A 57,671-nucleotide genomic window follows, 5' to 3' on the forward strand; every position below is an offset into this window, starting at 1 on the left:
GAGTTGCCGTCTGGCTTTCCGATGTATTGCTTGCAGCTCCGCAGCCTGTCAGAACAAGCGCAAAAATCAGCAACATTACAATCCCGCTCAAACCTTTTTTCATAGAACATATTCTCCTTGTGTATGTACATTTTATAGATAATGATAATCGTTATCATTTTTGGATTATGAGGGAGAAATATAATTTTGTCAATGGTAAAAGGTAGTGTCGAATGGTCAACGGGAACACTGACATGTTTTGCTTTCCGGTTCAGCGTAGCGCTGACCCAGGCACTCCTTCCACGGGGTAGTTGGTGCCTGGTGTCGTTATATTTTCCGAATGTTAAAAGCTTTGTAAGCATTCCCATTCCCTTTCCTGCACACAGGAATCCGGATATAGATTTGAATTTATTGAGTTAACCCAATTGCATGGTGGTAATACAGGTATCGTCGTTTTCAAACGTGGAGATTTTGGATTTTGCAGTTTTCCCCTCAAGCTCCACCGTAACGCTATAGGTTTTGTCACGCGGCAGCCATAGATCAGTTATGTTTGGCCATCAGAAAGAACAAGTCTCAATTCAAAGCTGACAAAGATACTCGCAGCAACCGCTTTTTGTGCTCCATCTCATGCTGCGTGTCGTCGATTAAGACTTCCAGATCCGAGGGAGCAGCACGTTCAATACTGAACTGTTTTTCATGATGTCAAAACTCCTAGTCATTAGCCTGTTTTTGCATTTTTGGCGGTATTTCAGGATATACTGTTCGTTCAACAAGTCCGTCAGTAACTAAACAGTTGGAAGGACTGGTAGTTTCCTATATTATTGATACAAATCAATCCTCACATTTGCAAAGCTTGCTTTATCGATAAAAAATCTGATATCAAGCCTACGGGCTGTTCCACGACCACGACATCCGACCCCGAACGGAGAAATTAATAGATTGTTGGGACAGTCGGATTCCTGTATCCCCTGAGCTTGAGTATCTATATAGCTTTGGGCGAAAATCAAACCGTATTTATTTGAATACCTATCCCTGTGTTAATAAAATACTTTTGTACAAGAGAGGTGGGCCTTATATGATCTATATTGCATTGCTGCGGGGCATTAATGTGGGTGGCAACAACAAGATTAATATGAAAAAGCTCAAGGAGACGTTTGAGAAGGCAGGCATGAGCCATGTGACGACTTATATCAACTCCGGAAACATCATTTTTTCCAGTGAAGTTCAATCCAACGATGAGCTGTCGCTCCAACTGGAGCAGGCAATTCTCGAGGATTTTAGCTTGCCTATCCGGGTCATCGTCCGCAATATGGGGGAAATACAGACCATTATGGAGGCATTGCCAGAGGAATGGTCTAATGATGCACAGATGAAAAGTGATGTATTTTTTCTGTGGGATGAAATTAACGATATTTCCGTTCTGGACAAGCTCCCTTTGAAGCCGGGAATCGGCCATGTAATGTATACGTCCGGGGCCGTTCTGTTTTCTGTCAGCAGAGAACATGTCACAAAAAGCGGGATGACGAAACTGGCCGGCTCCAGTCTGTATCAGCATATGACGGTGCGGAATGTGAACACGACCCGCCAGATTTATAAGCTGATGCAAAAGGCTGAGCAGGAAGAGTTACGTGCTTTAGACTCCTGATTGGAAGCCTCCTTCCTAAGCATTTTGTTTTCGTTTAGTAGACAAATCCGAGATCTACCGTAGAGGATAAAAATCAAAAAGGGAGCCTTCTTGCGGCTCCCCAACTGCAATTCTTGGATGTATTGTTCCCTCTAGACTCTGGCTATCGAGCTGATGAAGTCAACCCTCATATGGAATACCCCTCACCGGACTAGCTTCGTCAAATTGTAAAACCGTCGACCAGTTCATTCAATCGGGCAGCGCTTTCCTTCACCTGATCAGACTGTTGTGCCACTTCAAGAGATTTTTCCGCCGATGAAACCATATTCTCAGCAATGTGCTGGGTAGACACGGCAGATTGTTCGCTGGCTGTTGCGATCTCATGGATAGCTCTCACCATGGTTTGGATCATTGCATTCACCTGCTTAGAGGTGGCGTTCAAATCATTGACCGTGTTCGTATGCTCAACTACATCAGTGTAATATTGTGCTGCCGTATCCTCAAGCAGCTGATAATCCTTGCCCACCTGAGCTTGCAGGAAGTACAGCAATTCTTCGGCATTAGTCGTCAGATTGGCTACAGATTGTACAACCTCTTGAGTAACACTCTGAATTTGGTCTACCGCCTGCTTGGACCCATCTGCCAACTTGCGAATCTCGTTAGCCACAACCGCAAATCCCCGACCTGACTCACCGGCACGAGCCGCTTCGATGGATGCATTTAGAGCCAGCAAATTGGTTTGTGCCGTAATTTCCAGAATAGACTGGGAGAGTATGCGAATTTGGTCTACTGCCTTGGCTCGTTCTAGCGCTTCCTTCATCTTTTCATTGGCCTTCCGGTAAATTTCCTTGGCCGCTTTATTGGATTCACTAGCCGCATGCTTCAATGTTTCGGCTTTTACACTTGTATCATTGGCAGACTGGGCTCTTTCTTGAGTTTTGACCGATATGTACTCTGCCGCCCGCTGCATTTCATCCGCAGAATGATTCATGTTTTCTGTATATGCCGAAGTCTCCTCCATCGCTGCGGACAGCTGTTCGACCGTGGCAGATACATCTCTAATCCGCTCATTGAGATCTGTCATATTATGATTCGTCTGATCACTCAGTTGGTTAATTTGGCGCGACTCATTGATAACCCCCGTAATAACCATTGAGGTTGAATCTGTCATTTGTTGAATGGCACGTGCAATGACAGCGATTTCGCTATTTCCCTTGAGCAGGGTCGGATCAAGTGCTGCCGTCAAATTTCCTTGGGTAATCTCCTCACAGTATTTCGTAATGGTACTCATCCGGAAACGGATATTTCGAATGGCCGCAAAGGAGATGGTGATAAGAACAGCCAGCACGAGTGCCAGAACCGTGATCAAAACAATCGTGCGCATTTTTATCTCATTTTGCGTATTTTGATATAAGTTGGCGGATTGCTTATTGTTATAATCAGAAATCGTAGTCAGCATCGTAACAATTGCCGTACTGGATTTATTAATCCGGCCTCTCTCTTCCGTGTCATACGTTCCGCTATTTTTTTTGACTGTCATGATTTGCTCAATATCCTGATAATATGTGTCTATACTCCCCCGTAGTTCCTCGTACAATTTCTGTTCCTTAGCATCCAAATTCCTTTGTGAGAATTCATTTAGCCCGGTTGTAACGCTATCTTTTCCTTTCTGTACCTGCTTATACTGTTTATCTGTGTACTCCTTATTATCGAGTATTTTTGTATAATTTGCCCGCATATTATAGAAATCACTTTTGACTTCAAGTATATTCGTTTGGTGCTGAAAGCGATCCATATACAAAATACCTTGACCCTCTTTAGCTTGATACATACCGATAACCCCTACCAACGATACAATGAGCAAGCCCACCAAGCTGATCATGATCATGGAGACCATTGTTGTCGTGACCTTTAAATCTCTAAATCCGTTTACTTTTTTAGTGCTGTCTGATAGTTTTGTTCTCATCAAAACTCCTCCAGTCGTCTATGTATAATAGATCACGCTGCTCTCATAAACGCTATCCCCCAAACAATAAAAATTAAGAGATTACACCGTGATGATATATATATCGGTAGAAAGCGCTTAATATTGTAATAATAATAACAGTGCTGCTAAAATAAAGAATATCAGTCCCGTGAAAGTGAACTTGGGGCAGACAAATGTGATTATTATTTTAGGTGCTCACGAGCTTGGAAAATTTGCTAAACTAAAATAGTAGTCTTTATACCAAAGTGGGACATATATCATCAACTAATCAAGAACAATACAGGATGATAGGAGAGAACCTATAGTGACAAACCTACAAAATCAAAAACAAGTGTATATCATCCATGGGTATACTGCTTCACCTGCCGATCATTGGTTTCCTTGGCTACAAGACAAGCTACAGGAGGATGGCGTTTCTGTAGCTATATTGGATATGCCCAATTCGCAAGCTCCCCAGCTTCATGAGTGGACCCAGCATTTATTATCAAATATTGAGGTTCTACATAAGGATACCTATTTTGTTGGTCATAGCTTGGGGTGTGTTTCCATATTAAGATATTTGCAGGAAGTAAGTATCCCAGAGCAATTCAGTGGTCTTGTCTTCGTCTCCGGTTTTACCGATCCAGTGCCAACCCTGCCGTCATTAGATGAGTTTACAACTGATAAGCTGGATTATGAGCAAATCATGGATTCAGTAAAAATGCGTGCGGTTATTGCTTCAAAGGATGACACGATTGTCCCCTTTGCATTCAGCAAGAAACTAGCGAAAGATATCCAGGCGGATTTCCACGAAGTAGAACACGGAGGACACTTTTTAGAGCGTGACGGCTTTACTTCCTTACCCATTGCATATCAAGTTTTAATGGATATGATGAAAAGTTGAAAAGCTTTGGGTCCGAATGGATTCCGTGGAGTGAGCGTAAAAGGTAACACTTAAATTTGTAAAATACCCCATCGCTTATATTAAGCAATGGGGTACGCCCCTTTTTAACGGTCCCGGGTTACCATATAATTCATTAAATGCTTCAGAAAAGCGATATTGCGGGGTACCTCTTTCAACGCTTCCATAGCAAGGCAGTAGTGTTCCCACATCTCTTTACTGGCACCTTCCTGACCCAGGATGGATACGAAATTCGAATTGTTGTTCTCAGAATCCTTGCCAACAGGTTTTCCGAGTAAGAGCAGATCTCCTTCCACATCAAGCAAATCATCTTTAATCTGAAAAGCAATCCCCGCGTGATACGCGAATTTCTTCAAAGCAGCAATTTCCGACTCCTTGACCTGTGCGAGCATGGCAGGCATCACCAGACAAGCCTCAAATGCCACTCCGGTTTTGAAAAAGCACACCATATTCAGCTGCTCCAGTGTCAATTGCTTTCCTTTGGAATCCAGATCCATCGCCTGTCCCATACACATATCTTCTGCCTTTTGGGCCGAGTATTGTATCAAAGCAAGTACGGTTTCGGCATTGAACTGGTCAAGTGACGATTGTTCCCCAATCGCCTTCTGGATCAGATACAGACCGGTTAATTCCGCGGTAGCGCTATTGTGCACCTGATGCAAGGTCTGACGCCCTCTACGGGTAGACGCATTATCCTGAGAAGGCAGATCATCGAAGATCAGGGATGCGGTATGCATATACTCCAATGATCTCACAAGAGGCACGATTGCCGATGCGTCAAGTCCATATTCATTCACGCCCATCACCCAAGTTAATATAGGCCGTATCCGCTTCCCATCCCCTTCAAGACTGTAATTTGCAGCATCGATAAGCTGTTCCTTCATCACCGGAATCCCGTGAGGTTTGGTAATTTTCAATTGGTTATTAATCTGATGGCGGATCGTTTTGAACGTATTGAAAAAATCTTCCTTTTCCTTCGAATCGTTTTTCAGATGGGTAATCATCTGGTCCCGAAGCAGTTTATCGAAGAAATCTACATCATCCGCCTTTCGCACCATCTGCTGGATGAGACGATTGAATTCCGGATTTCCAGATGCAAAAATCTCCATCATTTCATTATACTTTTCAGTACCTACACGTTCTTTATAACGTTTGAGTCCATTCATTGCACGATCCAGTATCACCTCACGGGCCATGGCATCGGAATCATATACGTTATGGATCAAATAGGAAATAACCGCCCAGTATAATTCAAAGGGATTGATAAGATCCGAACGCTGATCATGATATTTTAAATAGTAGGTATAGGGTGTTACCGCACCATCTCTCATATCGTCAACCATATCTGCAAAATCATCAGCCAACTGGTTATAGATACCATAAAAGAATGTTCGTTGCTCAAAGCCCTCATCCTCAGGAGCACCAATCACGGAACGGACAATCAATCGGGAAGAAGAAGATTTTAAAATGACAGGTATATAAAGCTCTTCATTGGTGTAATTAGCACGCGTTAGGTCCTTGACACGGTCGATATCCTGGGAATGAAAAAAGACATAGGACTGCTCAAAAAATGTTTGCTGTGTATCCGGCCGCTGATGTTCCTTAATATACTCAAAAGCATCCGAGAGCTCCGAATGTATGTATTGAATTAACTTCATATTATTTCCGGTCCAATCGCCCAACTCAGGCACAGATCCAGTGAGAAGCGCCGCACGTATCATACGGGAATACTGTTCCTTCTCTTGAGCGTTCAAAACCTGGGAATCGAGAAGATCGTCAATAAAAGGATAAGTTAAACCATAGGAATAACCAAGTCTGATGGCTTCATCCAGTCTGCGAGCACGTTCCACAGGTGACACTTTATCGTCCATCTCTTCCATCACATGCAGAATAACCCCGATAATGATCTTAATTAGTTTGCGCTGGGCTTGCTCGGCATCCATTTCCTTTGGAATATGGGAGGATACGGACCTAAGTTTGTTGATCACCCAAATTGTGGCGGTTTCTATGCCTTCCTTCTGGGCCCACCGATACAACCCGGCCAAATTCATAAATTCTGGTTGGTCTTCCCCGTTTGCACGGGTGGATTGAATCAAGTGTTTTTTTATGTCAGCAATGGCACGCTGAATCCGGGTATGTGTGTCAGGAGAATCCAGAGCTTTGCCTAGATCCCTCATATAAATATAGGAGACGCTTCGATCCAGGTAATCATCCAATTTGCCTGTATAATTCAGCCATTGAATGTATCTATGATAATCCCGAGTATCAGGTTTTCTCTTTGCCCTCGAAAAGAAGGATAGCCATGAAGAATGATGAATATGATTCCTTTTCCACATTTGAATATCTTCTGTCAGGGTAGTTACATAAGTCTTGTCTTTGACCTGTGCATAAAGTGATGCAAAATACTGAACCGCCTTCTGCTCAGCCAGCCGATATCCTGTATTGGCATGATTTATAAATTTCTCATTCATACGATGCATTACCTCAACTTCTATTTTTGTTAAACATGGTTGCATTTCTTCCCTGACGGGAATGGGGCGGATCATGTTTTTATCTTTATACGGGAAAGAATCTGTGAGGTTACGAAATTATCATGCTGCTTACCGAAATAAACTGATTGGCTTCATCAAGCAGATGTACCTTTACTGACTGGTCTGATACCATTTGAATTATATAAGTATAATCGATTTTAAACCGTCTGTTGACTGGCTACCTAGTTATATTATGAATGTTATGAATAGGAGGTTGTGTGATTAATGACAATGGAAGAGGTGCTATACCGACTGGAAAATATGTGAAGGTCACTCATAAGGGGCCTGAATCCAAATAGATGGAACCTATGACTCAATTCGTGATAGGGGGATCAGTGCTGCTCGCTCTTTTGATTTCGAGTATTGGGCTGATATTCATTCTCTGGAGCAAAAGGACAGCACGATAGATATTTAATGCCCTGGGAAGCTTAGTCGATGTAACAAGAGCAGAATGTACTGCTACGCATGTATTAACTTATATTATTTCGAGCTTGCCGACTCCCAAGCTTCTGCCACAGCTATAGGTGCCTTGCGGCTGGTTTCTCCACTGCCTTCCTTTGTCCACAGCGGTGGATAATAGGCAAATACCTGACCGGGTTGAAGCTTGCGAACATCGTCCTGCCAGCCTTTCCAACGGAACGTCTGGTAGAAAAGCTCCAAATCCCCCTCAGCCAGCCAGCCAAAAAAACCGGAATAGGCCTTTTCTGTAGGTTCCCAGGCAAGCGTATCCGGTGCAAAATAGTAAATTTGTCCGTCATTACCGAACCGCCCTGTATTCAGTCCAAAAAATCCGCCTGCTGCATCGTAGGCCACAATCAGCATTCCCCAAAGCGCGGGCACGCTTGCCGGCTCTTGAAGTCCGTTCCACGAAGTCAAGCTGCCATAAATTCCAGAACCACCTGCACCCAGCAAGGTAATCCAGCCGTGATCAAACACGATCCCTCCTGTCTCATAGGCAACCGTTCCCAAATACGATTTCGTACTCACCTGTAAACGGTACAGCGTATCCCCCGAAGCCGATTCCGATTCTGCCGATACAATGCTATATGGATTTTGGCCTTCTTTCAGGATATTTCTAACCTCTTCCCATGCATGGTTTTCCTTATCCAGCAGTTCATCAATCGTTAAAGCATGCATGTTCATTCCCCTCTCATTGTCCTAATCTCAACCTTCAATCCACATACTGAGTCTTTAAGACCTGTGTTTGATCCAAAATCACCCACTGATTCAACTCGTCGTATCCTTTTACAATTGCTGTGATCTCATGCTTTGGATACATCCATTCGGATGGTGTCTTTTCCCCATATAAACGAGCGTCTGCCAATCCGACTGCATCATGCTGGAAAATATGTATCAGCGTTCCCTGCGGAAAAAATGCTTCAATATAACCCTCTACCTTAGTCCCAACGGGCAGTACGGTTTTGACTTGATGCCATTCCTTGTTGAAGGCCTGAAGATAATTGGACCAGACTTCTTCAAACTCTTCTTTTGTAATTTTAGTATAATAGGGCTCCGTGTCATCAATCGATTTCTCGGCAAGTAAGAAATGATATTGCTCGTGCTTGCGATTAGAGGCGATATAAGTGCCATCATCTTGGATTACAATTTGTCGATACGCTACACCATCTGAATCTATTTCAAAATACCACGTTCCCATGCCTGGTTCCGGGCAATCTTTAAGATATTTCATGTGCCTCCTCCTCACCTTGCGATAAAGTTCATTCATACGCCATTCCTGCGAGGATCAACTCCTCCTGAATCCAGCTACTTCTGGTAGACAGTTGCAGCAAGTCGGCAGCGATCTGCTTGATCTGCTCTTGTAACACATGTGGCTGGTCAGTTCCTTTCAGAAAGCGACTCAAGAAATGAAGAAATACATCTACCTTCCTAAGCAGCATCAATACAGGCACCGCATCAATCTCGGCATGGGAAAGATGAACTTGGCAACTAAAGCCCTGGCAAAAATCCCGAACTGCTTGCGTCTCCTCCGGTTCTCCCAAAAATCCTGATAAGATGACCGCTGGTTCCATGACCCGAACGTCTAACGTACAAAACTCAAAATCAAGCAGTGCAGTCACTTGGCTATGATCGGTATCCTTTACTAACAAATTGGAAGCGTTCAAGTCCCCATGTACAAGCTGATGCGGCAACTCTTCCAATGCATGAAGCGAATCTGTAATCTCTTCATATACTTTTCCTATCAATCGCAGCTCGTCATGCAAAGTTTTTAGAGGCTCAGGCGGATGCAGGCAAATCTCTCGAACTATCTCCTGGTTACACAATGGATAGGATTGCTGCAAGGCGTAATACGGTCGGTAAACTGGAGCCATATCAAGATTGAATGTCGCAAGTACAGCAGATAATTCACCCGTAGCCTCGCCAAAGGAATAGGCAAAGCTTGATTCCTGCTCCAGTGGTGATTTGCCTTCTATGTAATCGAACAGACAGACATATTTGCCACTTTCCTTCTCAAGCTGAGCGAGTGTCTCTCCCATTACCGTTCGAATTGGCATCGGTACCCTGAATGATAGAGAATGCTTACTCAGTGCCTGCAAAACTGCATGCTCAAATTCAATTTTGTCCCTATCTCTGTGTGTATCGTAGACGCGCAGCACCCCGCTTCGCATACTACCCTTAACAAAATACGTCGTATTATTCCAACCCCCGGTTCGTTTCTGCAACGTTCCGTTCCACTCCGGCCAGTGCCGTCTTAGTATCGCTTCCAAGGATGCATCCTCCCTTTTGCCGGAGATAAAGTATGCCTATTCATTCTCCTTACTGTCACTTGTATGTCCTCGCTACATAATCTAGATATTGCGAACGCGTAAGGCCTCTTCTACGAATCCGAACTCGGTCAACGCTTTTTTACGTGCCTCGTGATATAACGGATGATCCAGCGTTTTGGCCCATTGATGAGCTTCCAGAGAACCAAAGCAATCGTTAGTGACACTGGAATAAGCACCATCATTTAAAAATTCCCTGGCAGATTCGAAGGTAATCTCCCTCTCCGGCTTTAAAGCGGTACCAGTCCCTCAGCTCAAACGATAAGTCCTTCCCACCTTACCTATCATTCATTAGCCTTGTGCTTATGAATTTGCAGATATTATAACACATAGACGCCCAATTAAAATTGGATGTCCCTTGATATCCTTCATTCCTTCAACTGCTTGTTTCGGATATTCTGCGGGGTGGCACCATACGCCTTTTTGAATTTTTTATAGAAAAAGCTCATGCTGTTATATCCAACCTGCTTAAATATCATTTCGAACGGCAGGTTGGTATTCACAACCAGAGAATAAGCTGCATTGAGTTTAATGTTGGCAATAAGCTGAGTGTAGGTGAGCCCGGTTACTTTTTTTAACTTATTACTTAAATACGTACTATTGTAATTAAAATGATGAGATAGCTGCTGCAGGCTTAAATGCTGATAATGCTCTTCCATGTAATTCAGAATAGCTGTAATATTATTTTCCTGCTGGTTTAAGTGAATATTATGCTCGCTTTCCAATACACGGACCAATTCTCCAAAAACAATTTGCAAATAAGCCTTGACCAATTCCATCGAATCCTCTTGCCTGGAAAAATATTCGATTAGGATTCTGCGCAGTATATATTGAAGGTTCTCATTATGCTGCGACTTAAAAATAATAAAGTGATTATGGTGCTGATGCTGGAGGACAGAGTTGGCGAGAAATTCGCCGATCAGACTTTTTTTCTTCGATAACCGCTGTAGGAACAAGGAAGAAATCGTTTCTCTTTGCAGCAAGATATTAATAAGTATATCGTCTTCTCCCAAAGGAGCGATGCTGTGCGGCACATCCTTATCCAGGACACACACTTGGCCTTCACAAAGCTGAATTTCCTTGCCTGCTATAATTTGATTGCATTTACCTGAGTAAACATAGTTTAATTCAATAAATTCATGCATGTGCTCTAGCATCGGAGCAAATCTATTGTGCTTGCTAATATAAATATTATGTTCTCCGAAGAAAAACAAAGCGGGCATACGATACATATTCTGATTTATATCAAAGTATCTCTCATTCTCCGCTTCTTCGGAGAGATCATTAATCACCTGATTATTTTGTTGCTGTAAAAGCTCAATTTCCGTTTTGGTTCTCAGCAACTGGTCCAACTCATGAAGGTTCATAACTACTGACTCCTCCTTCATTATAGGATGGAAAAACGGGCGTTTCTCCGCCCGTTAAAAAACTGCCTACACCTGACGACTCCCCTTAACTGTGAACTGCCGTCTGAGCCTTACTGCCCTTTCCTCTAATAGCGATTCCCAGACAGATGAGTGCAGCCATCGTAAACACAATTGCAGAAACGAGAAATGAAAATGAGGCGCTTTCATTTCCAAACAGCATGCCAATTAACTTGATGGCATAAGGCGAAGCAAACGCTCCCAAATTGGAGCCTACCATGGCAATTGAAATGGATAAAGTCTCACTGCCTTTAGGCACGATTTTAGTTAATATGGTAAAAATATAAGGAACAAACAACGCAAAGCTAAAGCCAATGATAAGCATGGCAACGGTAACCATGGTAACATTCTGAGCAAACCACAGCAGCAAAAAACCTGTTGCTGTTAATAGACTGGAGATAAAGGGAGCGTAATTTCTAAACCATTTATATATTTTACCAAACAAGAAGCCTGCAATCATGGTTGACAAGGAGAACAGCGTTAACGCGGTTCCTAAAAAGCTAGGATTAGGCATATCCTTTTCAGCAATCATAATACCTGTTTTGGTATACACAATCATGATGAAGGTCATAAACAGGAAAAGTACAGCTCCTAACCCAAGTACAGGCAGGGATAGCCCGCCGCTCTTGTGGCCCGTTCCTGTCGAACGCTCCACTGTAGGCTTCCCACGCTCTGGTTCGGGAATGATAAAAAAGAATAACAATGCGATAGGAATGGTGATAGCATAGCATAAAAAGGCAAACTGCCAGTTGATCAAAGCAAGCTGTCCTGCCACAAAGGTAGCCAGGCTGCTTCCAAGCCCTTGAACGGCGCTTTGAAAGCCTACTAATTGGGCACGTTCGTCTCCTTCAAAAAAATCACTAATTAAGCTAACAGCCAGCGAATTGAACATCCCGAGACCTGCACCTAATACCAGACGCAATGCGAGAATCCATGTAATGTTAGTTGTGAACATAGGTAGGATTCCGCCGATGACCACGAGCAGAAGTCCTAGCAGGACTGTATTTTTTTTGCCCAATTGGGAAGAGATCGGACCACTCAACAGCACAAACAGCATCATAGAGAAGGATGGAATCGTAACTACGCTTTCAATCAGCGAACTGGAAACTCCTGATAATTGGTTCAGCATCATCGGTATGATGGCCGAAATGGCACTCGCTGATGTCAGGACTAAGGAAATGGACAGTAGCGCCGTTTTAAACAAAACTTTGTTCTTTAAATTCATCAAGTTCTCACCCCTAGTGTATGTTATTTAGCCTCTGGTTGCATGTGCAGGAACCTGGGCAGCCTGGTAGTATCTGTACTGGAAAGCGTACTGTCCAGAACCGACCGTGAACGTCATCTCATACTCTCCGTTCTTTTGGAATATCTCCTGTTCCCTGGCAATTCCCATTCTCCCGGCCAGCTCCTGTGGTATATAAACTGGCGGATTCTGAATCGACGGATATTGCATGGCAATAGTCTGCTGTAATGCATCCGACTCCATAACTCCAGGAAGTGTAATTTCAGCCGTCGTATTATGTGGGACGCGAACCGTCAACTGCATTTCTTCATTCACGATTTCCCAATGGACTTCCAATGCACCATACGGCGTTTCCAGTTTCCCGTGGGCCGAAGTCAGATTGGCAGGCGGCTTAGGAGCTAATCGTGATTTTTTATATCCCGCTTCAAGCAAATCGATTCCGGCAATATTTTGGTACATAAAGTCTCCGACCGAACCGTATGAATAGTGATTGAACGAGTTCATATCCGCACTCCAGAACGAGCCGTCCACTTTGATGCTGTCCCAATGCTCCCACATGGTCGTCGCCCCCCGTTCAACCTGATAGAGCCATGAAGGATAATCATTTTGAAATAAAATCTGATAAGCTACATCCGTATAGCCATTGTCGGATAAAACCAGGCATAGGTAGGGTGTACCCACAAAGCCGGTATCCAGATGCATATCGTTTTTTTCTATGAGCCGTACGAGCTCTTGGATCACTTGCTTTTTATACTTTTCCGGTACCAACCCGAAATGCAAAGCCACAACCTGTGCAGTCTGGGTATTGGAGGTCAGCTTGCCAGCGTCATCGAAGTAGCGGTTCGCGAAAGCGCTTTTAATCCCCTCATGCAAGCTTGTATATGTCTTGTAATCGGTATAACGATTAAGCAGTTTGGCCGTCTCCGCCAAAATATGGGTCGAATATGCAAAATAGGCAGTTGCCACCAGCGTTCCATCCGTCGCCCCAAAATAGCTTCCTTCCTCGCTATCCAGCGCCAGCCAGTCACCAAGCTGCAAGCCGGTATCCCAAAGATATTCTTCGTTCCCCTGGGCGCGGATATAATCCACCCATGCTTTCATACTGTCATACTGCTGAGCTAAAATTTGCTTATCTCCATAGCATTGATAAATGGTCCATGGACATATAACCGCCGCGTCTCCCCATGCTGCCGTCGTTTTGTCCATGTTATCGGCAAAGGTTCCTTTGAGGACATCCGGCACTACAAAAGGCACTGCCCCATTTTCCAGCTGGTTGTAAGCCAGATCCTTCAGCCACTTTCGGAAGAAGGAAGCTGCATTCATATTGAAGCTGGCCGTTCTGGCAAAAATCTGTGCATCGCCGGTCCAGCCTAATCGCTCATCACGCTGCGGACAATCGGTCGGTACATCCAGAAAGTTCCCTTTTTGCCCCCACACAATATTGTGCTGAAGTTGATTCAGCTTTGGATCAGATGTCTCAAACACCCCGATCGTCTCCATGTCCGAATGCAGAACAACACCCGTAAAATCTTCAATCGCAACGTCATCCGGAAAGCCCTCAAGCTTCACATATTGAAAGCCTTGAAAAGTGAAATGCGGCCTAAATATCTCCGTCCCCTTCCCGCTGCAAATGTACGTAATCTGCTGCGCTGCATCACGAATGTTATCCCTGTAAAAATTCCCTTGCTGATCCAGCACTTCACCGTGCACCAGATTCAGAACCGTACCTTCAGGGGCATCAACTTTAAATTCCAGCCAGCCTACCATATTTTGACCCAAGTTAAGCACCAGCTCACCTTTGGGGGTTCGAATGAGTTCAACAGGCTTCAATCGGTTCATCACACGGACAGGCTCGTTCTCCTGAGCAATCAGATGACTTAACGGGAACGGAACGACCTGCATCATTTTCCGTTCGGTCAAGGAGCTATGTTCGGCTGCCTGTTGCTGCTCAAGTCGGGCATCATAGATTTCGCCGTTATAAATATCCGACATTAAAATGGCACAGCGCGCTTCCTCCCAGGAAGAATCAGAGCAAATGACTTCAGAACGGCCATCTTCATAGCTAATCTTCATTTGCAGCAGCAATGCATTCGTGTTCCCGTAGGTGTCCTTGCGCTTCTGCCAGCCCAGATAACCGCTATACCAGCCTTCTCCCACCGTTGCCGTGATCCGGTTATGTTGTTCTCGCACGGCAGAAGTCACGTCATAAGCTTGCACCTGAACACGATCGTTATAATCCGTCCATCCCGGGGTAAAGTAGGCATCGCCCACTTTTTGTCCATTTAACTCCAGTTCATACAGACCCAGACTTGTAGCATAAATGACTGCTTTTTTCACTTTTCCCTCAACCGAAAAACACTTGGAAGTGGCAAAAGGAGCTCTTGTCTGAAACTGTTCATGGATGCTCCGCTCCTTCACTGTGATCCATTGTGCCTTCCAGTCCTGCTCATGGAGCAGTCCCATCTCCCAATAGCCGGACTCACTCCATTCCGATTCCTCTGGTTCGGTGTCACCCGCGCCCTGAGCCCATACTTTTACCCGATAATAATATCTTTGTCCCGATTCCAGCGGAGGGCCTTCATATGGAAACAGAATGGATTGTTCCGAATAGGAAAAATGATTCCAGATCAGCGATTCAAAAGTGGGATGAACGGATACTTGTAATTGGAACCGTTTTTGGGAAACATATATTTTGTCAGATTCGATCTGCCAACTTAATCGCGGCTTTAGACAGCCCAGCCCAATCGGATTATTTAAATGTTCGCATCTAAGCGCTTTCACTTTTAGCATTCTTATATCCTCCCTGAGGTCTTCTTTTGTATTTCTATACTCAAATTAAAACGCTTTCATAGACTGTGCGCAATGTTGTATCCCTGCATGTTGTATGCTTGATTTACAGATGTTGAAATTCCACCCCTTATATTGAATCTTAAAATGGAGCTAGCGGTATCGAGTACATAAAATCCCGTAATGTGTGTGGGAGGATTGATGTCACCGCTAATCCGGCTCATTGGCGCAGGAGTGATACCCCAAGCATCGCGGCAGGATCACCCGGAAGCACCCTCGAGATCATGAATGTGATGACGACAATACCAAGCAGTGCCGGAATCATTTGAATCAATCGACGTAGTGTGTAAACGACCACAGCCTGTCCCCCCTTGTTCTTAATTCCTTTCTTCTTGTCATGTTTATTTTCATTTGTTGTTATTTTTAATCATTGTACTAAGGAAGCGAGATAGGTTACACGTCCTGAACAACTAAAAATAATAACGAAATTTGTTGTTCGCGCACTAAAATGACTCATTATGTTATTTTAATGTTATGTATAAATAAAGATAATCAAAAATATAACAATATTACAGTAAAGCAGCATCGCATTATCATATTATTGTATTGCTGTGTATAAAATGCACAAAGGACCTTCATCCAACAGGACAAAGGACCTCATAATTAACCCGGAATGACTTTCTCTTAACCCCAACTCACGAATAAGGGGTGGCATTATCGGAGCAATGAGCATTAGCCCTAGCATAGCCACAAAAACACTGAAAAATGAACAATTTGACTGGTATCGTTGAAGTTGATGAAACTTACCAGAATATTTGAATAGACTCTATGAAGGGGAGATTATTTTTGGAGCAATTAGTTATTTTATTTTGCGATAATTATTATTACTTCTTTGGCTTATCTTTCGACCTTTTTTTATTTGCTCTTCCCAAATTCCAGTTTGGCTAAATATATTCTTACTGGTTTCCTTGGTTCTATGATTGTTAATGCACTTTTTCCGCATTTACTTGCAAGTATCATGTTAAAAAGATATGCACCCGGAGTTTTAACTGGGATTTTATTGAATATTCCGATAAACAGTTTAATTCTATATCAATTCTTCCAAAATCATGAATTAACATTTAAAACGTTGCTTTTATCAACATTGGCAGTGGGAATAGTGCTGTTAGGTCTAATTCCTATTTTATTCAAAGTAGGAAAATCTCTCACTACACAAATATATTAGAAAACCATAAAATCAAATCTTTCGAAGAATATTATGATACTGCACTGTTAAACAAACAATACTCGTAATGAATCACTATTAGAAAAAAGTCTCGGCCTGTGATCTACATTTCCATTACGGTATGCACAAATCACAGAGCGAGACCTTTTTCATTCTTTATTCTGCTAAGCTTGGCTTGCTTTGGGAGGAAACTGCAATCTGCGTGATTTCTTGTTCCATGTTATATACCGATTGTCTGACGGCTTGCAAGGACTGTTCAATCCGTCCGGTTGCTTCCTTGGTGCCCGTAGATATTTTGCGAATTTCTGTAGCGACAACTCCAAAACCAGCTCCTGCTTCACCCATGCGGGCAGCTTCAATGGCTGCATTTAGTCCAAGCAAGTTCGTTTGCTCCGAAATTTCCTTAATGTAGCCTGCCACCTCAGTCACGTTACTGGAATCCTCGACTGCCTTTTTTGTGTTGCTCAAAATTTCTTCGGCTGTCGCACTAAGCTCCTCCGAGTGTGCCGCCACATGCTGAATCCCTTCGATTAGCTTGCTTGTCACATCCTCGGCTTGCCTCATCAGCTTCTTCAACTGATCTTGATTATCCATACTATAGGTGATACACAGTACTGCCTCGATCTCATTCTGCTCATTCTTGATCGGGTGAAAGTATGCATCAGCGGCGATTCCAAAAACCTCAGCCGCATAACGCTTTCTGGTTTTTTCACCACCCACTAACATTTTGAAGTCTCTGTATACATCAGGGAGAGGGTCACCTGCTTTGAAGTCATAAACTAAGCTTTTACCTGAAGATTGTCTCATGTAAGTATTCACTGTCGCTACATCAAACAGCGCATACCGATTGAGATCGGCACGCACTGTTGGTATATCTTTTTTAAAATCCATTTTTGGGCTCTACTCCACTCGCAAATCAGGCACTAAGATTTAATCCAATTGCTCTCCATTCGTTTCTATCACGTTCTTATACCAATAGAAACTCTTCTTTCTGGATCGGGCAAGTGTACCGTTGCCTTCATTATCCTTATCGACGTAAATGAAGCCATAGCGCTTCTTCATTTCACCAGTCCCTGCACTTACCAGGTCAATACATCCCCACGGAGTATAGCCTATTAAATCTACTCCATCAGCAATCGCTTCTTTCATTTGCTCAATGTGTTGCTTCAAGTAATCAATTCTGTAGTCATCGTGAATCGAGCCGTCTTCTTCCACCGTATCTACTGCGCCAAGACCATTTTCCACAACCATTAACGGGATTTCATATCGGTTATAAATGTTATTGAGGGACCATCTTAATCCCTGTGGATCAATCTGCCAATCCCAGGCGCTTGCTTTCAAATGAGGGTTCTTTAATCCCATGGATAAATTTCCGCCCACTTTCTCCTGGTCTGGGTCGGCACTTACACAAACAGATGAATAGTAACTAAAGGTATAAAAATCTACACAGCCTTCTTTTAAGATGTTTTCATCGTTGTCTTGCATTTTGATCTGAATGTTATGATCTCTAAAATAGCGTTTGGCAAATCCCGGATAAGCTCCTCTTACTTGAACATCTGAGCATAGGAAGTTACTCAAATTATCCTTTTGTTGAGCCAACAAAACATCGTTCGGATTGCATGTAAGTGGATACGAACACATATAAGCGATCATACAACCGATTTTAAAGTCCTTGTTGATTTCATGACCCAGCTTTACTGCCTTTGCACTGGCAATAAACTGATGATGCAAAGCTTGGTACAGACTCTGCTCATCCTTCACTGTAGCATGGGCAAGCTCTCCATTCCCCTCCGGCATCATAGCTCCAGCCATGAACGCACCAAAAGACAAGGTTAAAATATTGATTTCATTAAAGGTCAACCAGTATTTTACGACATCTTTGTATCTGTTAAAAAGCACCTCACAATATCTCACATAAAAATCTACCACTCTGCGGTCAGACCAGCCATTATATTTTTGAGTTAGATTAAACGGCGCCTCATAATGTGAGATCGTAACCAAAGGCTCGATGTTATACTTTTTCAATTCTGCAAATACACGATCATAGAACTGTAATCCTTGCTCATTCGGCTCTGTATCATCTCCGTTAGGGAATATTCTTGACCAGGCAATGGACATTCTAAAGACCTTGAAACCCATTTCTGCAAATAATCGGATATCCTCTTTATAGTGATGGAAGAAATCAATAGCCTCGTGACTTGGATAGTTCATACCTTCTTCTAATACAGGCGTAATTCTTCGGGAAGTCGTATGTGTCCCGGCTGTAATCACATCGGCAGTGCTCAATCCCTTACCGTCTTCGTTATATCCACCTTCCAATTGGTTGGCAGCCGTTGCCCCTCCCCATAAAAATCCTTGTGGAAATTCCAAATTAGTTGTGTTTTTCATTGTTTAGTTCCTCCTCAACATTTAATTAGGATTAGACTACAACCGTCAATAAATCCTCTTGATACTCAATCGACTTCTTCTCTGTTTCAATGACATCCAGGTAATTCGCAGTATTGGCAACGATTACAGGTGTGGTCAGAACATAGCCAGCCTCTTTTATCGCTTCCATATCAAACTCCATGAGCAATTGACCTTTTTTAACAGCATCCCCCTGTTTTACTTTAGGATAAAAATGTTTGCCTTTTAATTTGACCGTATCCTTTCCTACATGGATAAGGACCTCAACACCGTGATCACTGGTAATTCCGATAGCATGACCCGATGAAAAGAATGATGTTAATACGCCATCTACAGGTGAAACGACCTTACCTTCCGAAGGTTCAATGGCAATCCCTTTGCCCAGTGCACCTGTCGAAAAGGCTTCGTCTGTTACTTCAGATAAAGGTTTCACTTCACCTTTTAACGGACTCATCACAGTCTCTTGTTTAACTAAAATTTCTCCTTTAGCTGCTCCTGCTGTGCTGTCTTCCTTGTTCGCTTCTTTTACTTCATCATCTTTAAATCCGCCAAAGAACATAAGCAAGAAGCCTAATACAAAGCTTACCAGGATACCGATAACAGCCCCATAGAATCCGCTGTCTATTCCTGCCGGACTGATATAGCTCGGAATCGCGAAAATACCTAATCCGCCAATGATGTAACCTTTAGTTCCCATCATTCCTATAATACCGCCGCCTACTGCAGCCGCTATACAGCTTAAAATAAATGGCTTCTTACGTGGTAATGTAATCCCGTAAATCGCTGGTTCTGTAACACCAAAAATCCCGGAGATGACAGCTGGAATGGAAAGTGATCTTAGCTTTACATTTTTTGTTTTAAGCAGAATCGCCAGCACAACACCCGTCTGAGCAAAGGAAGCTCCAAGCGTCGCAGCAAGGATCGGGTCGAATTTGAGCACTGCCAAGTTGTTCATAGCGATAGGAACAAGTCCCCAATGTAATCCAAAGATAACAAATACTTGCCAGAAAGCACCCATGATTATGCCTTCAATAATCGGACTCAAGTTATACACAAAGAGGGTTGCTGCGCCAAGCAGTTGACCTGCCCAAGTCGAGAGAGGTCCAATCGCAATCAATGCTAAGGGTACAATAACTAACAAGGTGAAAAACGGAACCAAAAATGTTCTCACTACGCTAGGGATTACCTTCTTAAAGAAGTTTTCTATTTTTGAGCCTACATAGGTGGATATGATAATCGGAAGAACGGTTGACGCATAATTCATCAGAATGACCGGAATACCCAAGAAGGTGATATATACTGGTGACTCAAATATAGTACCGCTAAACAGAGTATATAATGGCTTGCCTGAGGCCATTGTCGCATTAAATGTTGGATAAACGAGCGATGCCCCGATGGCCATACCTATAAAAATGTTGGCATTGAACTTTTTAGCGGACGTATACCCCAGAAAAATAGGGAAGAAGTAAAATAAACAATCTCCTAAAGCATTAAGAATTTGATAGGTACCTGATGTGTTGCTGAGCCAGCCCAAAGCTACGAATAAAGCAGCAAATCCCTTAATCATACCCGTGGCACTTAAGACACCCAGCGTGGGTGTAAATACACCTGAAATGGTATCAATGAATCTATTGAACAAACTCACTTTTTCACCTGATGCTTCTTCTGAAGACGCTTCCTGGAAACCGCCTACAGCAGTAACTTCAGCGTAAACCTCCGGTACATGGTTACCTATAACAACCTGGTATTGTCCACCGCTTTTTACTACTGTAACAACACCATCCATGTTTTTCAAAACCTCTGTATTAGCCTTGCTTTCATCTTTTAGTTTGAAACGCAAACGTGTTACACAATGAGTTAGACTATTCACATTTTCTTTGCCGCCGACATTTTTGATGATGTCTTTTGCTAATGCCTCATACTTCATTGTAACTTCCCCTTTATTTGTATTTATAAAAAAAGGCAAAACCAAATAGATCAATTCGATCTAGGTTGGTTTCGCCTGCATTACCAGTAACAATCCAAGAGTTATTCAATTTTGTCTTTGGGTCACACGCTGAATATGAATCGTTATATACAGCTTTTCTTCATCTGACAATACCGTGTTCAAGTATTTCTCGATCTTCAGCATACAGCCATAGGCCTTTTTGTACTTCGCTTTCACTTGCCTCCACAAAAAATCGTCTTCCAGTTCTACTTTTTCTTTTTTATTTAATCGCTGAAAGAAGAATCTTAAATGTGTAATAAATCGCTCATAACTGATTGAGTGTTCATCTATGGTGTTATTATAAGAGTATTTAATAATATTCAAGATATCGTGTATTTTTTGAGTTTGCTGAGCAACATCTGCTACCTTGTTGTAGGAGCTGTTTACTTGAGCATTTATTAAATGAAGAGCAATATTACCTGCTTCATCTTCTGAGAATCGTTTGCCTGTTTCGTCTTCAATGAACTCCAATGCTTTTAATCCAACCCCAAATTCTTTGGGATAAAATTTTTTGATTTCCCAAATTAATGGATTTGTATTTTTAAGCCCTTCATCAAACATTTTAAATGCATTGTTCATGTGATCCGTAAGTGAAACATATATATAATCGCTCAATTGTGCTTCTAATATGCTTTTTCCATATTCAATGATGTCATAGCATAACGAAACATATTCTGATGGAACATCCTCTAGCAATAACTTAAATTTCTCTGAAGCATCTTTATGTTTAAGCACAAAGACCTTTTCAATTAGATGCTCTTCTACTTGTTCACCTGCACTCTTTTTGAATGCAATACCACGACCCATAACAACAAATTCATCTCTTTTTGAATCTTTGGCTATTATGGCGTTATTATTAAATATCTTCGTTATGATCATCTAACTGCCCCCCTATCCCATCAAATTTAGATGCTGGGCGAAATTCAGATAGGTCACAAGACGGTAATAGCCGATCAAACCTTCGTTGTAAATCAAATTCAAATGTATTGATTTACAACTTCATGTTATGAAAACGCATTCATAATAAGAGACAAAAGCCTTACGTTTTCCCTGAATGATCTTGAGTGCTCCCAAACCGATCTGATATTCCGTTTTGAAAATGGATATAGTCGGTTAACCACGTCCTATGACATCATTTTTCGGATGTCGATTCGTTGGTCGACGTCATCATCTTTGTTGTTCAGCACTTGTAAGGCTTTATATCACTCACCTTTCTGCGTTATGGCTGGGCCAGATATTCATATCATGCAGGATATCGCAAAGCTTGTATTCTAAAAAGAAAAGGCAAAACCCAACACATGGAAATCTAATTCCATGCCTCGGGTTTTGCCTTTTCAGTAACAATCCCAAGATCATAATAACATCGAATTTAAGTTTTGCCAACAAAAATGTTTGCGTTTTCTTTTTCGGGGCAATCGCATCAAATATAGCACACTTACATGGTATAAAATGTCAACCACCAATGTAGGACATGCTAATTTTTTTTCTGTTGTTGGCTGTCTGCTCCGTACGTTCATCGGAATACCGGTCCGTGCGTTGCTCCCATACTGAAGTAATTACATCGAGTAGTTCCTGGTCATTCGCCCCGTTGCGAAGCATCTGGCGTAAATCAAATCCGCCTGAAGCAAACAAACACGTATAAAATTTGCCATCGGAAGATAAGCGAGCACGCGTGCAGGATGAGCAAAACGATTCAGAAACCGAAGTAATAAAGCCAACCTGTGCGTCGTTGTCTTTATAACGATAACGTTTTGCCACTTCTCCAAAGTAATTCTCGTCCATCGGCTCCAGCTCGTACGCATTCTTAAGTCGTTCAACAATTTCTTTTTTGGTTAGTACCTTTTTGAAGCTCCATCCGGTATCGTTACCTACATCCATAAACTCAATAAAACGAAGAGTTATTCCCTGCTCCTTGAAATAAGCGGCCATCGGCAAAATTTCAGAATCATTAACACCTTTTTGAACTACCATATTGACCTTGATCTCAAAGCCGATTTCTCTTGCATATTCGATCTGCTTCAAAATAAAATCGGGCTTAATCCCCCGTCCATTCATCCGCCCAAATAGCTCGGGGTTCAGAGCGTCTACACTGACATTAAGCCGTCGCAGCCCTGCTTCATAGAGACGCTTAGCCTGTTGCCCTAGCAGCAAACCGTTGGTGGTCAAGCCGACATCCTCCACTCCGTCAATGGACAGGATTTGAGAAACAAGGTCGGGTAGGTTCCGACGCATTAAGGGTTCCCCGCCTGTGAGTCGAATTTTTTTGACCCCGAGGCCTACAAAGAGCTTCGCCAGTCGGTGGATCTCTTCAAACGACAGGCATTCACTTTTGGGAAGAAAGGCAAAATCGTCGCCGAAGATTTCTTTGGGCATACAATAGGAACAGCGAAAATTGCAGCGGTCCGTAACAGATATGCGTAAATCACGAATCGGCCGCCGCAATGAGTCCTTCAGCGAATACGAATTCATACGTTCCCTCCTTTCCTAGTGTTTAGGGTCGCTATCATCAGCCGCCGCTGACTGGGGGAATGAAGGCTGCAACGTCTCCATCCTGTAATACATCCGTAGACAACGCATACTCCTCGTTTATCGCAATTCGCACAGACCTGATCGGCATATCTGGATATTGATCTGTTATCCAATTGGATAAATCGCCTACCGTTTGGCCCGCCAAATCTGCGAATTCTTCTGTTTTTCCCGTCACCTCACGGAGTCCCGCAAAGTAGTACAGCTTAACCATGACTGATCTCCCCCGGCTTTTTCTTTTGATCTCCGACCCACTGCGTTCCATCTTCCCAAATCTCTCGTTTCCAAATAGGAACTATTTCTTTGATTCGTTCGATTGCGTATTCATTTGCCTCATACGCATCCGAACGGTGAGGTGAAGAAACGGCAATGACAACGGCGATATCACCGATTTGAAGCTCGCCAATGCGGTGCACGATTGCCACTCGTGTCCCTTCCCATTTCTGTTCGATTTCGCGGCCAATCTCCGAGAGCTTTTTTTGGGCCATAGGGACATAGGCCTCATAAGCAAGGTATAAGGTCCGTACGCCTTGAGTCCATTCTCGTACGTGCCCTGTAAACACAGTCACCGCTCCTGCTTCCGGCCTTAGGACATAATCCGCATAAGCCTGCGGGAGAATGGGCTCCGTCACGATTTCAAATACACTCATCTTTTCCACCTTCCAGCCACCGGCCAAGCCACTCTCCGGTGACAGACTCTTTTAAATGTTTCTGCTTTTTGTATCTATATCTCATTTAACCGAACAGCTGATGATATAGTTTCTGACCGTTGGCAACACTTCGTACACCGTGTATGAGAAGCCTTCCGTTTTTGAATAAAATCATTCGATGCTTAAAAGCATAAAATTCAACGAAATAAGGAGTTCTTTTTACACTATCTGCTATAAGCCTACCCATTTTCTCTGCATCATCGAGCGTGATCGGACGATGGGGGTCTGGAAGAACCTGTACCACATCCCGTCCGCACAGAGCAGCATACGCCGAGCGACGTGATGCTGTCAGTGCAGGAAACGTAGGATATTCTCCACAGGTTGGACAATCTTGGTTACGGATGCGGGAAATCCCTATGTCCATCTGCGTGTTCTCCCATAGATCAAATAGATGAACCTTGCGGCGCATCTTTTCACGTTTGCCGCTCAGCCACTTTATGGCTTCTGTACATTGGAGGGCGGCTGTCACCTGAACTGCGGGCGAAATGATTCCAGCCGTATCGCAGGTCTGATTGATCGCAGGCAGCGATGGCAGAAGGCAGCGTAAACAAGCTGACTCGCCCGGCACGAATGGAAAAACAACGCCTGTGCTTCCAACACAGGCTCCGTAAATCCATGGAATTCCTGCCTTCAGTGCAGCATCGTTGATAAGCAGACGAGTTTCGAAATTGTCCGTAGCATCCATCAGCAGTATACTTTTGCTGGCAAGTTCTTGAACAAGCTCGGCATCCAAATTATCGAGATATGTGTGCAACCGTACGTCTTCTCGTATGGCTTTTAGCCTTTTTTCAGCTGCCATAACCTTGGGCTGCATTTCCGCGGCGTCCTGCTCCGTGAACAGTTGCTGACGTTGCAGATTCGACATCTCTACATAATCCCGGTCAACAAGATGAAGCTCCCCAACGCCCGCTCTTACCAGTGTTTCGGCAATAGCGGAACCCAGTGCCCCGCAACCGATAATGGTGACGACAGCAGCGGATAGATTACGCTGCCCTTCGCCACCAATGGGTCTAAATAAGATCTGTCTGGAATAACGCTCATTCATTAGATTGTGTCCCTTGATAATACAGCCATATGACGAGGATCATACTAGCCAGCGCCACTTGGGAGAGTAGCATGAACCCAATGGAATATTGGCCAGTAACGGCATGAATCGTCGACAACAAGATCGGAGGGAAAAAGCCACCGAGACCGCCCATCATAGATACAATTCCGTTAACTATGCCTGCCTGTTTATTAAAATAAAATGGAACTAGCTTGAAAATGACACCGTTCCCCACTCCAGCACACACAGCAATCGCCAAGCAGCCTACTGCATAAAGGGTGATCCCTGGTGAAAAAGCCAAGAGAATCGCAGCGACCGTATAAACAGTAAACGTACCTAACAGCAGGAACAGGGGCTGAAACCGATCCGCCAGCCAGCCACCGATGGGGCGGAAGAATGTGGCAATTGCAATGAAGCCTGCTGTACGCATCCCTGCATCCACTTTAGTCAGCTCAAAATTCGATACCAGGAAATTCGGCAAGTACACCGTGAACGCTACAAATGAGCCAAATGTAATAAAATAAAAGAGCGAGAAAAACCAAAGCTTTTCATTTTTGTAAACCCCTTTGATCTGTTCCATAATGGGCGTCTTTACTTTAGCTTCATGACGGTCCCCTAAGAAGAAATTCAAAACGATAAAAACAAGCAGCAAAATGAGATACAGCTTCACAGTAGGGACCCAGCCAATTTGGGTAGCCACAATAGGGGCCGAGAAGGTAGTGACGGCTGTTCCCAAATTTCCTATACCATACATTCCATTTACAAACCCATGCTTTTCCTTTGGATAATACTTCGGCAGCGAAGTCACCCCAACCGAGAACACAGCTCCTCCAATCCCAAGGAACAAGCCACCGATAATTAAATCCATCATCGTAGAAGCTTCACTGATATAGTAGACGGGAAACAAAAGCAAAATAAAGCTAACGAGAAAAACGATTCTTGCTCCGAGGATGTTGGCATAATAACCAAGCGGAATGCGCAGAATCGAACCAAGCACGACCGGAATCGCCGTGACCATGGCCAATTTTCCGGGTGGAATAGCAATATCCTCCGTAATGAACGGCATAAGAGAAGAAATGATAACCCATACCATGAATCCAAGAATCAAGTTCAATGTTTGTAACGGCAACTGCATTTTTCTAATCATTTAACTCACCTTTTCAACGTTTTTTCTGTCGAATTATTTATTTAAATTTTCTGTCCCCATTGTAGCCGCTAGCCGATCTGTTCGAATATAGGGGAGTCCCCTTTACCTAGCAGGGGACTCCCTGAAAATATAAAAAGCCGCTTCTATATGAAGCGACTTGGTCTGTTCAAGAGATAAGCGTATTTAATTTGTCACATAACCTGGTCAGATCATTCCGATTGATCTGTTGCTCTGCCATAGGAAAAAGTACAGTTTCCTCTTTTATAAAATGTACAGTCAGCACTTCGAAGGCCTCACCCGCGTTCTTGGCTGCCTCCTGAATCTCATCAAGCGTGAGCAAACTCAAATCGCCCTCCGTCTGATAAAGGAAATGACCGATATAGCCTTCTATTTCACGGTGCTCCTCCTGTATACCGACGAGCGGCCCCTGTTCAAAACCAATGTAGGTTCCTAGCAGAGAAAAGAAGTGTTCTTCTTCCTTTTCGGTATGTTTCTTGAGGGGTACCATAAAATCGATAATCTGCATTCTCAGCTTTTCCAGTTGCTTGCGGCCTTCTTCCAAATCTAGCATTCTGTGCTCAAACCACAGTACAATGGCATGCCATTCATCCATCAGATATGTTAAATATCGATGCTCATTTTCAAGAATACGCATGGCGGGTTTGGAAAAGCGCATTTTCTCATTTTCCAGCACGCGGATTTCCTCCATTCATCGGCTAAAAATCCAGCATTTTTTTCTTTAATGCATATTGGACCAGTTCAGGCCGGCTTCTTAAGTTCAATTTCTCCATGATTTTCGCTTTGTTCGCTTCCACCGTCTTGACAGAGATGAACAGCTTTTCCGCAACTTCCTTGTTACCGTAACCTTTTGCGACCAGAGGCAGAATCTCCAGTTCCCGCTTGGACAGGATCTCATACGGATCTTCTGATTGTGACGTCGTATCTTTCTTGATGAACTCACGAACGAGAGAGGTGGCCATTTTAGGATGGATATAAGTCCCACCCCCATGAATGGTTCGTATAGCAAGCAATAGCTCCTCATCTGGAGCATTTTTCAAAACGTATCCTGAAGCACCATTCTTTAAAATATGAAAAAGATATTCTTCATCGTCATGCATGGTCAGAATCAGAATTTTAGTATCAGGGTGGTCCTCTTTAATCTTGCCTGTGGCGATCAATCCACTTTCGCCTGGGGGCATGCTGAGGTCCATGATTAGAATATCCGGACGATATTTAGCTACCATCGTATACGCTTCAATGCCATCCGCAGCCGTTCCGACAACCTCCATATCCGATTGGAAGTTCAAAATCATGGAAAATCCGCTTCGTACAATCGCATGGTCATCCGCTAGCACAATTTTGATCAAGTCTCTATTCCTCCTCTTGGCCAATCGGAATTTGTAAAAAGACTTTGGTTCCCTGACCAACATTTGAAAGGACGCCAAAACTTCCGCCTACCAGCTCTGCTCGCTCCTGCATACCATATAAACCTAGTCCCGTTCCAATAGGATTGCTCCCCTTTTCAAAGCCAATTCCATCGTCCTCTACAGTCAAACGAAGCATATGATCGTGCTCAGTCAAAGAAACTTTAACCATGTCTACCTGGGCATACTTCAAGGCATTGAGAACAGCCTCCTGGCAGACACGGTAAATGACCGTTTCCTTTTCACTTCCATATCGCTTTTGGGGAAGATCCGACACAAATTCAACGACAAGACCAAAGCTTTGTTCAACCCTCTTAAAGTGAGAACGAAATGCCGCTTCAAGCCCAAAATCATCAAGTGTGGCGGGGCGTAGTTCCACAGACAGGTTGCGGATATCATCCAGCAATCGCGTCATGGATGCTTCAGTCTGCTTCATGTTTTTGATGAGCTGTTCATCATTCGTCATGTATTTTAACACTCGTAGTTCAACAACCGCGCTCATCAATTCCTGGGCGACGCTGTCGTGCAGTTCCCTGGAAAGCCGTTTACGCTCATTTTCCTGTGCTTCAATGACATGCTTCATCATTTTGTTTTGATATAATTTTTCCTGCGTCTGAAATTGTGGAGTCAAGTCTCTCAACATCAACACCCGTGTTCCATGTTCAGAATCAATGGTGTGAAAAGAAGCGGCATAGGGAATCATTCCGTTGCTCTTCGTTTCCAGATATACCTGAAAAGAAGCGAAATCCTTGGATTCTGGCATATTGAAATAACAGTCAAGGCAGGTACGGGGCTCCGTTTCGCTTGTATAGCCCCTGCATGTTCCACATAAAGCTTTGTCCTTCCCTTCATAGAGTTGGATGAGGACGTCATCGCCCACAATCTCCTCAGCTGCCGGGTTCATGGCTAGGGTATTCCCTTGCCTGTCAAAAAAGAAAATGGCTTCCGTACTGTTCTCAAACAACTTCACCATTAGCGCACTTAAAGAGCCAGTCCCTACAGACAATGTCAATTCACATCACTTCCTTCCCGTTCAACTCTCCAATTCCCCTATGCGCCATGGCTTCCAAATCACGCATCATGGCTTCGGTCATCAGCTGTTCTTCCCGAAATCCACCAAGCAGTACGCCCGCGACGCGAGCATCATTCCATAGGGGAACAGCCCCGAGACTCTTGAGCTTCTCGGATTGAACGATCGGATAGTTAAACAGGTTGTCTGCCCCCACATATTGATAAATAGATGGAATGAAAACGGATTTCCCGGTTTTAAACACGATTCCTGCTATGCCCTTACCGGATTGCAGCACAATCCGCTTAAAGCGATCATTTAAATTACCGGCTGCATTTTTCCATTTAATTACGTATTGATATTCGGCCGGTTCAACCAGAGCAAGCGCCATGAAATCATAACCGAAATGTTCGCGTATTCGCTCAAGCTCCCTTTGATAATCCATCCTATTATTCATCGCTCTCTCCTAATAGAATTAGGAAAGAAGGCAGAGCCCGCTTTCCTAATTCGATTTATGTCTTCTGTAAAGGATATAACTTCTGCGCACATAATTCAACGGAACACTCCACACATGTACAAGCCGGGTAAACGGCCAGAATGCAAAAATCGCAAAGCCCATAAGTATATGAAGCTTGAAAGACATCGGTACGTCTCTCATCAGTGTCGGGTCAACACGGAATATGAATAAACCGCGGAACCAGATCGAGATCGTCTCCCGATAATCGAATTCCGGCTGTACCGCATTCGTTACGAGAGTCGCGAACATCCCCATGCATACAATGGCCAAAAGCAATACGTTTACAATCAGATCAGACGCTGTACTTAAACGGCGCACATTGCGTATTGTAAAACGGCGGGATGTGAGAATCAACATACCGAGGAACGTCATGGCTCCAAATATTCCACCAGCATAAACTGCTCCAATATGATACAGATGATCGTTTACACCCAGTGCATGCATCCAGGTTTTTGGTATGCCCAGACCGGACACGTGACCGAAAATAACCGGGATTATACCCAGGTGGAATAAGAGACTTCCGATCATCAATTGTTTCTTTTCAATAAATTCACTTGATTTCGCTGTCCAATTGAACTGGTCGTTTCTGTAGCGGAAAATATGCCCTACTATAAAGACGACCACGCACATATAAGGGAAAATGACCCATAAAAACTGCTCTAGCATCATCATTGCACGGCTGCCTCCTGTTCTACGCAAGCTTTAAGCGTTTCGCGCAGTCCCTTCACCAGATGAAAATACGGGCTTTCCATTTTTTCCAGCGCTTTAAGCAAATGATATGTGCCGTCTTCCAGGATCGCGATTGGCATGCGGAAGTTTTCTGTCGTCTTCGGATCTTGCGCCCATTCGGCGGCATACAGAAATTCACACATGAGCGGAAGATAATCTGGCAGCTCTCCATCCGGCATTTCAAGACCGTACATCTCATATAGCACCTTTAACTTAACCAACATTTGTCCCCGTTCTTTTGCATCTTCGAATTTAAAGTAAGTCATATATAGTGCACAATTTTTTTGAAAATCAAAGGTTTCCGTATACATTTCCTGAATCTCTTCCATACTGAACTCTTGCATAAGGGACCAGAAGGTGTTCGCATGCGCATACGCCGGATGGTTCGGATCAAATGATGCTTCCAGAAAAGCCGGATGAAAATCCAGCTTTTCCGGGTACATGAGTTGCTGGGCGAAAAACCCGAATGACGGTTTGCATTCATACAGCTTCGCTACATTAATCACGCCAAATACCCCCGTAGAAGTTTTCTTCGTACATTTCTTTGCCTGTTTTCAAAGGCTCTTCCATCCCCATTGAACTTGCCATACTACAGCCGTCACATCCAGAGCCCGAACCCATGTTTCCCATGGTATCGCCGTAACCCGCAGATCCTTGAGCTCGGTACGGATTCGAATATCCTTCTTTATGCGATGTCGGAATGACGAAACGATCCTCATACTTGGCAATCGCCAGAAGTCGATACATCTGCTCGGTCTGCCGCGGTGTCATGCCGATGCGCTCAAGACGGCTTTCATCGAAAGATTGTCCCGTGGACTGGGCACGCATATAGGAGCGCATCATAGCCATCCGTTGCAGGGATTCCTTCACGGTTTGCGTGTCGCCCGCCGTCAGCATATTGGCAAGGTACTGAATAGGGGTCCGCATCTCTTCGATAGCCGGAAAGATCATATCGGGATTCTCAATCGAGTCTTTCCCTTCAAAGTAATTCATGATCGGACTAAGTGGTGGCACATACCAGACCATAGGTAAGGTGCGGTATTCCGGATGAAGCGGGAATGCCAGCTTGTGTTCAATGGCAAGCTTGTAGACCGGCGAATTCTGCGCTGCTTCAATCCAGTCCTCCGAGATGCCGTCTTTTCTCGCCTGAGCAATCACTGCCGGATCACTTGGATCCATGAACAGGTCGCACTGCGCTTTATAAAGCTCCTTCTCATCCTGCGTAGAGGCGGCCTCGAGCACCCGATCCGCGTCATACAGCATAACGCCGAGGTAGCGAATTCGTCCTGTACATGTCTCGGAGCAGACTGTCGGCAGGCCGGCTTCCACACGCGGGAAACAGAAGGTACATTTCTCAGCTTTGTTCGTCTGCCAGTTAAAGTACACTTTTTTGTATGGACAGCCCGTCATGCAATACCGCCAGCCGCGGCAGGCTTCCTGATCCACGAGCACGATTCCGTCCTCGTCCCGTTTGTACATGGCGCCCGAAGGACAGGACGCGACACAGCTTGGATTTAGACAATGTTCGCAAAGCCGTGGGAGATAAACCATGAACGACTTCTCAAAGTTAAATTTAATCTCTTCTTCGATTTTCTGAATATTGGGATCAAGCGGACCGGTTACATGCGCACCCGCCAGGTCATCTTCCCAGTTTGGACCCCACTCCAAATCCATTTTTTCACCCGTTACCGCAGAATGCGCGCGTGCCACAGGTGAATGCTTCTGCTCGCCGGCGTTGGTCAGATGCTCGTAATTGTAAGTCCAGGGCTCATAATAATCTTTCATTTCCGGCATGTCTGGATTGTAAAAAATCTTACCTAGCGCTATCTTGGACAGCTTGTTCCCTGACTTCAGTTCCAGTTTTCCTTTGCGGAGCTGCCAGCCCCCTTTATATAGTTCCTGGTCTTCCCAGCGCTTCGGATAACCGATACCAGGTTTGGTTTCCACATTGTTGAACCACATATATTCCGCACCTTTGCGGTTCGTCCAGGTTGTTTTGCATGTCACGCTGCACGTATGGCAGCCGATACATTTATCCAGGTTCATGACCATGGCAATTTGAGCTTTAATCTTCAAGCCAGTTAACCTCCTTCATTTTACGTACCGCAACGTACACATCACGTTGGTTGCCGATCGGACCATAATAGTTGAATCCATAACTAAGCTGAGCATATCCACCGACCATCTGAGTTGGTTTTAGATGAATTCTTGTTGGTGCGTTATGACTACCGCCGCGTGTATCCGTGATTTCGGAGCCTGGCACTTGAATGTGCTTATCCTGAGCATGGTACATGAACATCGTTCCTCTTGGCATCCGGTGGCTGACAACGGTCCGGGCAGTCACGACGCCGTTACGGTTGTATACCTCTACCCAGTCATTGTCGGCAAGATCGTGTGCCTCTGCGTCTTCGTTGTTGATCCACACGGTAGGACCTCCACGAAACAGTGTAAGCATGTGCTGGTTATCCTGGTAGGTGGAGTGAATATTCCATTTACCGTGCGGTGTCAGATAACGGAGCACGAGTGAATCTTGTCCGCCTTTTATTTCCCGATCGCGCGGGCCGAACACCATCGGCGGCAGAGTCGGTTTGTAGATCGGTAATGATTCCCCAAACTGTTGGAAAATCTCATGATCAATATAGAAATGCTGTCTTCCCGTCAAAGTACGAAACGGAACGAGACGTTCAATATTCGTTGTAAATGGTGAATAACGGCGTCCCTTCTTGTTCGATCCAGTGAATACCGGTGTCGGTATAACCTCACGCGGCTGTGCCGTGATACTCTGGAAAGTAATCTTTTCCGCTGCCCGGTCGGCCGAGATGTCTTTGAGTTCAACACCGTGAAGCTCTTCTGCCTGCTCATAAGCCTTTTGCGAGACCTGTCCATTGGTCGCGGATGAAAGGTGAAGAATCGTATTGGCCACTTGGCGAGCTGTCTGGATTTTCGGCAGCCCATCTTTAATGGAATCATCGTAATAAACTCCGTTCAGCCTTTTCAATTCCTCATATTCGTCCGCTACGGAGAAGCTGACGCCATGCGCACCTGTTTTCCCGGTAGTCAAATTCGGACCGAGTGAGATATATTTATCGTGAATTTTAGTATAGTCGCGTTCGATGATGCTGAAATTCGGCATGGTTTTACCCGGAGTCGCTTCAATTTCGCCCTTTGTCCAATCCTTTACAAGACCCATCGGCTGCGAAATTTCGCCCATACTGTCGTGTGAGAGCGGCGTGGTCACAAGGTCTTTATATATTCCCGGTAGGTACTCTTTCGCCATATCGGAGAAGACTTCGGAAAGCTGGCGGTAAATATCCCAGTCCGCGCGGGATTCCCACAGTGGATTAACCGCCGGATTAAACGGATGTACGAAAGGATGCATATCTGTTGACGATAAGTCTGTTTTTTCATACCAGGTTGCCGCCGGAAGTACGATGTCCGCGTACAATGGGGTTGTTGTCATCCGGAAATCAAGTGCAACCATCAGATCAAGCTTTCCTTCCACATCTTCCCGCCAGACGATTTCCTTGGGTTTCTGTTCCTCGTTCGGCCGAGCAAGCAGGGCGTCGGATGCTCCGAGTAAATGTTTCATGAAATACTCTTGTCCCTTCGCCGAACTGGAAATCAGGTTTGACCGCCAAACAAAGAGCGAACGTGGGAAGTTCTCAGCTGCCCCAGGATCTTCCACAGCGAAGCGTGTCTTACGTGATTTGATCTCTTCCACAGAGTAATTGATGATGTCCTCGTTGGACTTCTTGCCTAATTGCGCCGCCTCTTCGGCGAACAGCAGACTGTTTTTATTAAACTGTGGATAAGAAGGCAGCCAACCCAGACGCGCTGCGAGCACATTGTAGTCTGCTGGGTGCCGGTAACTGACATCCCCACCAGTCGGTGACTTCAAGGTGTCTGTGCCACTTTCTTCATAACGCCACTGCTCCGTTGCAAAATAGAAAAACGATGTAGCATTTTGCAGTCTAGCCGGTCCTTGCCAGTCTTTTGCAAAGGCAACCGTTGACCAGCCTTCGATTGGGCGGAGCTTTTCTTGACCAACATAATGCGCCCAGCCTCCACCGTTTACGCCTTGGGAAGCGGTCAACATGACCAGGTTCAAGATGGACCGATAGATCGTGTCACTGTTGAACCAGTGATTGATCCCCGCACCCATAATAATCATGGAGCGCCCTTTGGTATCGATAGCATTTTGAGCAAATTCCCGAGCAATCTGTACCACAACAGACGCCTTCACGCTCGTGATCTTCTCCTGCCAGGCAGGAGTATAATGCGAAGCTGCATCGTAATAATCCTTGGCGTTATGAGGGCTGTCACTGCGCGCGACACCGTACTGGCTCATCATCAGATCGTACACAGTTGCTACGTAACGCTCCGAGCCATCTGCCAGGCGTACTTTTTTGGCCGGAATTACACGTTTGAACGTTCCATTACCAGCGTTATCAAAATAAGGGAATACGACTTCTTCCCATTGCTCGCCATGACCTTCCACAGTAAGCGCGGGCTCAACCTTCGTTCCGTCTTCACGTTCCAGGATCAGGTTCCATTTCTTATCCTGTTCCCAGCGCTGTCCCATCGTACCGTTCGGGACCAGCATTTCTCCTGCCACTTCGTCATATATGACCGGTTTCCAGTCCGCATGCTGCGAAACATCCCCAAGGTCACTCGCCCGTAGAAAACGCCCACCTTTCCAGACTCCTTCGTGTGGATCGAGCAGAATCATGAACGGCATATCCGTATATTGTTTGGCATAGTTAATGAACATTGGTTCTTGGCGTTCTTTATAGAACTCATCCAGAATGACATGCGTCATAGCCTGGGCCACGGCAGCATCTGTACCCGGATTCGGTGCAAGCCAATTGTCAGCGAACTTCACATTCTCCGCCAAGTCGGGAGCCACCGATACGACCTTTGTCCCCTTATAACGTACTTCCGTCATAAAATGAGCGTCCGGCGTCCGGGTAAGCGGTACGTTCGATCCCCACATGATCAGGTAACCCGCATTGTACCAGTCAGAAGATTCCGGCACATCCGTCTGCTCACCCCAAATTTGAGGAGATGCAGGCGGAAGGTCTGCATACCAATCGTAAAAACTCAACATCTGCCCACCGAGCAGCGAAATGAACCGGGCTCCCGAAGCGTAGCTTATCATTGACATCGCCGGGATTGGCGTAAAGCCCGCGATCCGGTCGGGACCGTACTTACGAATGGTATAGATGAGCTGCGCTGAGATAAGACGCAGGACATCGTCCCAGCCGACACGGACATGGCCGCCTTTTCCGCGAGCCGATTTATAGAGCTTGGCTTTCTCAGGGTCTTCCACGATGCTCGCCCATGCGTCTACTGGATTCGTATGCTCCTTAATGGCAGCTAACCAGAGCCGCAATAACTTACCGCGCATATAGGGGTATTTCACGCGTAATGGACTGTATTCATACCAGGAAAATGTAGCACCACGCGGGCATCCACGCGGTTCAAATTCCGGCATGTCAACGCCGCAGGATGGATAATCGATCTGTTGATTCTCCCAAGTGATGATGCCGTTTTTCACAAAAACCTTCCAACTACAGGAGCCGGTGCAGTTGACTCCGTGCGTCGTCCGGACCACTTTGTCGTGAGACCAACGCTGACGGTACACGTTTTCCCATTCTCTATTTTTTTCCTCAAGGATTGACCAATTTCCCGAATAGCTTTCGATCGGTTTAAAAAAGTTGAGGTTGTATTTTTTTTTCATCGATGACCAACACTCCTTTTCAGAATGAAAAACCCTAAAGCAGATTCAAGAGAAGATTCATTCGGTTACTCTCATTATGTAATTCATCCATGTTTGTTCCCATTAGGGAATGTCCTATAGCGCTACAGGAAATCCCTCGTTCTATAAAAAGATACAAAAAGCCTCCCTCTAATAGAGGGAAGCTTCTATGAAGGCGGACCCGTTTTTGCGATCGCACTTTTTGGCCTTGATTAATTGTTCTTTTGGCCGGTTAATAGGAGCATAATAAAGGAAATGACTATTAAAGAGCATGTCCAGGCCCAAGCCATAGGAAGATGACCAGCATCCACCGCTACATAAATGGCCGTCGGAATGGTTGGGGTTTTACCTGGAATATTTCCGGCAATCATCAGCGTAGCACCGAATTCACCCAGACCACGGGCAAAACCGAGCATAAAGGCAGCTTTAAGTGAAGGGAAAATTAAGGGAAAAGTTATATATCGGAAAACCTGCCATTCACTCGCCCCTATCGAACGTCCCGCTTCTTCCAACTCCTCATCAACAGAAGCAAATCCCACCTTCATCGTCCGATAGACAAGAGGGAAAGCCACAACGACCGACGCGACCACCGCAGCCCACCACGAGAATACAATGGGTTCTCCAAACCATTGCTCCACAAAACGTCCGAACCCGCTTTTTCGTCCAAGTAATATTAGCAGTAAAAAACCAACAACCGTCGGAGGGAGTACCAAGGGCAGCATAAATACGGTTTCAACGAACGTTTTTCCTTTAAACGATCCTAATCGGGACATTGACCATGCTATAACCAGGCCTGCTACGATCACCAACACGCTTGATAACAGCGCAACCTGCAACGATAATTGGATAGGAGACCAATATTCATTCCAATCCATGTCTTGCATGATCACTTCGGTATAGAAAATCCATACTTCACCACGATATCCAAAGAGTCTTGCGATTGTAGATACGCATAAAAGTCTTCAGCATCTCGGCTATGTTTTGAAGCTTTAACCCTCCCGATTGGGTTGATTGTTGCATTATGTTCGACTCCTCAATGGTTTAGTTCATCATTATGTGATGGGTTTCGTTATTGCTGTGCCTGTCTCGTACGTTCGAATAGTGTACAATTTTCAAGAAGAATATGATTAAAAATATCTGCTTCCAGATTTTCTAACCGCTTCAATACGAGCCGATGTGTACCACAAGCCTCCTGCAACGGCTCAAAACCGTTTGTGATCAAGCGCAGTTCCTTCAGTAATTCCACCACCGCTTGATGCTCGTCTTGCAACTTGGATAAATACGGATTTAGTGCATCTGCCCGTTCAACTGTCGATTCCTGTAAAAACGCTTGAATCATCGGAAACACAAGGTTTTCCTCATTTTGAATATGTTCCGATAATTCCTGTTTAAGCAAGGTGAACAGTTCATTAACTCGCTTTAGATGCGGATAACGTTCGCCGTGAACCCGCGTTAGTTTGGTTACATACGGCGTGAGCGCCGATAGTTCTTCGCGAAGCTTTGTATGATACTCATCCTGGATATAGGCGATTAGTTCTTTTGGTTCGAGTGAAGAAGGCTGCATTTGTTTTTGCTGTGTCTGACTTTCCTCCACTTCATGCACCTGCGCCAGCAGTTCACCAGCATGGAGACCTCGGTCGGCAGCTGCTTCACGGAGCGATATTTTCCCGCCACAGCAGAAGTCAATCCGCAGTTTACGGAACAAATCTCCTGTTTTTGGTACTTCTTTCACAATGTCCGCTACCCATGTTTCTTCCGTTAACTGACTCATCGTCCATTCCTCCATCTTACTTCGATTTTATGCCTCACTTTAATTCTACGTCTCTCATAAACTTGAACCAATCAGGGCGTTCCCTCTTTTACAGGAGGAAAGAGCCTTATTATAAAAAATCTGAAATCAACTGTTCAGCCGCTTCTTTCCCTTGAGCGATGCAATCTGGAATTCCAACGCCCCCATAGCCGGCACCGCATAGAAAAACACCCGGTAAATACTGTGCGAAGTCCTGTCTCACCCTCGCCATATGCTCTTTGTGTCCAATCGGATATTGCGGCATCGATCGATCACACCTACTGACTTCGGCGAATTCCGGTTCCGCTTTCAAGCCCATTAAATCTTTCAAATCTTTGCGCGCGGCATCCACAAGTTGATCGTCTGTCATCCGAATCCACTCCTGTGCGCCTGCATGTCCAATATAGGTCCGCAAAAGTGTATATCCTTCAGGAGCAGTATGGCTCCACTTTGTCGAAGACCATGTACATGCCGTAATCATTTTGCCTTCTTTGCGGGGTACCAGAAATCCCGTTCCCTCAAAAGCAAGATTAAGATCTGTGTTTTTATAAGCAAGGGCAATATTGGCTACAGAAACATAGTTAATCTCATGTAACCAACTAGCGCTTGCAACACCGGAGAATAATTTAGCCGCCTCAAAGGCTGGAACAGCGCAGATCACCGCATCCGCATCTATTTTTTGTCCATGTTCTAAAATGACCTGATAACCGCTTTCCTTCCTTACTTCAACTACACCTTGTCCCATAACAAATTGTACGGTATCGAGCCTTTCCTTTAACCGCTCCACGATTGAAGACAATCCTTGTCGATAGGAAAGAAACATACTTTTCTTGGCGATATCCGGCAGTTTGTCTTGTACAGCCGGCTTTCTCCCAGTTCCTTTAGACATACCTTTAATCAGACTTCCATGCTTTTGTTCCATGTGCTTAAATTGAGGGAAGGTTGACATGAGGCTCAGAGAATGTGTATCCCCAGCGTAAATTCCAGACAGCAGAGGTTCTGTAATCTGGTCCAGAACTTCTTTGCCGAGACGCCGTTTGATAAAATCACCTAAAGATTCGTCCGCATCACCTTTCTTCGCCGGAATGATTAAATCCAGGGCTGCCCGTGCTTTTCCCAGCGGAGAAATAAGCCCTGTCCGAATGAAAGGGGTGAGCTTCGTTGGAATGCCCAGAATGAAGCCCATCGGCATCGTATGAAGTTTGCCCTTATGCAAAATGCAAGCAGATTTGGCTTTCGGGTTTGTCGATACCAGCTCTGCTTCCAGCCCCAACTCCATGGTCAGATCCAATATTGCCGTCTTTCTGGCCAAGAAAGCATCCGGTCCTTTTTCGATCATAAAATCGTTTTGGCGAACGGTTTGCAGCCTTCCTCCCAGACGGTCGCTCTTCTCCACCAATGTAATTTCCACTTCAAGCTGCCTATCCTCAGCCAGCTTTTTCACATAAAAGGCAGCACTTAAACCGCTTATTCCTCCACCGAGAATAACGACTTTTTTAGAACTTTTTTTCATGAAAACACTTTTCCTCTCCAACCCCGGGTATATAAGCGCAATAAGGGTCACTTTCCAAATAGTCTCCTGTTATTGCAAAAGCCCTTGCTCTGGAGCCCCCACAGACGGCCTTGAATTCACAGACTCCACATTTACCTTTAAGTAGGGACTTATCTCTAAGATTGATCATGATCGGAGAGTTGCGATAAATATCTGCCAGGCTATCCTTTCGTACATTCCCGCATATAAGAGGCAGGAAACCGCTCGGGTATACTTCACCAATATGACTAATAAAAACAAATCCATCCCCGTCATTCACGCCTTTAGGAGCACGTCCTAAAACATCTGCCCTCTTTTGTCCGTCTGCTACACTGCTCTCACCTGCTCTGTGCTTTTCCTGTAGTACAACCCTCCGGTAGTGAGGAGCTTCTGTAGCCTTCACGCCGTACGGCATCTGTTGCTGTATTTGATACAACCATTTCATTACGGCTTCATGCTCATCAGGAGTAATCATATCTTTCTCCATGCCACGTCCGGTTGGAACAAGGAAAAATAAACTCCATAACACGGCCTGCATTTCCTTTACCCTTTCTGCAATTTGCTCCAGATCATGAAGATTGTACCGGGACACCGTAGTGTTCACTTGAATAGGGATATTCAGTTCCTTTAAATAACCAATTCCTCGCATGGTCGTATCGTAAGAACCCGGAGTGCCCCGAAAATGATCGTGAATGTCTGCACATGAACCGTCGAGACTAAACGCCCACCGCGATAACCCAACTTGCTTTGCTTTTTCTACCGCTGCCCGTGTCACTTTAGGGGTGGCACTGGGGGTCATTGAAACTGACAAATTTTTCTCTTCAATTGCATATTGAGCCAGTTCAAACAGATCAGGACGCATTAAAGGATCTCCGCCTGTGAATACAAGCAACGGATGATTCATTTCAGCGATTTGATCTATAAGCTTCTTACCTTCTTCTAGTGTCAGTTGGCGAGGATCAGGTTTGTACTGAGCTTCCGCTCTACAGTGAAGGCACTTTAAAGCACAAGCTCGTGTAACCTCCCAGATGACTATAAACGGGTCTGTATGATAATCACGCGGCGTTTTCAAAGATATCATTGATGTCTCTCCTTTTAGAAGTATAAAAACAACACAAAAACATAGAGCATCATTGAAAATCCAATTTCCGCCATGCCAACTTGTTTTGCCTTTAATCCGAGTTTAGGAAGCCATATGGCTCGTATCAAAAAAATCAAAAAGGGAACAAACAGAGGTAACTTTAACCAAGTAGCAAACAACAAAATCACCACATGATAGATGACGGAAGCATAATGGTAACGTATATTTTTTCTTTCACGAATGATCGTTTTGACATAGAAAGCAGTTCCGATAAAGTAAAGCACCAAAAGCAAGAATAACTCTGTTGCTACTCTCCAATCCTCTCCTCCCCCCATATAAATAACGGGGTATATAAAAGAACAAAAGAGTAGAATTGCAACAATGTCATTGAGTAAAGCACGTTCATTTTTCGTTTTTGCAAAATAAATATTAGCCATAAAAAAAAGCAATAGAAGAACTCCATACCAGATCAAGGCAGGCTCAAACCATATCAGTGAAATTAACAAAGGAAGTAATATCACTCCGTATACAACGGCGGGTTTGCGGTATCTTTCACTGCTGCCTGTCTTGATCCATTGGAGGACAGGAAAACTGAATAAGTAGATAAAAAACCAGCACACAAATAGCGGTATATGAATGAGTTCCCCTCGAGAAGCAGCTAAACCGAATAAAAATGGAAGAATGAGCATGGCCCAGGCTCCATGTTGATTGGGTATGTATCTGCTCATCCCCTTCAAACCCTTGATCCTTTTTTCACAATCTTTTGTATGTCTGTTATTTCGGTTAATCGATTCATCAACCATTCCCCCAAGATTAAGTTTTATCTTCTAACTTCATTCTAAGTATTATATGAAATTGAACCAATTAGGGAGTTCCCTTTTCCTTAGGGGGGAATATCCTAACCGGAAAAATAGCGCTATTTTCTTATGCTATACTGTACTAAAAAAGGGAACAAAGAAAGGATGAACTGTTATGGGAGGACCTTCTTTACGTCAACTGCATGCTCATCATGCCATTCATCAAGGCGGGCTATCTGGCGCTCTAGATAAGACGAGAGAAGTAGAGGAATTACTCGAAGCAAAAGAATTCAAGGTGGCGCGCCAGGCTGCCGACCACTTGATCGAATATTGGGAAACCCGCATTCTCAGCCATGCTGATGCAGAAGAGGAAGGATTCTATCAGGAAATGGTCGAGAAAAAACCGGAGCTGCAGGAGGCTGTCGTCAAACTTACACGGGATCATGATCTGCTCCGAATCATTGTAAAAGAGCTCAAAGCCGGGATCCGTGAAGAAGGGCTTACGCCTGAAGTTCTTCAGCAGTTCCACGCGCTTCTGGTTGTCAATGCCATTCATAGTCGGGAAGAAGAACGTTTGTTGTTTGAGGAACCGTCATGATCAAGATGTGGCGTAACGATTCACTTTCTCTATAAAAATGTACCGAAGAAATAGTCCAACACCTCCTGCGAGTATCCGTCATCTCCTTGCCAAGCTGCTACGGAATAAAAATCATGATTGCCGTTCTGTCGCTTCCGAGGCGTGTCCTGTGGGACTAGCAGTCCGGCATATCCCCACACCTCCATGACTACATCACGCTCGTTTTTGCTGGATGGAAACACATCCTTCCAGCGCTTTTCCAATTGACGTGCACTGCTTTGAGCATCACAGTTCTGAACAGCTTCGAGCATGTTATGAAGTATAGCCAGATCCTCATCGGAAACCTGAACATCCTCTTCTTGACTGAACAATTCAAGGTCCATCCAGCAATAAAGAAGGTGATTCAGACGAATACCGCCCCATTTGATTCGTTCAAAATTCAGTACATTCAAATCTTCATTGACGTATTCCTTATCGGACATCATTTTATTAAAATTACAATCCCCACAGCTACTGTAATTGGGCAGGACGACAGGCCGCTCCCCATAGGTGTGCAAAGGAAGCCCAGCGGTTAATGCCCAGCTCGACAAGGCGCTTCGTAAATGAACCTTTTTGGTGGAAAGACTGTGCAAAAACGCTGCTGCCACTCGCTCTTTTGTAACCTTTTGCTGGTGTAGCTCATGTAGCCTGTTTATAATCTCGTCATGTGTAATGGTAATCGGATCGAACATCAACCCCTTACTTTTCGCATATTCAAAATCCTCACCGGAAAAAGGGCCCTGGTGCTGTTTCCAGCCGGCGGAAGACCAGAAGGTGTTCATAAGTATTTTCTTTGCCTTTTTATCCATAACACATCTCCCTTATGCGTCCAAACATCCCCACCAACCAACATAAAGAGCAGAGTTCTGGTGTGCTCTATGTAAGATCGCTATTCGTCTCTATATTTTAACGCAATTGCCGTATTTCCTGATCTGGAATCGAAATAGGAATATATTTTCCCCCAATTCAATTCGTATTCTGTGTAGGGGTAAGGCTTCGTCTGTCGATAACTTGGCTTTACGGACAAATGTTGCTGTAACAAACGATCATGCTCCCTTTGCCGCTTTCTCTCCCCTTCCTCAGACCAATTATCCCACGAAGTTGGAAATTCATCGCCCTGGAGCGAAATCTCCACGACAATTAGGCTTGTATCCTTAAAGCATACAGACACAAAAAAGTGCCGATACAGCAAAGGAACCTGATCAAAATGATACCAAATATAGTCATTCCCTAGCTTCCTTACAGAATGAAAATATTTCGAATACCAAGCGGTCTCTAACAACTGATCTTCCGTTAAAGATGAGTAAATAGCACGCTCACCATCGACCTGAATGATTCCCGATTCCCAGTCATTCATTGCTGCCACTCCTTCAGCTATTATGCCAATCTCCTACAGTTGCTCTCTGTCCTCATTTGTCCACATGATTGAAAATGGCCTGTCAGGCCCGATCTAGCACGTGCGTATGTAATCGTCTGGCATAAACATTTCTAAAGATGGCAAGAACGATCACACCCACGAATACAACACTGAGCAAAGTGATAGAGGGAACCCAATATTCAAACATGGCATTCGCCAGCACTTGCAGCAAATGTCGTTCTGGTTGTAAATATTCCACCGCCGCAACGATGCCTGCTGCCAGCAATACGATCACAGATATGATCATAAGCATTGCATTGATTACTATAAAAGCTGAACTTAAAAAGTACCTTTTTTTGAGTTCAGCTTTTATATGTTCCAAGAGTGAAATAATTGAAGGACGCTGTCCTCACTTTCGTCATTTATTATCGTTTGCAATATACCCCACTAGGGTATATTGTTAGAGTGGGTAAAAAAAACATTAAAGGAGTTGTAGACGATGAAGAAACATTGGGCTTTACTCGTTGGCGCTGCTGCCATACTTATGTTGAGTGGATGCGGTAACGAAAGCACTACAGAACCAGAACATACAGCAAGCAACAGTCAGCAACATACTGCAAGCGACATGAACCATTCCGCTTCCAATGAAGTTCCTGACGGATTAAAAACAGCTGATAACCCGACCTTCAAAGTAGGCAGTCAGGCCATAATTAAAGCGGATCACATGCCAGGTATGGATGGCGCAACAGCCACCATAACGGGCGCTTATACCACCACTGCTTATACGGTTTCATATACTCCTACGACAGGCGGGGAGAAAGTCACCGATCACAAATGGGTCATTCAAGAAGAAATTCAAGATGCGGGCAGCGATCCGTATTCACCGGGCACTGAGGTTACATTGACGGCTGATCATATGAAAGGAATGAAGGGGACAAAGGCCACCATTGATACAGCAACGCCAACAACAGTGTACATGGTTGATTACACGCCGACTACCGGGGGAGAGCCTGTTAAAAACCACAAATGGGTGACAGAAAGCGAGCTTGCCGCAACCTAAATTCATGATTGTCCATTTCATCAAATGTTATATGATAAAAAAGGCGTCCCCGGAATGGGTGCGCCTTTTAACTGTAAATTTGAGAGCATAAGCCTTCAAAATCAGACGCGATTCTATTCATCGTAGCCATCATTCGCGCTCTGTTCATATGTATCTCCTTCGGTCGGTTTGTTTAACGTGGCATACGCAATATGGCCGCCTTCAAAGCTTTAGTCCCTTCTTCGCTTTTCAAATAATCCGACGGTGTATCGTTGCCGAGTGCGGGGACTTTTCGGTCCATCCAAGTCAGCAAATATTCGCCCATATCGGGCAGCAGCACAATCTGAATCTCCTTTGGAATTTTACTTTCGGCCACTTTTGCTCTTATAGCCGGATCTACCTGATCATATCGCTCCTGATAGATCTGAACCATGTTGGCCCAGCTCTCTGGCTTAAACTCTTTCAAATATATGCCTCTCATCCATAAATCCTCCTTATCATCTCTGAAAACGCTTCTCATGCTGGAGCAACCATTCTTTTCTCCATAGGCCCCCTGCATAGCCGGTTAGTTTCTGATTTGAACCAATAATTCGGTGACATGGGATCACAATGCTCAGCTTATTTTTGCCATTAGCACTGCCTACGGCTCGAATGGCTTTTTCATTTCCAATGGCGAGGGCAATGTCTTTATAAGCTGACGTTTCACCATAGCCTACGGTCATCAGTGCATTCCATACCCTTTGCTGAAAGTCTGTACCTTCAAAGGCATAGGAAAACGTAAACTCATGGCGCTCACCTTTAAAATACTCGTCAAGCTGACTCGCACATTCCTCTAAAACCTGGGGTCGAGCATCTTCCTTAATTCTGGTTACTGGCACATCCCGATCAGAGAACATAATAGAATATACAGCCTCATTTGTGCCCTGTATTTCTATCTCTCCAATCGGCGATACATAATTCAATACATATTGCTTGCTCATAAATGGATAACAACCTCCTTGAACTACTCCTTATTCAGCTTCCTGTACTCACTGGGAGAACATTGGTTCAAACTGCGAAATGCCTTATAGAAATTCGAAGGACTTTGGAAGCCCGTCTCATAACAAATCTCAAGATTCGTAAGATCTGTACTTTTTAGAAGATAGGCTGCCTTATCCACTCTTATTTTTTCCAAATACGTACGCGGGGTTTCGGAGGTTTCCTGTTTAAAGATCCGATCCAAATAAAAAGAGCTTATTCCGACATGATCCGCAATATCCTGCAATACAAGTTTTTCCTTGTAATGATTGACCAAGAAGGTAACCACATTCTGCACAAGCCTGATATACGGCGAATGGTCTGTATGGGGCTGGCATCTTTTGCAAGCACGAAAACCCGCCTTTTCCACTGTGTCCAGATCAAAGTAAAACTCAACATTTATTTTTTTCGGCTTTTTGGATCGACAGGAAGGTCGGCAATATATTCGGGTTGTTTTCACAGCGGTAAAAAACAACCCGTCATATTTACGATCACACGCTATTATTTTCTCCCACATTTCTTCAAAAGAAAGACTAAGGTTAGCCATGATCGAATATTCTGTCCTTTCTATAGTTCATCCTCATCTATATAAATGTGATGTATCTTGAAGCTCTATCAACTGTTCGGCGTTCTTTTGCAAAGCAACTATTATCTTATCAGAAAATGCATTTCCAAAGCTAAACCGTTTAACTCCTAACTGCTGAAGCTGGTGGACATTCGTCAGACCCGGCAAGGATAAAATATTAAGCGGAGCATGTATATGAAACACAACTTCCCTGATCTCTTCATCACTCTTTAATCCTGGAACAAAAATTCCGCTCGCACCACTATCCACATACGCTTTGGCCCGCTCTATGGTCTCTGAAAGTGGGGTATCCATCTGCAAATATGTATCCGTTCTTGCGTTTATAAAAAACTCTTTAAACCCACGAGCATCCAAGGTTGCTCTTATTTTGGACAACAGGCTACTGTGCAGGCCCACTTCTCGAAGCCCCTTTTGCGTTTTCAAAGAATCCTCAATATTAATCCCTGCAACTCCCACATCGGCTACCCTTAAAATATGCTCAACAATCGTTGCCGTGTCCTCCCCATATCCTGCTTCAATATCTGCCGACACTGGAATCTGAACATGCTCAGTAATAGTCCGAATAATGCTTACATGCTGGTCAAAATCAATAAGCTCTCCATCTGAAAATCCAAGCGTGTTGGCAATTCCCCAACTCGTCGTACCGATCGCCTTAAAGCCTGCTTTCTCCAGAGCCACCGCAGATAGCAAATCCCAGGCGTTCCCTAAAAATAAAAGTTCCTCTGATGTGTGAAGTGCATGAAAGTGCTGGATTTTGTTCATAAATATAGCCTCCTGATATGTGATGTAACTCATTTTATCAAGAGGCTATATTTGTTTCGTCCTCATTCTTGCACTTATGGTCTGTGATATTACTCTTTAGGTTGATAAAGCTATTTAAAAAAAGGATATACGATATAGCTTACAAGCAGACCTAAAATAAAAGCGACTGAGGCATTAAGCCACTTTGGCCGAATCTCTGAACCTGAATCCAAAATACCTACTACACAAACCAGAACAAATACAACGATCTTCCATTTTACATCAAGATAGGGATTCACTAAGCCTGCTATCAAAGCAACAATGCGCATTACCATACTCCAGAAAAAAGGAAACTTGGTAGACCAATTCATAAAATATAATAGCTTTCCTTTCTTTCAAGGCTATATTAAAAATTAAATTTAATTTTAATGAAATATGCCAAACGTTTTAAATGTACTTTTTCGCAGTATAAAAAACAGAAGCTCCTCGAAAGGGGCCTCTGTTCAATTTCATATGCCTTAACTATTATAATTACAATTCACCGTGATCATAAGCTTCTTGTATCATTTCACGAATGGTTTTGCGCTTTTCGCCAGTCAATTTTTCTACATCATCGCTGAGCACTGCCATCAGACCTTCACGAAGAGCGCGTCCGCCAGTCACCATATCATCACTGCACCAAGGAATCGGTGAATTTTTCATTCCTTGATCTGTGTTTCTCGGTACGCCGAGACTATCCCACAGTGCATACATTTCATCATCCGTCTTATTTACAAAACGAAGCGGTCTACCTGTGATCTCAGTAGTGATGCGCACAATATCATCGGCTGAAAGCAGTTCAGGTCCTGTAACATCATAGGTCGTATTATCTTCACCCTTGCCGAGTAGTAGTGCAACAGCCGTTTTGGCACAATCCTCACGGGAAATAAACGCGCATTTTCCTTCTCCATAATTGAAAATCCATTCACCCTTATTCAGGGCATCCGGCAATCCGTAGCGAAGCAACGATTCAAAATATTGACTGTCACGCATAAAATTCCATTTCAAGCCGGATTGTTGAACATATTTTTCGGTAATACGATGGTCTACGGTAACCAGAGCTGGGTTTTCATCATCCCCTGCACCCAAAAAGGACGTGTACACGATTTTCTTCACGCCCGCCGCTACTGCGCCATCTACCGCATTTTTGTGCATTTGTACCCGTTTCTCTCCAATAATCGGCATCGAAACCAGGAAAAACTGCTCCCCGCCTTCAAAAGCGTCTTTAATAGATTCCACGCTATTAAAGTCTGCTTTTCTGACATCCACACCTAATTTTCTATATTGTTCCAAATTCTCCGGACTAGGGCTTGTGAAAATGAGACTTTCAGGTGCTACCGTTTTGAGAATCCCTTTAGCCACGCTGCTTCCGAATTGTCCATCTACACCTGTAATAATAGTTTTTCCCTGTACATTCGCCATGTCCAACAGCTCCTTTGTTTTGTTCTCAGTCTATTAGTAATTATTTTCACAAATCTAGTCTCGACTTGTCATCTTGATTTTAAATTAAAGCTCCACCTAGGCATAACATAAAATAATTATGCCTCATAAGTTAAACTTATGAGGCGTCACGTATCTGCCAATCTGCTATACAATGGTCTCTTTCACATACGATAGGAAGCTTTCCGTTAACGTGTTCAGAGATTTGGACGGATATCCCACCACGATTTGAAAATGATGCGGGGAGTTCGTAATGGATAGATACGAGATTCTGTCATCCTGGGTAACTTGAGGCACGTTGGGGAAAAAGGCAACTCCTCTATGCAATTCTACCAGTAAAATCAGCGTTTCCAGCGTAGAAACCTTCTCAATAATACAAGGCTCATAGCCGTCAGCACGGCAATTTTCAATCATCCCTTTCAAAGCCAGAGAGGAAGGTTCTTCACTCAGAAAAATAATTTTTTCATGCTGAAGCTCTTTGGAATCAATCGTTTTCTGATTCACTTTTGGATGCTTTTTCCCCACGCCCAAGAGCATGCTGCCTTTAAATATCGGATACTGTTTGATTTTTTTGTTATTCTCATCAAAGGCGTAATCCGTAGCGAATGCAACATCACAGGTTCCATTACCCAAGGCACTCAACAGGTCGTCAATATTTTTCTTGATAAATGTAATTTCGACCTCCGGGTGCAATTCTTGAAATTTTACAACAATATCCGAAATGAGCTGAATTTCAAAAAAACTGGAATATCCTACTGTAAGGATGCGATTTTGATTTTTATAGGTATGCTGCGCTTTTTGAATGGCATTTTGATATTGGCTCAACATCGTTTTGACGTCTTTATAAAAAACTTGTCCGGCTTCGGTCAGTTGAATGGGATTTATGGTACGATCAAACAGCTTTATATTAAGTTCTTTCTCCAAAGAAGCGATCTGCTGACTGATTGCGGTTTGAGATATATAATGTTTTTTGGCCGCTTGGGTAAAGCTTGAAAGCTCAGCAACGGACACAAAATAATTTAACTTTGTAAGACTCATAGGTTCCTCCTGTAAAAGGCAACAAAATGCATCAAGATTTGAAATTCATAATTTATGTATTCATTATACCTGATCTCACTTAATCCTCTATTACAGGTTCTTTACGAATCGGGCGTTGTACTGTACCCTTGCGCGAATGTAAAACATTGACTTGTCCATTCTTTTGCTTTACTTTTAAAGTATTACTCATATTTCCCAGTTTAATTATACAAAGACTGCTCCAGAAGCCCCAAACTTGCAAGCTTCTGAAACAGTCTTGTAGAAGGTGCACTCATAAAAGTAGGGGACGTTAGATGATTCGATAGCCAGATGGAAGTCTACCGCTACTGCGGATATTACGGATTTGCTGCAACGTCAAACGTTGATTGGTAGAGATAATAGATTCCACATCATTCCCGCGAATCAGATCATCCAGGTCGGCGATGCGACGATTGCCTCTATACACACGGAAATTACCTCTAAACCGCGTGCCGGTAAAGAGAACAAGTGTAGCATCGCTGCTTGTAGAAAAGAAACGCAGGCTTTCGATGCCGTCAAGAATGTTATCAGTGTTGCGAATACCTAGGTTTCCTCTGAATACTCTGCTGGAACCCCGAAAGTTTTCTTCGTTGTAGACTGTCAGACGGGGATACGTTTGAGATACATATGCTTTGTCAGTCATATTGTAACTCCTCCTTTCTATTCTAGCTTATTATGCTTCCCCATCCGATTGGCGCGGGCCTCGCAGCACCCATTTAAAAATGGTTGTGTGATTGAGTAGAGTAGACGCAGACTTGAAAAAGGAACATATGTTCTGTATAATCTAGCTTAGCAATTTGGAAAATCCTGAACTAACGGAGATGCGGACATGGACGATAAATTTATTGAGGAACTACGGGAAATTAGCAGAAACGACAAGCGAAGATCCGAATTTCTTATTAAGGGTATGAAGGAAACACTTCAGGAAAGAAAAGAAAAAAACTTTATCGAAAAATGGATTTGGCGACAAAAAAATAAGAAGCTTATAGCGCGGAAGTTTAAATCCTAGTAGATATAAAAACTGAATCTGCATAGATTTCTACTTTTGTTTAGGTCATAACTCATTTTTAGGAGGCAGAGTCATGATTGAGCTACTAGTCCCAAACGACGATATATTAAATCAAAATCAATTTTTGGCTGATGAAGTTCGATACAATTTGATCCATCGAATTTGTGAGTCAGAAGGGTCGACATGCCTCAAAACGTGTTATTTAAAAGGAACCACCCTATCAGGTGTATGTGGTGATGCCGAAACAGTCGAGAAGTTCGCAAATGCTTACGCACAACGTCACGCTGCTCAGGTACATACCCACATGGTCATGGAATCTTATTTCTGCCCTAAATCCAAAAAGCCCTCCGGCGTTGAGGGAATTATCCGACAATCCATCCCAAAGGACGTACAGTTAGTTGCCCAGTTTCTAGCTGGTTTTTCAGAAGAGGCTTTAGGCAGTTCTGTTGACCCGGTTAGTCAAATATCCGTTGCAGAGAAGACCATCGGGACAGGAAATATGTATCTTTGGATTGTAAATAACATGCCTGTATCTATGGCTAATATTGCTCACCGCTCGCCGAGACATGCTCGCATTAATGCTGTGTATACTCCACCAAATTTGCGAAAGAAAGGTTTTGCCAGCGCAATGGTATCCGAGCTATGTTCCATTTTGAAAAATAAGCATTTAGTACCCATGCTATATGCAGATTTAAAAAATTCGGTTTCCAATCAAGTTTATAAAAATATTGGTTTTACGGAAGGCGGCAAAATCACTGATATTGCGTTTGAATAGTCGTCCTACTACAGGAGGAATTACTGCTCGTTTAAATTAAAGAAGGCCCGCAATGTCACCTCCATCGCTGGGCCCCCTCTTCACTTATCTATAAACCTACTCCGTAACACCCACTTGTGTTTGAACTGAGGATCTTCGTGTAAGTAAATACGTAGCCACAATAGCTATACCGACCCCTGCTGCTCCAAACCAGGTGATGGAAGACAGCGAAACCTGACCAACAACTACACCGCCAATTCCGGCTCCGGCTGCCATAGCAAGCTGCATTGTAGACTGATTGAGACTCAGCATCACACCGGAAGATTCAGGCACAAGTGTGACCAGATTATATTGTTGAGTAGGTCCAGTTGTCCAGGCTGCGAACGACCAAAGGATCAATAAAGCAAATACTGCGATCAGGGAATGAGCGGCAAAAGGAAGTAAGAGTAAGGAAATACCGTGCAACACCATACCCCCTAATAATGTAAAGGATATACCCTTTTTATCCGCACTGTACCCACCAATTTTTGACCCGATTAGACTGGCAATTCCGAAGGCGAGCAATACTGAGCTTAGCATATCCTCTCCTACACCTGATACATTCAGCAAATACGGTGAGATGTAAGTATACGCGAGTGAATAACCTCCTAGCCAAAAGAAGGTAATGCCTAATCCCAAAGCAACTTCAGGCTTTTTCAGAAGAGCAAACTGTTGTAGTAAGGGGACAGGTCGATCTCCTTTCAAGCGGGGAATCGTCATAGCAATAACAATTAGGGCAATAATTCCTGTCAAAGCGATACCGAGAAATACGGTTTTCCAGCCATATGCAGAAGATATCATTCTCCCAAGCGGCACCCCAATAATCAGCGAGGCTGTAAAACCCATAGTAACCGTAGCAATAGAACTGGCCTGCTTGCCGGCTGGGGCAATTTTCGCAGCAATGCTCAGTGCTGTAACCACGACCATCCCCGCCCCGAGGGCCATAAGAATACGTGCGGCGATAAACATTCCAAAACCTGGCAGAACATAGGAGAGGACATTGGCTACTGCAAATAATCCGAGGGAACTCAAGAGCAGCTTGCGTCTGTCCCATTTAGCGGTTACTGCCATCAGAATCGGCGTGCCTATCGCGTAAGCAAGAGAAAAGACTGTAATCAGCTGGCCCGCTGCGGACACCGTAATCCCCATGGTTGTCGCAATCTGATCCAAAATGCCTGAGATAATGTATTCGGATGTGCCTACCAAAAAACTAACAATGGCCAAAATATACACTTTCCACGTACTCTGCATTTTTAAATAACGCCTCTTTTCTTTTAGTATTTTTATATTTTTACAAATATCGAAATTAAGACTAAAAAAATTTATGTCATCAGGAACGGGGCATATTTCTTCGCTGCTTCCACATCCAAGCTGTAATAAATAAACGTCCCCTCTTTACGGTACGTCAGTAGCCCAGACTCTGCCATTTGCTTCAGGTGATGCGATAGCGTTGAAATAGCTACACTGTTCAGCTTCTCCCCCAGCACGGAGCAGCATTGGTGGCTTTCCTCTTTTAACAAAAGTGCTATTTTGAGACGAGTCGGTTCTCCAAGTGCTTTATATATTTTTACAGCTTGCTGCATCTCCGTCGTATCTTTCACCCTGTTCGGCTCCCTTCTGTTCCAGTCTTAATTTCGATGTTTGTCGAAATAAAGTTATCACAAACATTTGTAAAAGTAAACCCGTTTATTATAAAGGTACAGCTTTTTTACACTCTGTGGTGTGAATGATGGTCTTTCTCATCCTATAAATAATCCCCCATCCATAAAGGATGGAGGGAAAAATGATCTGAGTAGAGAGGGGGAATCATGGAAGCCATGGCGTTAATTCGGACTTGCCGTGGGTCTGACAATAATTTCATTAACATCTACATCCGCTGGCTGCTCCATGGCATACAGAATGGAGCGGGCAATGGCATCAGGCGAAATCGAAATACGACGGTACTCTTTCATTCCCTTCCGGGCCTCTTCATCAGAAATACTGTCGGCAAGCTCGGATTCGGTTACTCCCGGTGATATCAGCGTCACACGAATATCTCCACCCACCTCCAAACGCAATCCTTCAGAAATCGCCCGAACCGCATACTTCGTAGCGCAATACACCGCTGCAGTCGGGGTTACACTATACGCGCCAATAGAGGCGATATTGATAAACTGACCAAATCCTTGCTTTTTCATAATCGGAGATACTGTATAGGATTTTACAGGGTAATCAGGGGGAATCCTTAAAACAACTGGTCATGACCGGCAGCCATTCAAACCGGATTGCAGAAGTCATAAAGCGGATTAAGCAGGATTATGATAAGCCGTTACGTATTGAGGAATTGTCCAAACTAGCGAATATGAGTCCTTCGTCACTACATCGTCATTTTAAAGAGGTTACGGCTATGAGCTCAATGCAATATCAAAAACAATTACGTCTACAAGAGTCCCGCCGCCTGTTGTTATCCGAATCAGCGGATGCGGCAAATGTCGGTTTTCAGGTAGGTTACGAGAGTCCCTCACAATTCAGCCGCGAATACGCCCGCTTGTTCGGCCTGCCTCCCATTAGTGATATCAAGCGCTTGCGCATGGATCAAGATCACCCGACTATTTGAACCAGTTGTTAGATGAACTACTGATCCTACTTAACTCTTATCCCAATCATAATGGCAGAATGTAAAAACAGCACAAAAAAGCTGCTTCTCAGGTAAGAGAAGTAGCTGTCATTTTATATACTTCTATGCACGTGGTCATCACTCATTCAGCGTCAATACGGATTATCCAGCTTGACGAACAAGGCTCGAATGACATCCTTCTCTGCCGTAGTAAGCTTTTGTCCTGCCTGCCATTGTTGAATCTCTTTCTTGACTTCCTTTAGTTCTCTATAGCTGAGAGCATACCCGATGCTTCCTATACCTTGTGTGCGGTTGGTTTTGTCCATATTTGCCAATGCTCGAGTCATCGCAGTTCTGTCTCTTGTAAACAAATCTCCCATAAGACCAGCATAGCTTTCGCTTAAAGCTCCATCCAATCCTTCAGAAGCTCGGATCACATTTGGAAAACTTTCCGATGGAATAAAAGCGCGCTGCCTATACAGATATTCGATGATTTCCAGGCTTAGATGTTCACTGATTTTGTTCAGCTTCCCCCATTGGATACCTGCCAAATGGTCCGTAATGTGATGTACTTTCGCTTCATCACTGAGGGAGGAATCCTTATAAAAGGACAGCACCAGCTCCTCTTTGCTTTGCCGGGTATGCTGCGTATTGGCTGCACTTGGCTTGGGCTTCCCGGCACTTGCTCCAGGCGGCGCAGCGTCAGTATGCTTTTCCACCGGATTGGTTGTACACCCTACGGTTACAGCCAGCAATAGTGCAGTACAAGCTACAGAAACGAACACGCTACCTTTTGACATGAATTCACTCTCCTGTCCGAACAAACAATGGTAGTTATGATTGCCCAAAATCCACCCATAGCCTACTACGCCTGCGACCGTTCATCCATCGTTATAACGATAGGAAGATTCCATCTAGACTTCTACGCGTCACGTCCAACCGTAGGCTTACGGATCACGGAGACGCTCGATTCCCTCACGATCAGACGAGGCTCAAATTGCACACGCTCATAATCCCCAGGTGTCTGTTCCTGAATCCGCTTGAGCAGCAGTTCCGCAGCCAACCGAGCCACCTCTTCCCCCATTATAGAAACTGAGCTAATCTGAGGGGTCGTTACCGTAGCCCACAGATTGTTATCAATACCGACTACAGCAACCTCATCCGGCACTTTTACGCCCAAATCCTTAAATCGATTGACGATCCCTATTGCCACCATATCGTTAACCGCATAAATAGCATCCGGCATATGTTTCAAGCTGTAAAAGTAATCGGCTGCACGCAGCCCGGTCTCAAAGGAGAAATCATCGCCAAAATAAACGAGTGAAGGGTCCACATGCTGGAGAGACTGCTCATAAGCGAAGTATCTCTCCTCGATTTTGTCCTTCGCAGCGCCTGCATAAGCAATTCTTGTTCTCCCGATTTTAAGCAAATGCTCCATCACGAGTCTTCCCTCTTGTCGGGCCAGACTGACGATATCCGCTTTAACATCTTCGCCCAGCTTCTTGCCATAGTTAATAATGGACACGGGAACGCTGGCTTTGTTAATCAGATCTACCAACATTTTGGGATACGCCAGCGGCATAATGATGAGCCCGTCTACATGCAGCTTCTTAACTTCACGAACCGTTTCAAGCTCCATTCTGGCATTCCCGGCGGTATTGATTTGCACGACACGGTAACCATGCTGCTTGGCGGCCTGCTCTACGGACCAAGCGATCTCGGGAATAATCGCGTTACGGATATCCGGTACGGCCAGCGCAATTTGGTGTGTCTGACGTACCTTTAGACTCTGCGCCGAGGTGTTGGGTGAAAACCCCATCTCTTCAATCACTTGCAAAATTAAGGCTTTCGTCCTTGGGCTGATGCCCTCACTATCATTAATAGCTCTGGAGACAGTCGCAATACCGACCCCCGCCCGCTTGGCTACATCCTCTATAGTCACTTTTTTCTGATCTGTCACGCCCAAAATCCTTTCAAGAACGGAATCGTTTTCTGACTTTCCACAATAAAGTCTCAATATTAATATTATACCACAGAATGAGTGTCTAAAAATTGAAGTCGTTTTCTTCTTGTCTCTGCTTCACCTAAAAAATTCGCAAAATCTCTTTGTATAAAGTAACGAGCCAAATATAGCACCGTAGTCACAAGTGATTATATTCACAAAAAAATCAAGTGCTTTTTGTATGAAATTGGTTTGACAATGTGTAAAAATTGTGACATATTAATTTCGGAAACGTTTCCTAATTCATTTGGTTTTATAACAATACATGATCATATATTCGTCAAGGAGATGACAGACATGCAAGCATTGAGATGGCATGGAGTAAAGGACTTACGATTGGAAACCATTGAGCAGCCCGCTGCTCTGGCTGGAAAAGTAAAAATCAAAGTAGAATGGTGCGGCATTTGCGGAAGTGATCTGCATGAATATGTGGCAGGACCGATCTTCATTCCCCAGGATGCTCATCATCCATTAACTGGTGAAAAGGCTCCTGTCGTCATGGGACATGAATTCTCTGGACAAGTGGTCGAAATCGGCGAAGGTGTAACCAAGATTCAGGTTGGCGACCGTGTGGTCGTAGAACCGATTTTTGCATGTGGAGAATGTGATGCATGTAAACAAGGCAAATATAATCTTTGCGATAAAATGGGCTTCCTCGGCCTGGCAGGCGGCGGCGGTGGATTTTCTGAATATGTCGCAGCAGACGAGCACATGGTTCACAAAATTCCAGAAAGCGTATCTTTCGAGCAAGGCGCATTGGTAGAGCCTTCGGCCGTTGCTTTGTATGCTGTCCGTCAAAGCCAACTGAAAGTCGGCGACAAAGCCGTAGTATTTGGCGCCGGTCCTATCGGATTGCTGGTTATTGAAGCTTTGAAAGCTTCGGGCGCATCTGAGATTTATGCAGTAGAGCTTTCGGAGGAACGTAAAGCTAAAGCTGAAGAGCTGGGTGCTATCGTTATTGATCCTAAAGCTTATGATGTTGTGCAAGAGCTGCACAAACGGACTAACGGCGGCGTAGATGTAGCCTATGAAGTCACTGGAGTACCTCCTGTACTGACTCAAGCGATCGAGTCCACCAAAATTAGCGGACAAATTATGATCGTCAGCATTTTTGAAAAAGAAGCTCCAATCAAGCCTAACAACATCGTTATGAAAGAGCGCAATATGACCGGTATTATCGGTTACCGTGATGTGTTCCCGGCTGTCATCAGCCTGATGGAAAAAGGGTATTTCCCTGCGGACAAGCTGGTTACCAAACGTATTAAGCTCGATGAAGTGATTGAACACGGTTTTGAAGCTCTGCTGAAAGAGAAAAATCAGGTTAAAATCCTCGTATCTCCGCAATCTTAATCTAAAAAGAAGCATACTCAGATGTCTGCTCTATGCAGGCATCTTTTTATAAAAAAACGCTCTCCTTCCTGCGACATGCTGTCGTCAAGATGAGTAGCGTTTTTTGATTAACATTTGGATTACTGAGTTACATTTTTCAGAACATCGTCAATCATTTGGCTGTTTGCAATTGTACCTGTATACAACCAGCTAGAATCCTTACCAAAATCGTATACATGGCCTTCTTTAACGGCTGGAATTCCCGCCCATACAGGATCTTTTACAATATCTTCTTTACTTACGTTTTTACTGTTCACGATAAAGATATAATCCGCATCCAGCTCGGCCAGCTTCTCAAGCGATAAATTACTCCAGTTCGCCTTAGCCGTTTTGGAAATCTCCTGTACGACTTGTGGAATCTTGAATCCCAAATCCTTATACAATACATCACCGCTGGATAGATTCTGGTTTACGACATACACATTTTTATCCGTTACCCACAATGCCGCCGCAGTTTTTTGTCCCACCGTCTGACTCAGCTTGGCTTTAGCTTCTGCTGCTTTTTTGTCGTAGTTGCTCAATGCCTGCTTCGCTTCACTGCTCTTATTCAGCACCTCACCCACGGTCAGCAGCTCTTGACGCCAATCATTGTTCATATCACTGCCTACCACGTAGGTTGGAGCAATTTTAGAGTATTGATTATATTTGTCGCCTTCCACCATGCTCGCACTGTCCATAATGATTAAATCAGGCTTGAAGTTCAGAACCGCCTCAAACGGAAGATCCGAAGCGATGGTAGGAACGTCCTTCAGTTCTTTTTGCAGGTAACCTTGAACTGAATTTTTACCTACCGACCATTGGGCTACGGGTTTAACACCCAGCGCAACCAGATGATCCTCCAGATAAGAAGCGATCACACGCTGAGGCTGAGCCGGAACCTTCACCTCATGTCCAAGTGCATCCTTCAGCACCCTTTCCTGTGATGTTGGTTCCGCTGATGTATTATTGGTCCCTTGCGGAACGCCATCCGTTCCCGTAGGACTGGATGTGCCTGAGCACGCGCTGAGCAGGAGGGTAAAACTAAGCAATAAAATAAATGCCATGGAATGCT

54 protein-coding genes and 3 pseudogenes (1 of these 57 running past the window's edge) are annotated in these 57,671 nt (G+C 44.2%); 8 read left to right on the top strand and 49 right to left on the bottom strand.

From position 1 onward, the window contains the following. Window positions 1-395: 395 nt before the first annotated feature. Window positions 396-521: pseudogene (locus L696_RS31805) on the bottom strand (CueP family metal-binding protein); the annotation flags it as partial. Window positions 522-1,054: 533 nt separating this feature from the next. Here L696_RS31805 and L696_RS0105790 point away from each other — a divergent pair. Beyond that, entirely contained in the window at window positions 1,055-1,624 is a 570-nt protein-coding gene (locus L696_RS0105790) for a DUF1697 domain-containing protein (protein ID WP_025682800.1), read from the top strand. 199 nt (window positions 1,625-1,823) lie between these two features. Here L696_RS0105790 and L696_RS0105795 read toward each other — a convergent pair whose 3' ends face one another. Beyond that, window positions 1,824-3,569 carry a methyl-accepting chemotaxis protein gene (locus L696_RS0105795; RefSeq protein WP_025682801.1) on the bottom strand — a complete coding sequence of 582 codons (1,746 nt, stop codon included), beginning with the start codon at window positions 3,567-3,569 and terminating at the stop codon, window positions 1,824-1,826. 325 nt (window positions 3,570-3,894) lie between these two features. Here L696_RS0105795 and L696_RS0105800 point away from each other — a divergent pair, with 325 nt between their 5' ends. Further along, window positions 3,895-4,473: an RBBP9/YdeN family alpha/beta hydrolase gene (locus tag L696_RS0105800; protein WP_025682802.1), complete on the top strand. Its 579-nt coding sequence runs from the start codon at window positions 3,895-3,897 to the stop codon at window positions 4,471-4,473. Window positions 4,474-4,577: 104 nt separating this feature from the next. Here L696_RS0105800 and L696_RS0105805 read toward each other — a convergent pair whose 3' ends face one another. The 8 genes from L696_RS0105805 to L696_RS30255 form a co-directional block, all read right to left on the bottom strand. Then, complete coding sequence (locus L696_RS0105805) at window positions 4,578-6,971, bottom strand: polyprenyl synthetase family protein (protein ID WP_025682803.1); 2,394 nt, start codon at window positions 6,969-6,971, stop codon at window positions 4,578-4,580. 531 nt (window positions 6,972-7,502) lie between these two features. Further along, window positions 7,503-8,159, bottom strand: a complete 657-nt coding sequence (locus tag L696_RS0105810) for a DUF2625 domain-containing protein (RefSeq protein WP_025682804.1) — start codon at window positions 8,157-8,159, stop codon at window positions 7,503-7,505. A 34-nt stretch (window positions 8,160-8,193) separates the two neighbouring features. Next, window positions 8,194-8,712: a hypothetical protein gene (locus tag L696_RS0105815; RefSeq protein ID WP_025682805.1), complete on the bottom strand. Its 519-nt coding sequence runs from the start codon at window positions 8,710-8,712 to the stop codon at window positions 8,194-8,196. Window positions 8,713-8,740: 28 nt separating this feature from the next. Beyond that, window positions 8,741-9,748: a phosphotransferase gene (locus tag L696_RS0105820; RefSeq protein ID WP_025682806.1), complete on the bottom strand. Its 1,008-nt coding sequence runs from the start codon at window positions 9,746-9,748 to the stop codon at window positions 8,741-8,743. A gap of 425 nt (window positions 9,749-10,173) precedes the next feature. Continuing rightward, window positions 10,174-11,172: an AraC family transcriptional regulator gene (locus tag L696_RS0105825; RefSeq protein WP_025682807.1), complete on the bottom strand. Its 999-nt coding sequence runs from the start codon at window positions 11,170-11,172 to the stop codon at window positions 10,174-10,176. 85 nt (window positions 11,173-11,257) lie between these two features. Beyond that, the gene (locus tag L696_RS0105830) at window positions 11,258-12,454 is read right to left on the bottom strand and encodes an MFS transporter (RefSeq protein ID WP_025682808.1); all 1,197 of its coding nucleotides are present in this window, start codon (window positions 12,452-12,454) and stop codon (window positions 11,258-11,260) included. 27 nt (window positions 12,455-12,481) lie between these two features. Then, a complete protein-coding gene (locus L696_RS0105835; RefSeq protein ID WP_025682809.1) occupies window positions 12,482-15,262 on the bottom strand; it encodes an alpha-L-rhamnosidase in 2,781 nt (926 codons plus the stop codon). Between the two features lie 217 nt (window positions 15,263-15,479). Continuing rightward, the gene (locus L696_RS30255) at window positions 15,480-15,617 is read right to left on the bottom strand and encodes a hypothetical protein (protein ID WP_245233299.1); all 138 of its coding nucleotides are present in this window, start codon (window positions 15,615-15,617) and stop codon (window positions 15,480-15,482) included. A gap of 516 nt (window positions 15,618-16,133) precedes the next feature. On the opposite strand from L696_RS30255, the gene L696_RS29250 reads away from it, so the two are divergent. After that, window positions 16,134-16,484 (top strand): HXXEE domain-containing protein, encoded by a 351-nt coding sequence (locus tag L696_RS29250; protein ID WP_081750689.1) that lies wholly within the window; start codon window positions 16,134-16,136, stop codon window positions 16,482-16,484. Between the two features lie 156 nt (window positions 16,485-16,640). On the opposite strand, the gene L696_RS32315 is transcribed toward L696_RS29250, so the two are convergent. The 22 genes from L696_RS32315 to L696_RS0105955 form a co-directional block, all read right to left on the bottom strand. Next, window positions 16,641-17,375, bottom strand: coding sequence for a methyl-accepting chemotaxis protein (locus tag L696_RS32315; protein WP_025682810.1), 735 nt, complete (start codon window positions 17,373-17,375; stop codon window positions 16,641-16,643). Window positions 17,376-17,414: 39 nt separating this feature from the next. After that, window positions 17,415-18,872, bottom strand: a complete 1,458-nt coding sequence (locus L696_RS0105850; protein WP_025682811.1) for a glycoside hydrolase family 1 protein — start codon at window positions 18,870-18,872, stop codon at window positions 17,415-17,417. Between the two features lie 31 nt (window positions 18,873-18,903). Beyond that, window positions 18,904-20,817 (bottom strand): beta-glucoside-specific PTS transporter subunit IIABC, encoded by a 1,914-nt coding sequence (locus L696_RS0105855; RefSeq protein WP_025682812.1) that lies wholly within the window; start codon window positions 20,815-20,817, stop codon window positions 18,904-18,906. Between the two features lie 105 nt (window positions 20,818-20,922). After that, entirely contained in the window at window positions 20,923-21,756 is an 834-nt protein-coding gene (gene licT / locus L696_RS0105860) for a BglG family transcription antiterminator LicT (RefSeq protein WP_025682813.1), read from the bottom strand. 573 nt (window positions 21,757-22,329) lie between these two features. Beyond that, window positions 22,330-23,346, bottom strand: a complete 1,017-nt coding sequence (gene moaA / locus L696_RS0105865) for a GTP 3',8-cyclase MoaA (RefSeq protein WP_025682814.1) — start codon at window positions 23,344-23,346, stop codon at window positions 22,330-22,332. Between the two features lie 37 nt (window positions 23,347-23,383). Continuing rightward, on the bottom strand, window positions 23,384-23,617 hold the full coding sequence (locus L696_RS0105870) for a MoaD/ThiS family protein (protein WP_025682815.1): 234 nt from the start codon (window positions 23,615-23,617) through the stop codon (window positions 23,384-23,386). Then, the gene (locus L696_RS0105875) at window positions 23,610-24,053 is read right to left on the bottom strand and encodes a molybdenum cofactor biosynthesis protein MoaE (RefSeq protein ID WP_025682816.1); all 444 of its coding nucleotides are present in this window, start codon (window positions 24,051-24,053) and stop codon (window positions 23,610-23,612) included. Before L696_RS0105875 ends, L696_RS0105870 begins: the two co-directional genes overlap by 8 nt. 85 nt (window positions 24,054-24,138) lie before the next feature. Beyond that, window positions 24,139-25,158, bottom strand: coding sequence for a ThiF family adenylyltransferase (locus tag L696_RS0105880; protein WP_025682817.1), 1,020 nt, complete (start codon window positions 25,156-25,158; stop codon window positions 24,139-24,141). Next, entirely contained in the window at window positions 25,151-26,305 is a 1,155-nt protein-coding gene (locus L696_RS0105885; protein ID WP_025682818.1) for a nitrate/nitrite transporter, read from the bottom strand. The genes L696_RS0105880 and L696_RS0105885 overlap by 8 nt, the downstream gene beginning before the upstream one ends. Window positions 26,306-26,471: 166 nt before the next feature. Then, window positions 26,472-26,999 (bottom strand): hemerythrin domain-containing protein, encoded by a 528-nt coding sequence (locus L696_RS0105890; RefSeq protein WP_025682819.1) that lies wholly within the window; start codon window positions 26,997-26,999, stop codon window positions 26,472-26,474. 22 nt (window positions 27,000-27,021) lie between these two features. Next, window positions 27,022-27,669, bottom strand: a complete 648-nt coding sequence (locus L696_RS0105895) for a response regulator transcription factor (RefSeq protein ID WP_023989699.1) — start codon at window positions 27,667-27,669, stop codon at window positions 27,022-27,024. 7 nt (window positions 27,670-27,676) lie between these two features. After that, the gene (locus L696_RS0105900) at window positions 27,677-28,741 is read right to left on the bottom strand and encodes a PAS domain-containing sensor histidine kinase (protein ID WP_025682820.1); all 1,065 of its coding nucleotides are present in this window, start codon (window positions 28,739-28,741) and stop codon (window positions 27,677-27,679) included. Window position 28,742: 1 nt separating this feature from the next. Beyond that, a complete protein-coding gene (locus L696_RS0105905; protein ID WP_025682821.1) occupies window positions 28,743-29,195 on the bottom strand; it encodes a GAF domain-containing protein in 453 nt (150 codons plus the stop codon). A 45-nt stretch (window positions 29,196-29,240) separates the two neighbouring features. Further along, a complete protein-coding gene (narI, locus tag L696_RS0105910; RefSeq protein WP_025682822.1) occupies window positions 29,241-29,924 on the bottom strand; it encodes a respiratory nitrate reductase subunit gamma in 684 nt (227 codons plus the stop codon). Next, window positions 29,924-30,490 carry a nitrate reductase molybdenum cofactor assembly chaperone gene (gene narJ / locus L696_RS0105915; RefSeq protein WP_025682823.1) on the bottom strand — a complete coding sequence of 189 codons (567 nt, stop codon included), beginning with the start codon at window positions 30,488-30,490 and terminating at the stop codon, window positions 29,924-29,926. Before narJ ends, narI begins: the two co-directional genes overlap by 1 nt. Further along, window positions 30,483-32,060: a nitrate reductase subunit beta gene (gene narH, locus L696_RS0105920; protein ID WP_025682824.1), complete on the bottom strand. Its 1,578-nt coding sequence runs from the start codon at window positions 32,058-32,060 to the stop codon at window positions 30,483-30,485. Before narH ends, narJ begins: the two co-directional genes overlap by 8 nt. After that, entirely contained in the window at window positions 32,050-35,724 is a 3,675-nt protein-coding gene (locus tag L696_RS0105925; protein ID WP_025682825.1) for a nitrate reductase subunit alpha, read from the bottom strand. The genes narH and L696_RS0105925 overlap by 11 nt, the downstream gene beginning before the upstream one ends. Window positions 35,725-35,954: 230 nt before the next feature. Then, entirely contained in the window at window positions 35,955-36,626 is a 672-nt protein-coding gene (gene modB / locus L696_RS0105930) for a molybdate ABC transporter permease subunit (protein WP_425339301.1), read from the bottom strand. A 185-nt stretch (window positions 36,627-36,811) separates the two neighbouring features. Beyond that, window positions 36,812-37,513: an iron-sulfur cluster repair di-iron protein gene (gene ric, locus L696_RS0105940; RefSeq protein WP_025682827.1), complete on the bottom strand. Its 702-nt coding sequence runs from the start codon at window positions 37,511-37,513 to the stop codon at window positions 36,812-36,814. A gap of 109 nt (window positions 37,514-37,622) precedes the next feature. Continuing rightward, window positions 37,623-39,044 (bottom strand): protoporphyrinogen oxidase, encoded by a 1,422-nt coding sequence (hemG, locus tag L696_RS0105945; protein WP_025682828.1) that lies wholly within the window; start codon window positions 39,042-39,044, stop codon window positions 37,623-37,625. Continuing rightward, window positions 39,028-40,143 (bottom strand): TIGR04053 family radical SAM/SPASM domain-containing protein, encoded by a 1,116-nt coding sequence (locus tag L696_RS0105950; protein WP_025682829.1) that lies wholly within the window; start codon window positions 40,141-40,143, stop codon window positions 39,028-39,030. The genes hemG and L696_RS0105950 overlap by 17 nt, the downstream gene beginning before the upstream one ends. Window positions 40,144-40,157: 14 nt before the next feature. After that, entirely contained in the window at window positions 40,158-40,946 is a 789-nt protein-coding gene (locus L696_RS0105955; protein WP_049827288.1) for a YwiC-like family protein, read from the bottom strand. Window positions 40,947-41,115: 169 nt separating this feature from the next. Here L696_RS0105955 and L696_RS0105960 point away from each other — a divergent pair, with 169 nt between their 5' ends. Next, window positions 41,116-41,538: a hemerythrin domain-containing protein gene (locus L696_RS0105960; RefSeq protein WP_025682831.1), complete on the top strand. Its 423-nt coding sequence runs from the start codon at window positions 41,116-41,118 to the stop codon at window positions 41,536-41,538. A gap of 29 nt (window positions 41,539-41,567) precedes the next feature. Here the strand turns inward: L696_RS0105960 and L696_RS0105965 are convergent, their stop codons facing one another. The 3 genes from L696_RS0105965 to L696_RS0105975 form a co-directional block, all read right to left on the bottom strand. Continuing rightward, window positions 41,568-42,365 (bottom strand): hypothetical protein, encoded by a 798-nt coding sequence (locus tag L696_RS0105965; RefSeq protein WP_025682832.1) that lies wholly within the window; start codon window positions 42,363-42,365, stop codon window positions 41,568-41,570. A gap of 80 nt (window positions 42,366-42,445) precedes the next feature. Beyond that, the gene (locus tag L696_RS0105970) at window positions 42,446-42,913 is read right to left on the bottom strand and encodes a hypothetical protein (protein ID WP_025682833.1); all 468 of its coding nucleotides are present in this window, start codon (window positions 42,911-42,913) and stop codon (window positions 42,446-42,448) included. 82 nt (window positions 42,914-42,995) lie between these two features. Further along, the gene (locus L696_RS0105975) at window positions 42,996-43,208 is read right to left on the bottom strand and encodes a DUF6097 family protein (protein ID WP_245233300.1); all 213 of its coding nucleotides are present in this window, start codon (window positions 43,206-43,208) and stop codon (window positions 42,996-42,998) included. A 204-nt stretch (window positions 43,209-43,412) separates the two neighbouring features. On the opposite strand from L696_RS0105975, the gene L696_RS0105980 reads away from it, so the two are divergent. After that, window positions 43,413-43,973 (top strand): YdhK family protein, encoded by a 561-nt coding sequence (locus L696_RS0105980; protein ID WP_025682834.1) that lies wholly within the window; start codon window positions 43,413-43,415, stop codon window positions 43,971-43,973. A gap of 172 nt (window positions 43,974-44,145) precedes the next feature. On the opposite strand, the gene L696_RS0105985 is transcribed toward L696_RS0105980, so the two are convergent. From L696_RS0105985 to L696_RS0106020, 8 genes are all read right to left on the bottom strand, one after another. Beyond that, window positions 44,146-44,433 (bottom strand): antitoxin Xre/MbcA/ParS toxin-binding domain-containing protein, encoded by a 288-nt coding sequence (locus L696_RS0105985; RefSeq protein WP_025682835.1) that lies wholly within the window; start codon window positions 44,431-44,433, stop codon window positions 44,146-44,148. A 16-nt stretch (window positions 44,434-44,449) separates the two neighbouring features. Continuing rightward, a complete protein-coding gene (locus L696_RS0105990; protein WP_049827289.1) occupies window positions 44,450-44,932 on the bottom strand; it encodes a methylated-DNA--[protein]-cysteine S-methyltransferase in 483 nt (160 codons plus the stop codon). A gap of 23 nt (window positions 44,933-44,955) precedes the next feature. Beyond that, window positions 44,956-45,516 (bottom strand): bifunctional transcriptional activator/DNA repair enzyme AdaA, encoded by a 561-nt coding sequence (locus L696_RS0105995; protein ID WP_025682836.1) that lies wholly within the window; start codon window positions 45,514-45,516, stop codon window positions 44,956-44,958. 33 nt (window positions 45,517-45,549) lie between these two features. Continuing rightward, window positions 45,550-46,317, bottom strand: coding sequence for an isocitrate lyase/PEP mutase family protein (locus L696_RS0106000; RefSeq protein WP_025682837.1), 768 nt, complete (start codon window positions 46,315-46,317; stop codon window positions 45,550-45,552). Between the two features lie 110 nt (window positions 46,318-46,427). Then, window positions 46,428-46,625, bottom strand: coding sequence for a hypothetical protein (locus L696_RS0106005; RefSeq protein WP_245233301.1), 198 nt, complete (start codon window positions 46,623-46,625; stop codon window positions 46,428-46,430). Window positions 46,626-46,827: 202 nt separating this feature from the next. Next, complete coding sequence (locus tag L696_RS0106010) at window positions 46,828-47,757, bottom strand: SDR family oxidoreductase (RefSeq protein WP_025682839.1); 930 nt, start codon at window positions 47,755-47,757, stop codon at window positions 46,828-46,830. A 165-nt stretch (window positions 47,758-47,922) separates the two neighbouring features. Beyond that, on the bottom strand, window positions 47,923-48,813 hold the full coding sequence (locus tag L696_RS0106015) for a LysR family transcriptional regulator (protein WP_025682840.1): 891 nt from the start codon (window positions 48,811-48,813) through the stop codon (window positions 47,923-47,925). A 289-nt stretch (window positions 48,814-49,102) separates the two neighbouring features. Beyond that, a complete protein-coding gene (locus tag L696_RS0106020; protein ID WP_025682841.1) occupies window positions 49,103-49,474 on the bottom strand; it encodes a hypothetical protein in 372 nt (123 codons plus the stop codon). 439 nt (window positions 49,475-49,913) lie between these two features. On the opposite strand from L696_RS0106020, the gene L696_RS0106030 reads away from it, so the two are divergent. Continuing rightward, a complete protein-coding gene (locus tag L696_RS0106030; protein WP_025682843.1) occupies window positions 49,914-50,615 on the top strand; it encodes a GNAT family N-acetyltransferase in 702 nt (233 codons plus the stop codon). Window positions 50,616-50,711: 96 nt separating this feature from the next. On the opposite strand, the gene L696_RS0106035 is transcribed toward L696_RS0106030, so the two are convergent. From L696_RS0106035 to L696_RS0106045, 3 genes and pseudogenes are all read right to left on the bottom strand, one after another. Continuing rightward, window positions 50,712-51,884 (bottom strand): MFS transporter, encoded by a 1,173-nt coding sequence (locus tag L696_RS0106035; protein ID WP_025682844.1) that lies wholly within the window; start codon window positions 51,882-51,884, stop codon window positions 50,712-50,714. Between the two features lie 71 nt (window positions 51,885-51,955). Next, on the bottom strand, window positions 51,956-52,234 hold the full coding sequence (locus tag L696_RS0106040) for an ArsR/SmtB family transcription factor (protein WP_025682845.1): 279 nt from the start codon (window positions 52,232-52,234) through the stop codon (window positions 51,956-51,958). Window positions 52,235-52,456: 222 nt separating this feature from the next. After that, window positions 52,457-52,816 (bottom strand): annotated as a pseudogene (locus L696_RS0106045) (SDR family oxidoreductase); the annotation flags it as partial. On the opposite strand from L696_RS0106045, the pseudogene L696_RS0106050 reads away from it, so the two are divergent. Then, a pseudogene (locus tag L696_RS0106050) lies at window positions 52,816-53,229 on the top strand (helix-turn-helix domain-containing protein); the annotation flags it as partial. The pseudogenes L696_RS0106045 and L696_RS0106050 sit on opposite strands and share 1 nt — an antisense overlap. 152 nt (window positions 53,230-53,381) lie before the next feature. On the opposite strand, the gene L696_RS0106055 reads toward L696_RS0106050, so the two are convergent. Beyond that, window positions 53,382-54,029, bottom strand: a complete 648-nt coding sequence (locus L696_RS0106055; protein ID WP_025682848.1) for a hypothetical protein — start codon at window positions 54,027-54,029, stop codon at window positions 53,382-53,384. Window positions 54,030-54,151: 122 nt separating this feature from the next. Next, window positions 54,152-55,189 (bottom strand): LacI family DNA-binding transcriptional regulator, encoded by a 1,038-nt coding sequence (locus L696_RS0106060; protein ID WP_025682849.1) that lies wholly within the window; start codon window positions 55,187-55,189, stop codon window positions 54,152-54,154. A gap of 339 nt (window positions 55,190-55,528) precedes the next feature. Here L696_RS0106060 and L696_RS0106065 point away from each other — a divergent pair, with 339 nt between their 5' ends. Continuing rightward, on the top strand, window positions 55,529-56,581 hold the full coding sequence (locus tag L696_RS0106065; RefSeq protein WP_025682850.1) for a 2,3-butanediol dehydrogenase: 1,053 nt from the start codon (window positions 55,529-55,531) through the stop codon (window positions 56,579-56,581). Between the two features lie 119 nt (window positions 56,582-56,700). On the opposite strand, the gene L696_RS29255 is transcribed toward L696_RS0106065, so the two are convergent. Further along, window positions 56,701-57,671, bottom strand: partial view of an AraC family transcriptional regulator gene (locus L696_RS29255; protein ID WP_081750690.1) — the final stretch only. The gene runs 1,024 nt beyond the window's last position; only the last 971 of its 1,995 coding nucleotides appear in the window; the start codon falls outside the window, past its right edge — the gene reads right to left on this strand; the stop codon is at window positions 56,701-56,703.

It is taken from the genome of Paenibacillus maysiensis, from assembly GCF_000520815.1.
Lineage (GTDB): Bacteria > Bacillota > Bacilli > Paenibacillales > Paenibacillaceae > Paenibacillus > Paenibacillus maysiensis.

What these genes read in the sequence shown, in the direction of transcription:
- L696_RS0105790 (WP_025682800.1), top strand. Translation starts at nt 1,055, where the DNA reads ATGATCTATATTGCATTGCTGCGGGGCATTAATGTGGGTGGCAACAAC.
- L696_RS0105795 (WP_025682801.1), bottom strand. Translation starts at nt 3,569, where the DNA reads ATGAGAACAAAACTATCAGACAGCACTAAAAAAGTAAACGGATTTAGA.
- L696_RS0105805 (WP_025682803.1), bottom strand. Translation starts at nt 6,971, where the DNA reads ATGCATCGTATGAATGAGAAATTTATAAATCATGCCAATACAGGATAT.
- L696_RS0105810 (WP_025682804.1), bottom strand. Translation starts at nt 8,159, where the DNA reads ATGCATGCTTTAACGATTGATGAACTGCTGGATAAGGAAAACCATGCA.
- L696_RS0105815 (WP_025682805.1), bottom strand. Translation starts at nt 8,712, where the DNA reads ATGAAATATCTTAAAGATTGCCCGGAACCAGGCATGGGAACGTGGTAT.
- L696_RS0105825 (WP_025682807.1), bottom strand. Translation starts at nt 11,172, where the DNA reads ATGAACCTTCATGAGTTGGACCAGTTGCTGAGAACCAAAACGGAAATT.
- L696_RS0105830 (WP_025682808.1), bottom strand. Translation starts at nt 12,454, where the DNA reads ATGAATTTAAAGAACAAAGTTTTGTTTAAAACGGCGCTACTGTCCATT.
- L696_RS0105835 (WP_025682809.1), bottom strand. Translation starts at nt 15,262, where the DNA reads ATGCTAAAAGTGAAAGCGCTTAGATGCGAACATTTAAATAATCCGATT.
- L696_RS32315 (WP_025682810.1), bottom strand. Translation starts at nt 17,375, where the DNA reads ATGGATTTTAAAAAAGATATACCAACAGTGCGTGCCGATCTCAATCGG.
- L696_RS0105850 (WP_025682811.1), bottom strand. Translation starts at nt 18,872, where the DNA reads ATGAAAAACACAACTAATTTGGAATTTCCACAAGGATTTTTATGGGGA.
- L696_RS0105855 (WP_025682812.1), bottom strand. Translation starts at nt 20,817, where the DNA reads ATGAAGTATGAGGCATTAGCAAAAGACATCATCAAAAATGTCGGCGGC.
- licT (WP_025682813.1), bottom strand. Translation starts at nt 21,756, where the DNA reads ATGATCATAACGAAGATATTTAATAATAACGCCATAATAGCCAAAGAT.
- moaA (WP_025682814.1), bottom strand. Translation starts at nt 23,346, where the DNA reads ATGAATTCGTATTCGCTGAAGGACTCATTGCGGCGGCCGATTCGTGAT.
- L696_RS0105870 (WP_025682815.1), bottom strand. Translation starts at nt 23,617, where the DNA reads ATGGTTAAGCTGTACTACTTTGCGGGACTCCGTGAGGTGACGGGAAAA.
- L696_RS0105875 (WP_025682816.1), bottom strand. Translation starts at nt 24,053, where the DNA reads ATGAGTGTATTTGAAATCGTGACGGAGCCCATTCTCCCGCAGGCTTAT.
- L696_RS0105880 (WP_025682817.1), bottom strand. Translation starts at nt 25,158, where the DNA reads ATGAATGAGCGTTATTCCAGACAGATCTTATTTAGACCCATTGGTGGC.
- L696_RS0105885 (WP_025682818.1), bottom strand. Translation starts at nt 26,305, where the DNA reads ATGATTAGAAAAATGCAGTTGCCGTTACAAACATTGAACTTGATTCTT.
- L696_RS0105905 (WP_025682821.1), bottom strand. Translation starts at nt 29,195, where the DNA reads ATGAATAATAGGATGGATTATCAAAGGGAGCTTGAGCGAATACGCGAA.
- narI (WP_025682822.1), bottom strand. Translation starts at nt 29,924, where the DNA reads ATGATGCTAGAGCAGTTTTTATGGGTCATTTTCCCTTATATGTGCGTG.
- L696_RS0105925 (WP_025682825.1), bottom strand. Translation starts at nt 35,724, where the DNA reads ATGAAAAAAAAATACAACCTCAACTTTTTTAAACCGATCGAAAGCTAT.
- modB (WP_425339301.1), bottom strand. Translation starts at nt 36,626, where the DNA reads ATGCAAGACATGGATTGGAATGAATATTGGTCTCCTATCCAATTATCG.
- ric (WP_025682827.1), bottom strand. Translation starts at nt 37,513, where the DNA reads ATGAGTCAGTTAACGGAAGAAACATGGGTAGCGGACATTGTGAAAGAA.
- hemG (WP_025682828.1), bottom strand. Translation starts at nt 39,044, where the DNA reads ATGAAAAAAAGTTCTAAAAAAGTCGTTATTCTCGGTGGAGGAATAAGC.
- L696_RS0105950 (WP_025682829.1), bottom strand. Translation starts at nt 40,143, where the DNA reads ATGATATCTTTGAAAACGCCGCGTGATTATCATACAGACCCGTTTATA.
- L696_RS0105955 (WP_049827288.1), bottom strand. Translation starts at nt 40,946, where the DNA reads ATGGTTGATGAATCGATTAACCGAAATAACAGACATACAAAAGATTGT.
- L696_RS0105960 (WP_025682831.1), top strand. Translation starts at nt 41,116, where the DNA reads ATGGGAGGACCTTCTTTACGTCAACTGCATGCTCATCATGCCATTCAT.
- L696_RS0105965 (WP_025682832.1), bottom strand. Translation starts at nt 42,365, where the DNA reads ATGGATAAAAAGGCAAAGAAAATACTTATGAACACCTTCTGGTCTTCC.
- L696_RS0105970 (WP_025682833.1), bottom strand. Translation starts at nt 42,913, where the DNA reads ATGAATGACTGGGAATCGGGAATCATTCAGGTCGATGGTGAGCGTGCT.
- L696_RS0105980 (WP_025682834.1), top strand. Translation starts at nt 43,413, where the DNA reads ATGAAGAAACATTGGGCTTTACTCGTTGGCGCTGCTGCCATACTTATG.
- L696_RS0105985 (WP_025682835.1), bottom strand. Translation starts at nt 44,433, where the DNA reads ATGAGAGGCATATATTTGAAAGAGTTTAAGCCAGAGAGCTGGGCCAAC.
- L696_RS0105990 (WP_049827289.1), bottom strand. Translation starts at nt 44,932, where the DNA reads ATGAGCAAGCAATATGTATTGAATTATGTATCGCCGATTGGAGAGATA.
- L696_RS0105995 (WP_025682836.1), bottom strand. Translation starts at nt 45,516, where the DNA reads ATGGCTAACCTTAGTCTTTCTTTTGAAGAAATGTGGGAGAAAATAATA.
- L696_RS0106000 (WP_025682837.1), bottom strand. Translation starts at nt 46,317, where the DNA reads ATGAACAAAATCCAGCACTTTCATGCACTTCACACATCAGAGGAACTT.
- L696_RS0106005 (WP_245233301.1), bottom strand. Translation starts at nt 46,625, where the DNA reads ATGCGCATTGTTGCTTTGATAGCAGGCTTAGTGAATCCCTATCTTGAT.
- L696_RS0106010 (WP_025682839.1), bottom strand. Translation starts at nt 47,757, where the DNA reads ATGGCGAATGTACAGGGAAAAACTATTATTACAGGTGTAGATGGACAA.
- L696_RS0106015 (WP_025682840.1), bottom strand. Translation starts at nt 48,813, where the DNA reads ATGAGTCTTACAAAGTTAAATTATTTTGTGTCCGTTGCTGAGCTTTCA.
- L696_RS0106020 (WP_025682841.1), bottom strand. Translation starts at nt 49,474, where the DNA reads ATGACTGACAAAGCATATGTATCTCAAACGTATCCCCGTCTGACAGTC.
- L696_RS0106030 (WP_025682843.1), top strand. Translation starts at nt 49,914, where the DNA reads ATGATTGAGCTACTAGTCCCAAACGACGATATATTAAATCAAAATCAA.
- L696_RS0106035 (WP_025682844.1), bottom strand. Translation starts at nt 51,884, where the DNA reads ATGCAGAGTACGTGGAAAGTGTATATTTTGGCCATTGTTAGTTTTTTG.
- L696_RS0106055 (WP_025682848.1), bottom strand. Translation starts at nt 54,029, where the DNA reads ATGTCAAAAGGTAGCGTGTTCGTTTCTGTAGCTTGTACTGCACTATTG.
- L696_RS0106065 (WP_025682850.1), top strand. Translation starts at nt 55,529, where the DNA reads ATGCAAGCATTGAGATGGCATGGAGTAAAGGACTTACGATTGGAAACC.